We start from the raw sequence: 54,702 nt of genomic DNA, 5'->3' as shown, positions 1-54,702 counted from the left end.
CGGTGATCACACCATCGGCGCTTACTTTGTCCATGGCTTCAGACACCATCCGGCCCACTTCCTGGTCTCCCCCTGAGCTGACAGTGGCGACCTGATGGATGGCATTACCTCCAACAGCTTGACTGAGCTGGGCAAGCTCTTCTACCAATTGGGCCACGGCCTTTTCCATGCCACGACGCAGTTCGATTGGACTCGCGCCAGCGGCCACATTGCGTAAGCCTTCATGCACCATCGCTTGGGCAAGCACGGTGGCGGTTGTGGTGCCATCCCCTGCCTTGTCTTTTGTCTTGGATGCGACCTGTTGAATCAGCTTGGCACCAAGGTTTTCAAATGGATCGTCAAGTTCGATCTCTTTGGCGATGGTGACGCCGTCATTAACGATGTCTGGGGCGCCAAATTTTTTCTCAAGCACCACGTTGCGGCCACGGGGGCCGATGGTGACGCGCACGGCATCGGCTAGTGAATTAACACCGCGCTCAAGCGCACTGCGGGAGTCATCCGAAAAACTGAGGAGTTTGGCCATGGTCTGGTGGTACCCGTCCGTCAATGTCCCATAGGACGTTCACTGCGGGCGAGGGGGCATAAGTGGGGAAAGCCGAATCCTTGCTGTTATGGGTGTGCTTGCAGGGGATTGGCTGGGTATGGTCCAGCTATGAATGACACAGGGGCGCTGTTTTTCGTGATCATGGCCGGCCTGGCCGGAATCATGGCTTTGGTGTATGTGCCCTTGCGTCTCTTCCTGACAGCCACTGCCAGGAGCAGACGTTTAAGACTCCTTCAGCGCATCCGGCGCTTGCGAGATGAACTGGGACAGCCGCTGGAATCCTGAACGTCTGATCCAGCAGTAGCTTTTCAGCCCATCAGCATGCCGCCATCAACTTGTAGCACTTGTCCAGTGATGTAAGCCGCTGCAGGGTCGGCTGCCAAGAAGCGCACAGCTCCAGCGACTTGCTCTGGGGTGCCAAAGGATCCCAAGGGGATAGCAGCAAGAATCGGTTCTGAATCCAACTCTTTTGTCATGTCTGTTGTGATGAAACCTGGGGCTACTGCATTGACAGTGATTCCTCGGCTGGCAAATTCTTTGGCTGTACTTTTCGTGAGGCCCACCACTCCAGCTTTGGCTGCTGCGTAATTGGCTTGGCCTGCATTGCCCATCAGGCCCACCACGGAGGTGATATTGATAATTCTGCCGCTTTTTTGCTTAAGCATCGTGCGAGCAACAGCCCGCGTGCATAGAAACACTCCTGTGAGGTTGAGATTGACCACGGCTTGCCAGTCTTCTGTTTTCATTCGCATCAACAGGCCATCGCGAGTTATGCCTGCATTGTTGATCAAAATATCCAGGCTGCTGCTGCGTTCAAGCACGGTTTTGATCAGTTGGTCTACGGCGTCTTCTTCTGCCACATTGGCTTTGATGGCATAGGCAGAGCCACCGTTGCTGGTGATCGTTTGAACAACTTCTTCTGCTGCATCAGCTGAGCTTGAGTAGTTCACGACCACTTCTGCGCCTGCCTCTGCGAGGGCAAGGGCTACAGCACGACCGATCCCGCGACTGGCTCCTGTGACCAGGGCGGTTTGGCCAGTTAGGGGAGGAGGAGAGGTCATGGCGTGATTCGTTCTCGCAGGATCGTACGGACCCATTGCAGTTCTTCTCAACTAGCCATCCTTTCGATGGTGTCCAATGCTTCGCCGAGTAATTCACGTAAGCGGATGAGTTGAGCTTTGCTGCCTAGGACAACAAGTAATTGACCTGGGGCCAGTTCGACTTCGCTACTGGGGTTGGCCATCAGGGATGAGCCGTCTCGGATGGCCAGCACCATTGCGCCACTGCGTCGGCCCAGTTGAAGTTTTGCCAGGCTGCGCTGGCTCAGTTTGTTGAACTTGAGTGGGTCTTGGCTGAGTTGGAATTCTTCGATTTCATAATCCGATCCAGCCAATAGATCCATGAAGTCCACAGCTAGGGGGCGCAACGCTGTGGCAGCCATGGTGCGGCCTGCGGCCACATAGGGGCTCACCACCACGCTGGCACCTGCCAGTTTCAGCTTGACGGCAGCTTCTTCACTATCGGCCCGTGAGATCAGTCGGCAGTGGGGTCGCATGCTTTTGGCACTTAAGACCACATAGAGGTTTGCTGCATTGCTGGGTAAAGCAGCTACCAGGCTGCGGCAATGGTCTAAGCCAGCTTCAAGCAACGTTTCATCCAAGGTGGCATCAGCTTGTAAAACGTTTAGGCCTTGTTCTTCTGCTGCTTGTTTGTTGGCTGGATCTATTTCCACGACAAGCACTGGGACCTGCTCGAGTTGCAGTTTTGAGGCGATTTCTTGGCCGATGCGGCCGTAACCGCAGACGATGACGTGATCACGCATACGCCGCAAGACCCTGCGAAACCTCAGCTCCCGCAGCTGGCGGAAGTAGCCGGATTCTGTCAGCCGTAGTGCCCGTTGAATCGTGAGCTGAACCACGACCACCCCCCCGGCAATGATCAGCACAGTGACCAGTCGCCCAGCTTGCGAGAGCGGCTCCACCTCCCCATAACCGATGGTGCTGATGGTGATGAGCACCATCCAGAGACAATCTCCCCAGTCCCATCCTTCGGTGAGGCGATAGCCCAAGGCTCCTACCAAGATCACCACGGCCAGGGCCAGGATTGGCCCTAGCCAGGGTTTGGCGAGCACTCGCAACGGCAGGCTTGCAAGCGGACCTCGTCTGAATGGGTACCACCAACTTTTCATTGGAAGCCCAGTGCGTTGAGAACCTCCTGCTGGTTGATTGAGTTGATGTCTGCATGACTGGCACCCAGGCAACGGATTTCATCTCGTTTCGGTAAGGCGTCGGCTGGAGTGCCTAGGGCAACTAAGGGAACGCCTGTATAAACGGCAAGCAGTTGGGTGATTGGACAGCTGCTGAGTACGACATCAGCGCAGGCCACTTCGGCAGCGCGATGGATTAGGGGTGCTTTTAAAGGCAGCGTGATGCTTCTGAGATTGGGTAATTTGCCTTTGATTGCCTTTGGAAGGGTTAACCATTGCTGAGTTGGCCAGTCTCCATCGTTGCCATTTGGAGCCAGCAGTAGGAGGGGGCCCTCTCCAGTGGGGTGTTGATCGCGAACCTTCTGAAGGCTGTCGTCTGGCAGGAACAGCCGGAAGCTGTCGGCGTCAAGAGTGAGGCCAATCGCTTGGAGGTAGCAGTCCAATTGTTGTGCAGGCCAACCTTTGCTGGGCTCAACGAGGGCTGTGCATGCAAAGCCTTGTTCCGCAATCCTGATGGGGATGTGGCTCATTGAGAGCATCAAATTCACTTGTTGCCCTTGGGCGAAGTTGAAGCAAACTTGAAAATCTCCTTCTCTTACAGATCCGAGCAGATTGGTCCAGTCGGCGAGGGATGGGCTGGAATCAAAGGCGATTGGGATTACCTTTTCTATCGCTGGCAACAGACTCCACAAAGCTTGATGGGTGGGATCGCAGGCCAGCTGCAGTTTGCCTTGCAGCTGGTTGGCTGCGGCTGCTAGGGCTGGAAGCCTCTGAAGCTGTTGGATTAAAGGACCCGGACTGAGGGCGAGAACACGCATCGATCCAGAGGCAGAGGCGTTGCGAGCTGATTGTATGGAGGAGGTTTCAGCCTGCTTGCGGCAGGAGGCGCATATGCATCTGTTGATTGTCGCTGCAGGAAGCGGAAGCCGTATGGGAGCGGATCGCAACAAATTGCTTTTGCCTCTGGCAGGACGCCCTGTTCTTGCTTGGACGATTGATGCGGTGATGGAAGCCGATTCGATCACTTGGGTTGGCATTGTTGGCCAACCTGTGGACCGAGCAATGATCATGGAGTTGTTGGCTGAGGCAGCCAAACCCGTTGTTTGGATTGAGGGGGGCAGCACAAGGCAGGAATCTGTAGAGCGTGGATTACAGGCGTTGCCTTCAGTTGCGCAGCATGTTCTTATTCATGATGGGGCTAGATGTTTAGCTGAAGCGGCTTTGATCAATCGCTGCGCTGAGGCGGTGGTGGCTGGCTCAGCTGTGATTGCGGCAACTCCGGTTACCGACACGATCAAGCGCGTTGATGGTCAAGGGATCATTACGGGCACACCAGATCGTGCGGAACTTTGGGCAGCTCAGACTCCTCAGGGCTTTGCTGTGGAGCAGCTCAAGCAAGGTCATTCTGAGGCTCAGGCCAAGGGTTGGACAGTGACTGACGATGCCTCTCTTTATGAACGCCTGGGATGGCCGGTGCAGGTGTTGGAGGCCAGCCCTGCCAATATCAAAGTCACAACTCCGTTTGACCTTACGGTGGCCGAAGCAGTGCTTGCGCTTAGGGCAAAAGGCAGATAGGTCTCTAGAAAGTGAGCTATAAATTAGAAGTAGTGAAGCATGAGAAATTGCTCAAGGAACTCACCCCTATTTCTCTTCTTATAAGTGGAATATTATTTCCAGCAGGCGCTTTAAGTAATGATGTCTTGATGAGTTGCTCTACTTCAAGCAATGTCGCTCATCACTATTCCTCTCCTTACTCCTCGAGAAAGCCTGAACGGAGACTTATAATTAATGTGAAGCAGAGGCAGGTGACAGATGTTTCTAGTAATCGTCTGCTGCGAGTTCCGGCGCCTTACAAGGTGGTCAAAATTACTCCATCTTTAATCGAATTCAAGGATTCTAATGATTCAGAAGTCGCCTATCGGATAGATAGATATAATTTGAGTTATATTGAATCAAGGAAAGATTATGAGCATAAATGCAAGGATATTTGTCTCGATAGGAGTTATCAAGGCAGCCAAATGTCCAAGGATATACTGGATCTGTATTTAGATATAAAGGTTCAAAGTCCCCGTGCATATTGCAAGTCCTGTTCAGTAAGGGGCCAGTTGCTAACTGGGAGATGCAAAATCCTTCGAGAGGGGCAGAGCTTAATTGCTGCCCCTCAGATTTGAGTTCCATAGAAGTAGTCTATATTTTGAAGTAGTCGCTCGAGCCAGAGTTGCCTGCAGGCCTGGATCGGTGTTGAATTTGGCTAGTTTCTTTCATGGTAAACACAAAAAGCCCCCAGGCTTTTGCATAGCTTGATTGTCTTGTCCTCATTGGGTTTAGTTCAAATCTTTTTGTGCGACTTCAATGTCCTGTTTTGTGAATTAGTAGCTTTGGGAATGTAATCTTTATGTGTTGCTCCTGTCAGGTAATTTAGTGACCAGATCTAATCTTAAGTGGTTTTTGCTTAGCGGTTTAATGGATGAGGTGCCTCATTTATCTATTCCTGCCTAATTCGTAGTCGCTGGGCCCCTTGTGTGATTAAATGGTTCTAAGCGATGGCCAGGTTTCTTTTAGGAAAAAGCTTACCAAAAGTTTCAGCTTTACGTATTTGAAAACTTGCGCACTGATTGTATTGCAAATGCCACTATAAATAAATATGTTGGATGGTGTCAATCTTTCACTTGGGCGAATAAGCTAAATTCATTGAGCGAAAAGATGACGCTTGTTTTTGATGAACTTATAGGTGAAATGAGCAGCCTTCCAGTTGGAGGTTGTAATTGCCTTTTCTGTAGGTCAGAGAGATTGCCTGTTGCTGAGCTTCCTGACTCAGCCACAGGGAAGCTTTCTGCTGATGCTCTTCTTGCTGAGATCCCTGGCAGCTCAGGTTCTCACATCTATGATCACACTCGTGATGCTGTATTGAATGATGGAGATGAAATCCTTAATTACTATATTGATAAATCATTTGGATGGGATTATTTGCAAGAAGCAAATGACTCGCTGGATACTTGGTATCACAGTAGTGGTCATTCGATAGCAGAAGTGGCTTTTATTGAGGATATATTTAACAAGCTTGATCCTTTGATCGATTTAGACTTTCAGCGGCAATATACATACTATGGCGCTGAGATTGATATCTATTCAGTTAATTATGTTGGTGATTGGGGATATAATTCGACAGTAGGACAAGCTAAGCCTAAGGGCGGAAGGTACGGAGGTGGTTTCGCATGGTTTGATGTCTTATGGAAGGACACTGACAGCTCGCCTGCATTAAATGACTTTGACAGAAATACAATTGTTCATGAGATAGGTCATGCGCTTGGCTTGTCACATCCTCATCAAGATCCCTTCAATGGCAGCTGGAATACTGATGACACAGTGATGTCATATAACATGAGTCCTGATGGCTGGGATTACTGGTTCTCCAGTACTGATATTGCTGCTCTTCAAGCTATTTGGGGAGTTGAGAATGATGTTCTTGTGTAGTTTAATAAGCTCAGCAATGCGCAACTAGCAATCTATCTATCTATGATGAGGGTGTTGGTTATTCCCAGCCACTCCTATGTTTAATGTAATACCAAGGCCTCCTTTGCTTGGCAGCCTTTATGCTGTCTATCTTTGTTTAGTGTCTAAGGGTTCGGATCAGAGTTTTCCTCTGAAGAACTCTTGAATAGTGTTGATTCCATTTTGTCTTAGCAGGTCAGCGAAAGTGTTTTAATGGCGGCCATGCGAAAGGTCTCTAGATCTATAATAATTTTATTTATTGCCTGGCTGTAATAAGGACTGGGTTGGGAATTATTGTTGGTTTTTGTTTGGCTAATGGGTGGAAATAATTCCGTCAGTTTTAAATAATCTCGATAAATTGCTGATGGATGATGCTTCTATGAGAGCCAGCCATGTTATGTAAGAGAGGTGCTGAGCGTATGATATTTTTTAAAGATAATCCACTTTTTGTCAGGGCAATTGCTTATTCATTCTCTTTTTAGATATTCTGAACATTTAGCGTACTTTGATCTGTTGTTGCTGACAAGTCCCCTGCTTTATTGATCATTGAAATACTTAGGATCAGCGCAGAAGCATTAGTCGACCATGGTTGCCATCTAGCTGGGTTTGTCGTCCAAGTGGTAAGGCAGCATTGCCGCAGCAATGACCAACTGGGAGTTTGCCGACGACAGGAATTCCAAGGTCAACACTGCGTTCTTTGAGGACTTCCTCAAGCTGGAAGGTTTGATGCCCAGGCATCTGTTCAGGTGCTTCACATCCCTCAAAGCTGCCGAATCCGAGGCCGGCCAGTCTTTGTAGTAGGCCTGCGAGGCGCCAGTGGGTCAGCATGCGGTCGATGCGATAGGGCGCTTCATCAACATCTTCCAGAATCAAGATTGCACCGTTGAGATCGGGTACGTGGCTACTGCCTAGCAAATGGGAGGCCACAGTGAGATTGGCTACCACCAATGGCCCGCTAGCTACTCCACCCATCCAGGGCTGCCCTTCAAGGTCTGGGATGTGTTTGCCGAAGAGAAGATCATGCAGTCGGGCTTGGCTCCAGGCGGGTTCCTTGGCAAGTGTGGTGAGTAAGGGGCCATGCACGCAGCCGTCGAACCCGGCCGCCAAGCGTGCCCAGAGCAGGGTGGTGACATCTGAAAACCCCATTAGCCAGCCTCGTTGCCAGGTTTGCTTGTGTTCCAGTAAACGTGCAGCTCCCCAGCCGCCGCGAGCACAAGCAAGCAGAGCAGCAGGGGACTCAGGATTTAGCTCGCGCTGGCGGCTGGCATCATCACCCGCCAGGTACCCCCAGCGGCGTTCACTCACTTGCTGAGGCCGGCAGACTAATCCCCATTCTTGAAGGACTTTGAGGCCTTCGAGCAGTGATTGTTCATCCTCCAGCGCTGAACTCGCAGCCACTGTGATCACCTCGTCGCCACGTTGAAGCGCTGGTGTGAGCAGGTCAGATCGGAGCTGCACCATGCTTCAGCTGATGCGCCCCAGGATCAATCCGAGCAGCAACATCGCGCCTAGCAGAACTTGATGCTGAAAGTGCTTCCCGTAGGTCGTCATTGGTTGACTGGAACCTCGCAGGGTCCACGTTTCTTTTTGCATGCCGATGCTGGCGATGAGCCAGAAGGGCCAAAAGGCCCAGCCCACTCCTGCGCTCATTGCTGCACTAGCCAGAAAGGTGCAGGCCAGTGCATAACTAAACGCGACGGTTTTAAGTGAATGGCTCCCCAAGCTCAAAGCACTGCTTTTTAAGGCCAGCTTGGCGTCGTCACGAAGATCCGCCATGGCGTAAACCGTGTCAAAGCCGAACGTCCACATCAGAGTGGCCAACCAGCAGCCCAGCAGTGGCCAGCCTCCGTTGAGATTGGCCTGGCTTGCTGCCCAGGGGATCAGTACGGCAAACCCCCAGCAGAGGGCAAGCACCGCTTGTGGATAGGCAAACCAGCGCTTGGCCGAGGGGTAGAGCAGGATCGGTGGCAAGGCCAGGATGGCTAGAGCAAGGCATAGGCCCCGGCTTTGCGTTGGCAGGGAGACCACGATCAAAAGACTGAGCAGCAACAACACAATCAATAAGCCCACAGCAGTGGAAATTCGAAGGCTGCCCGTTGCTAGTGGCCGTTTCCTGGTGCGCTCCACCTGGCGATCAATGCGTCTATCCCAGAGATCGTTGGCAATGCAACCGGCGCCGCTCACCATCAGTCCTCCAACGACGATCAGACTTACAAGCTCTGCTAAAGGAGGTGCATCCGGAGTGAGCCAAAGGCTCCAACCTGCTGGTACGAGAAGGATGAGCCGACCACTGGGTTTGTGCCATCGCAACAGCTCTAGCCATTGTCTTAAGCCATTAGAGACGGATCTGCTGGTCACGGGTTTCTGGGTTTGAAGAACCCTAGGGAGGGACCTCCAGGCATCGTTGGCTGATGGCAAAGTGGTCTCGTTCCAGGCTCCTGTACTTCATGCCAGGTGTCGAGCCATTGCCTTTCGGTGTGGTTGATGTCGAGCAGGAGGAGGCCAGGTACGCCAGTGCTGGTCAGCTCCGTTCTGAGCGAGAGCTCCGCAACGTTGCCGCGATTGATATTGGAACCAATTCCACCCATCTCTTGGTGGCGTCGGTTGATCCTTCCCTGCACACCTTCAGCGTTGATCTTGCAGAGAAATCAACCACAAGACTGGGTGAGCGAGACCCTGACTCTGGAGAGCTCACGGGGCCTGCTATGGAGCGGGTATTTGAAACACTCAAACGTTTTAAGGAGCTAGCCGCCAGCCATCAGGTGGAGCAGGTGGTTGCGTCGGCGACTAGCGCAGTACGTGAAGCCTCAAATGGGCGGGATTTTTTGCAACGGATTCAGGATCAACTCGGCCTTGAGGTGGATCTGTTGAGCGGTGCTGAGGAAGCACGACTGATCTATTTGGGTGTTTTGTCTGGCATGCCTTTTGGGGAGTGTCCCCATCTTTTGCTCGATATCGGTGGCGGTTCCACAGAACTAATCCTCGCGGATGGTCGCGATGCTCGGGCTCTGACAAGCACGCGGGTTGGTGCGGTTCGGCTACAGAGGGATTTTGTCAAGCATGAACCAATCCCCCCTCAACGGCGTTCCTTTTTGCAGACATTTATTCAGGGTTCTTTAGAGCCAGCTGTTGATAAGGTCTGCCGTCGCATCAAGCCTGGGGAGAGCCCTGTGATGGTTGCCACCAGTGGAACCTCCATGGCCATCGGTGCTTTGTTGGTTAGTGAAGACGATCGCCCTCCGTTGAGATTGCATGGCTATCGAATCACACGGCACCGGCTTGATGGCCTGGTTGAGAAGCTGATAGCGATGACGCCTGAGCAGCGTCGCATCCAGACGCCGATTAATGATCGCCGTGCCGAAATCATCGTTCCGGGTGCGCTGATTCTTCAAACCGCCATGCAGATGCTCGCTGCTGATGAGCTGGTGCTGAGTGAAAGGGCTCTGAGGGAGGGTTTGATCGTTGACTGGATGCTGCGACATGGCCTACTGGAGGATCGCTTTAGTTTTCAGAGCAGTATTCGTCAGCGCACCGTGATTCATCAGGTGCAGCGTTTTGCAGTGAATCACCGCCGTGCAGAGCGTGTAGCCAGCCATGCACTCAGCCTTTACGACCACACACATGGTGTTCTTCATCACGATGATGGAGGTGGTCGGGATCTGCTTTGGGCATCGGCAATGTTGCATGCCTGTGGTCAGCACATCAATCTCAGTGCTTATCACAAGCATTCCTGGTATCTCATTCGTCATGGCGAGTTGCTCGGCTATTCGGAAGCGGAGCATTTGATGGTTGCGGCTATTGCGCGCTATCACCGCCGCAGTCTTCCCAAGAAGCGTCATCTGGAATGGCAGGCTTTAGCCACCCGGGAGCATCGTCGCCTCGTTGCCGAGATGGCTTTGTTGCTGCGATTAGCGGCAGCCATTGATCGCCGTCCTGAGCCAGTGGTGGCTGCAATAAGAGTGGAGTCCGCTGATGATGATCAGGTTGTCTTTGAACTAGTGCCGGAAGGATTGAATCAGAACCTCAGCCTTGAACAATGGAGCTTGAAGAGCTGTGCTTCGGTTGTGAAAGAAGCAAGCGGTGTAACCATGAAAGTTGTCGTTAAGGAGTGAACTTAGTTCAGTATTAGGTTGTTGTTGGTTAATTGATGCCAGCGGATCTTTCTAATTGCACCAAGAGCAGTAGGCGGTTTTCGATTATGAGTTATATGAATCAGATCAGGATGCCCTGCAAAGATTTCTAGGGCTTCCTCTAGTGGATAGCTGAGAGGCTCGCTAAGGGTGCCTTCAAAAACAATCTCAGCTTCACTGTTGGGGGTTGGAGTTGGTGCCTGGCTGTGTTTTTGGCTGTTCAGTTGAAGCTGGTTGATTATTATTTGTTTTTTTTAGCCCTGCTGGAGATGTTGATGGCAAATTTTGCTTAGGTGTTGCAACTGCAGGCTGAGAGATTAGCTCGGTGTCCCTAGGCTCATCTTTTACATCCTTTGAACGAGTCGAAGACCTAAAGATTATGCCGTCGGCAGTGTTGTTGATTGAAATGATTGTGTTGTTGATGCTTGTTTGGATGCGGGTAAAGGTGTTGGGGTTGCTGTAATAGGTGATGGCTAGTCCTGCTGCAGTCAATCCAATTAATCCTCCCAAAAAGGCCAATGCAGGTATCACTTTTAGGTTTGGACTAGACGCTTTGCTCTTTGATTGGCGTAGGGCTTCGGATCTTGAGGGAATGATGACCTGAATTTGCTGCACAAGGGCAGTCGCATCGAGGTTGAGTCGCTCGGCGACCCGGCGCACCATGGCTCTAATAAAAACCGGCTCAGGTAGTAGGTCTTTGTTTCCATTCTCCAGGGCTATTAGTTGCTCTTTGCCTATTCGAAGACTTCCCGCAATTTCTGCTATTGAGAACCCCCGTTTTTCGCGGGCTTCTCTAAGCAACGCGCCAACTTGAATCAATGGTGTGGAGAGTTGCTCTGAGTGGGATTGGTCACTCAAGAAGTCCTGAGGGTGCTCCGGCATTAAGGAAGAGGAGTGTTGACCTGCATGCATTTGACCTTAGTTGGAAGCACTGAGCTTGTCAGGCATCATTTGTTCCCATGTATATGGGATCACTTGGTTTTGATGATGAGCAGATCAAGCAAATGCTTGGCATAAAAACTTATGGGCGATGCGGGATTCGAACCCACGACCCCTTCCGTGTGAAGGAAGTGCGCTACCACTGTGCTAATCGCCCGCACTACTGGATTTTAAAACACTCTCTTTAGCCCTTTTGGCGAAAGAGATGTTTGTGGCTTGGAGAATACAGCTTCGAACGTTGGCGTCCTGCAGCTAGGGCCGGACTAACGACATAAAGGGTGGTGCGAATCAGCTCGTGTTCACGGGAGGTCGAAGCCATTTGCTTCAAAGGCACCACGCTTAACCATTGATCGGGCCAGCTCACCCTGTAGCCGATAGCTACTGGAGTTTCAGCTGAATAGTGCTGCAGCAGTGTGGCTTGTACTTCCTCCACATGGCGTGCACTGAGGTAGAGGCATAGAGAGGCTCCAAGTGATGCCAGATGTTGGAGGTTTTCGCGCTCGGGAACACCGGTGCGTCCTCCTGCTCTGCTGAGAACTATGGTTTGGACAAGGCCAGGGATGGTGAGTTCAGCTTTTAGGGCTGCGGCTGTCGCTTGGTAAGCACTCAGACCCGGCACAACCTCTACTTCAATGCCTGCGTCAGCAAGGCCACAGATCTGTTCCGACAGGGCCCCATAAAGGCAGGGGTCTCCGTCGTGAAGACGGACCACCCGCTTGCCTGCTTGTGCCCTGTTCACCAGAAGCGGAAGAACTTCCTCGAGGGTCATTGAGCTGGTGCGGATTCGTTCACAGGATTCAGGTGCCAATGCTGCAATATCTGGTGAAACCAGTGAATCGGTCCATACAAGGACCTCCGCCTGCTTGAGATGTTCTGCGGCACGCAGGGTTAGCAGATCAGTCGCGCCTGGACCTGCACCAACGATGGAGATTCTGCTCATCAAGCGAATGACCTAGGCCTACCAGGGTCCGGTAGCTTTCGTTTGCGACCATAGAGCCACCAGAGGCCAAAACCTCCAACTGCCATCATCGCCAAACTCATCAGCTGGGCAATACGCAGGCCCCCTTCACAGGAAGGTGGTAAGGCGCCTAGGCAGAGGGGATCAGTTCGAAGTGCTTCGATCCAGACTCTGCCTAGGCTGTAAGTGATCAGGTAGATGCAGCTCAACGCTCCGGCGGGAAGCTTCAGTAGTCCTTTGCTGCTGCGTTGAAAAAGAACAATTAGCAGCGTGAAGACTAGAAGATTCCAAATTGATTCGTAGAGGAATGTCGGATGGAAAAACTCGTTATTGGCATAATTAAGTGGACGATTCACGAATGGGATGAACAATTTCCAAGCAAGGTCGCCCTTGATTGGAACACCGAAGGCTTCGTTATTGAAAAAATTTCCCCAGCGTCCGATTGCCTGGCCAAGGGCAATGGATGGGACAAGCACATCAAGAACATCCCAGAAGGCTTGGCGACGCAAACGGCAGAAGATCAATACTGCAAGGGTGCCAGCAAGCAGGGCCCCATGAATAGCGATTCCTCCACCCCAAATTTCCACGGCACTTGGGATTGGGATGGCGAGTCCAAAGATATTGATCGAGCTCCAAAAATTGTTTCCGCTGTAGTTCCTCCACTCAAATGCGACGTAGTAGATGCGTGCTCCAACAACGGAAGTTAATACGAGAATGGGCAGCAGATCACTGATCAAGCCCTGCTCAAGGCCTCGTTTACGGGCCAGGCTGCTGGACAGATTGAGGCCGATCAGTACGGCGATGGCAATCAGCAATCCATACCATCGCAAGGCAAAGGGCCCGAGCTGAAAGAGCTCGGGCCCTGGAGAGGTAAAGGTCGCGATGAATGCGTCCATTGAGTTGAGATGAATGGGGATCAGATCCCCTCAGCTGCCTGAACTTTTTCGACTTGCTTCTTCTTCAATACAAGTAAGATCTGAGCGAGAGAAACTGCTACAAAGAATGCCAAGAGTCCATAGATTCGAACTGGATTCTGGAGCACAACCTCGGTATCGAGTTGTCCGAAGCCACCACTATTGGGGTCGCTAGTTAAGGGGGCGCCAGCCTCTACTTTGTCATCTACTTTTACCAACAGGCTTGGACCAGCTGGAATGGTTTCACTGATAACTTTTCCGCTGTCAGTTTTGAGCTTGATGTCGCTTTCCCCATTTTTACCAGACTTAATAGATGTAATTGTGCCAGCTTCAGTTGCTGTGAAAGCGTTGTTATTGGTTTTTTCACCAGTAGGCAATATTTGGCCTCGTCCACGGTTGCCTCCAACGTGGATGGAATATTTGCCGAATTGAATACTGCTGTCAGTCGCAGGATCAGGTGAAAGTATTGGGAAAACAATTTCTTTGTTGTTGTCACCAGGAAGCGGGCCAACAAGGAGGATGTTCTCCTTTTCTTCGCTGTATTGAGTGAAGAAGACTCCTTTGGTTTCTTCTTTTATCTCTTCGCTCCAGCGATCCTGTGGGGCCAGCTTGAATCCATCAGGAAGCATGACAACGGCACCCACTTGGAGGGGCACATCACTGCCATCGGAGCTGATCTCTGTTGTGTCTTTCTTGTAGGGGATTTTCACCACTGCTTTGAAGACGCTGTCGGGTAGTACTGATTGAGGTACTTCTGCCTGAGTGGTTTTTTGGGCCAGATGACAGTTCGCACAGACGATCTTGCCAGTAGCTTCTCGGGGGTTGTCGTAGTTCTGTTGAGCCCAGAAGGGATAGGCCCAGCTGGCAGCTGGAGCAACAAGAATCGACAAACTAAGAACCAGTGAGCCGAGAAGGATGGGGATGAGGCGACGCATGATGCGAGGGGATAGGAGAGCTGGAACGACGATGGTGCGTTTGGTTGTCAGATTCAGGTCCACCAGGGCTTCTCGCCCGTGCGGAAGTCTGTCTCGGTCCATTGGCTTACAAAGACGTTGTCGTTCTCGACAGCGATGTTGGCCAATGCGAGAGAGAGGGGTGCCGGCCCCCTTACGACCTTTCCGGTGGAGTTGTATTGGCTGCCGTGACACGGGCAGACGAATTTATTAACCCCGCTGTTCCAAGGCACCACGCAGCCGAGGTGGGTGCAGATCGCGTTGATTCCGTAACTGCCAATGGCATCATCACCTTCAACAATCAGGTAGGTGGGATCACCTTTCAGCCCTTGGACAAGGCTGCGGTCACCATCTGAATGGTTCGCAAGCCAGCCGCTTGCTGTGACCGAATTGCCAAGTTCATCCTTGGCGCTCGTGCCACCTCCGCTCCCGGAGGCACGAGGTGGAATGAAGTACTTCACCACTGGATAGAGGGATCCAAGCGCAACGCCAGTCACTGACCCGAAAGTGAGCAGGTTCATGAACTGCCGACGACCCATCCCGGGCACATCACTCGAGGTCATTTGTGTCATGACGGATGTTCGATCTGCGCAGAATGGAGACCATTATGGACTGTGAAGGGCCCGTCACGCTTTGCAAAGACTGGGCTTTTCAATGCAATCGTCGCATCATTCTGTGCTTTGGCTAATCCTTGACGATGCTCTGTTGCCTCTAGAGCTAGGAGAGGAAATTGCTTGCTTAAGGAATTGTCGGCAAAATTTCTAAGCCATGCACTTGTTGGTGTGCCGCCAGAGTCTGTGCTTGCAGGAGATCTGGGCGTATTTGAGCAGCAATCTTTATGTTCTGGATCAACAGGCTTATCGCAATCATCTCGGCGATGCGCTTTAGGCGGTCATTCGACTGGGCTTGGCAGAGGTCGTCTGGGAATTGCTGGCGCGCACAACAGAAAGATCAAGCTTCTCAATTTGTGGCTGTAGGAGGCTGGTCGCTTTCGCTTGCAGGCATGTCTGGCCTGAATTGATCAGTTAGCGCCACTAGGCCTACTCCAATCAGGAAAAGGGCTGTAATGGCTCCAGCCAGCAGCAGCATGGTGATTGGATCAGTGGATGGGGTCAATACAGCTCCAGCCAAGGCGGCACCAAGCACGACCCATCGCCAGGCACTCAACATGGGTTGCCAGTGCAATAACCCCAGAATTCCTAATATCAACTGGAGCACAGGTAGCTGAAAGGCCAGGCCGGTAGCCAGCATCAGCAGAAGCACAAAATCGAGATACCGCTCAATTGACCACAGTGGCTCGACTACATCGGCGCCATAACTCACCAGAAACTTCAGAGCTGCTGGTGCTAGGGCCCACCAGGCGAAGGCAAGGCCGGCTAGAAACAAGATCGCTGATCCAGCTACTGCTGGCGCGATCAGACGTCGTTCCCGTTGAGTGAGGCCAGGCAATACAAATCCAAGCCCTTGGTAGAGCACATAGGGCAGTGCAAGTGTTAAGCCTGCGTAGCCTGCCACCTTGATTGAGACGAATAGAAACTCTCCTGGGGCCAGCTGAAGAAAGTGAATGGATCCAGCCGGAGCTTCCAACAGCCGTACGAGCGGCTTCACCATGAGCAGGCAGGCACCAGCCGCTAAAACAACAGCAAGCAGACTGCGCAGTACCCGCTGCCGTAATTCCTCCAGGTGATCAACCAGAGGCATTTCCACGTCGTGGGGTAGTTCGGTGTGCTTGATTCCCTGCTCGACGTGAATCGGGGTAGGGGGCGGAAGAACCGAACCTGTGGGCTGATCGGGACTGGTCAGAACAGGCGTCGCTTGGTTTTCATCAGACTAAGAGTTCTGAGGCAGAGAGGTGTTGAAGCCCTCTGTCTGGTTCAGCCCAGCAAAGGTTTCCGTCCCGGTATCGCACGGTCCCTGGGCCTGCTCCTGGGATTCGCTGCAGGTTGCTTGTCGGCACCATCACCACGGGTACGCGTTGATTGCCTCTAGCACGACTGAAGTGAGCGGCCAGGTCTGCAGCTAGTTGCAGGTCGGCCTCCTCAGCATGGCCATTGGAGGCCTTGAGAACGACATGGCTGCCTGGACATTCCTGGGCATGAAACCAAAGATCACCAGGGCGAGCTTGGCGAAGGCTGATCCAATCGTTTTGGCGGTGGTTGCGACCAACCTGAACGATGAGTCCACCAGGAGTGGTCAGTTCGAGGGGGCTTGGGGGTTGTTGATTGCGACGGCCCCGCTTCTGGCGATTGCGGGATTGAGAGATCAGCAACTCGTCCAGCTCCTGCCGCAACTCCTGCAGCCTTATCGACCGTTCTCGCCGTCCTTCCCAGCTGGTTCCAAGCAGATCTTCCAGAAACATTTCACTGCCTTGGATCAGCTGCAGCCTTTGCTGGTGATGTTCAATCCGTGTTTTCAGCACGGGCACTGAGCGGCGGAATTTTTGAGCTTTGCGGTAGAGCTTTTGGGTTTGGTTGATCAGATCCTTGCTCGGCAAAGGCAGGCAAAGCATGGCGTCGGCTTGTTGTTGAAGAGAATTGCTTTGACTGGTTTCGTTGAGTCGACCCTGTTGTTCGCCAAGGGCCTGCTCCTCTCGTTGTCGCCACTGACAAAGTCTTTTCTGGAGGTCTTCGGCTAGTTGATTGAGAGATTGGGTCTCAAGATGCCTTCGGTAATAACTCCCGAGAGTGAGGCTGAGCCCATCGGTGAAGGAGGAGGAGGTTGAGGTGTCACAGTCCCAGACGCGGTAGCTGCTTGGACCGTCAAACCTCATCGTGAAGCGCTCTTTCTCAAGGCAGTCCAGCCATCGACTCCAGCGGTGGTAAAGGTGTTGCCATTGCTCGTCGGTGATCTCAAGTACTGAAAGCTCCAGCAGGGCATGTGCTTTTTTTGCATCGTCGTCAACCAGCTGCAAAGCGAGTGCAGGACTGATGCCTTGGTAACACTGCTGCAGAGCGCTACGTAGCTTGGTTGGCACAAGGCAGAGAATGTCTTTCCAGCGTTTTAGGGATTCCTTTGAGCTTGGTTCTCTGCCTTGCATCGGTGGTGGAGCTACATAGATGTCTGCAGTTCCGATTGGTCTCACTCTTGATTGATGCTTGCGTACCTGGCGTCCAAGGGTGATTACCTGGCGTTGACGATCAAGCAGAAGCAGGTTGCTGTGGCGTCCCATCAGTTCCAGCACAAGAGTGCGCTCGATAGGTTCGCCGGGGCGGTGGGCGAGGCCGCACTCCACCACGCGATCAAATCCTTTCTGTTTCAGTTCAATGAGGGCCATCTGTCGAAGGCCATGTTGAATCTGCTGGGCCAAAGTGCTGCCGCTGCCTAGGCGGGGAGGAGGGGTGATCTTGACCAATCGGGGACAATCAGCACGCCAACTGAGTTCCAGCCACACAAGACCTTTGAGTGTGCGCAGCCCCAGTTGGAGGGTATGAGGTTCTGGTTGTTGGACCTTTTCGAAGCGGCTTGGCAGCACCTCCTTGCGGAGCTCGCTCAATACAGCGCGCAAGCTTGAGAGGTCCATGACCTGGAGGGCAGCAGGGGCCATCGATTCAGTCGGGACCTGGATTGCACGCAGCCTTCCTACTCTGCGATCCGATTCAATGCAATGCAATCAATGGCTTCATCCGCCGCTGAAGGAAAGCTCACGGTGATTACTGGGCCCAGTGGCGTTGGCAAGGGTTCGTTGGTGAAGCAACTCCTAGAGCTCCATCCAGAGATCTGGCTGTCTATTTCGGCGACAACGCGTGAAGCCAGGCAAGGCGAGATTGAGGGTGATCATTACTTCTTCTTGAACCGTGATCGCTTTGCAGAACTGGTTCAAGCTGGCGGTTGTCTTGAATGGGCTGAATTTGCAGGCAATCGCTATGGCACCCCACGCCAACCTGTTGAGCAGCAGCTTTCATTAGGTCGTCCGGTTTTGCTTGAGATTGAACTGGAAGGGGCCCGACAGGTGCGGCGCAGTTTCCCTGAAGCTTTTCAGATTTTTTTGGCACCGCCCAGTTTTGAGGAGCTTGAACGACGCATTCGCGGACGCGCTACTGATCCCGAAGAGGCAATTCAGCGACGTTTAGCTAGGGCGCGGGAGGAATTGATGGCTCAGCAGGAGTTTGATGCAGTGCTGATTAATGACAACCTTCAGGTTGCTGTGATTGAGCTGGAGTCTTTGATGGGTCTGAGCTGTTGATGCGAAGACTTTTTCCTGACCTTAAAGCGTTATTTGACAACATAGGCCAATAAAAAAAGCCCCTTTAGAGGGCTTTTTGAAGGGGTTTAGCCAAGAAGCTAATTTGTTTCTTGGCTGTAGTTGTTGATGCTCTTCAGCTCTTCAAAGACCCATTGGGTGGAAGAGAAGATCTGGGTAGAAGCGGTTGAATTCAACAATGATTCCCGCTGTGAGCCATACCCAGAGAACGGCAGCCATTGGCCAGCTTTCGAAGAATTTTCTCATCTTGATAAAGGGGAAATGGAGTGGTTGTTAAGAGGAGAATATTGCTCAGCGTGGTGAAACTGTGATCTTGTCGTCGCTCTCACGGAGGCTGCCATTTTGGCCTTCAATATGAGCGAGCCACGGCCAGGCGGAAGCTCTCAGCATGCAATTGAAAGCCAGGGTTATATCAAGATGGATCTCATTGTCTAAGGCTGCTTTGTGGCCTTTGGCTTTGATGGCCTGGAGATAAGAACGACCAGCCCAACCAATGATTCCAGCGATGTAGATGAAAATCACCCCTGGGATCATGATTTCGCCTTCATGGCCGCGAATAAAGGACATCGCAAACGGCTCAACTGGCGCTGGGATTAGAGCGTGTGGGAGTCCGTCATCACCGCACAAGGATTTGCTGTAGCGGTCAAAGCGGGCAATGGCCTGTGGAGTGTCTGCAGCACTGGCTCGCTGCTGAAAACGGGCATTCTCAGCGCAAGGGGTTAGGCCAGCTATGTCAGCTTTAGCAACGGGTGCAAAGCCGAGAACCAGCAGAGCCGAGAGCACAACGGCGAAGAGACGACGCATCGGTTTCGATTCCTGTAAGACCTGCTCCGGAACGGCAGGATGTCACAAGTAAAATGTAAATGAGGCTTCCCACAACCATGCCGACGGTGCTTGCCCTCGAAACAAGTTGTGACGAGTCGGCTGCCGCAGTTCTACGTCTAAATAACGGGTGTTTGCAGGTTATCGCTAGCCGAATTGCTTCTCAGGTTGAGAAACATGCCCAGTGGGGAGGCGTGGTACCGGAAGTGGCCTCTCGCTTGCATGTGGAGGCTCTGCCTCATCTTGTAGAGGAGGTTTTGCAGGAGGCGGGACAGTCGATGGCTCGCTTTGATGCTGTAGCGGCAACGGTGACCCCTGGGCTGGCCGGAGCACTGATGGTGGGATCGGTGACAGGCCGATGTTTGGCTGCTCTCCATGCGCTGCCTTTTTTTGGCATTCATCACCTGGAGGGGCATTTGGCTTCAGTGCGTTTGGCGGAACATCCTCCACGCCCTCCTTATCTGGTGCTACTTGTGAGCGGGGGACACACTGAGTTGATTCGGGTCGGGGCAGAGAGTGAGATGGTGCGTCTTGGACGTAGCCATGATGATGCTGCTGGAGAGGCTTTTGACAAAGTTGGGCGTTTGCTCGGTTTGGCCTATCCAGGTGGCCCCGCTATTCAGGCGTTGGCCGCGACTGGAGACTCTGGCAGATTTTCTTTGCCCAAAGGACGGGTCTCGAAGCCTGGTGGTGGATTTCATCCTTACGATTTCTCTTTCAGCGGATTGAAGACCGCCATGCTGCGCCTGGTTCAGGCTCTTTCAGAGGCTGATGAAGACCTGCCCCGCGCAGATCTTGCTGCCTGTTTTGAGCAAGTGGTTGCAGATGTTTTGGTCGAGCGCAGCTTGCTCTGCGCTAATGACCAGGGCCTAAAAACTGTGGTGATGGTTGGAGGAGTCGCTGCTAACCGCCGCCTAAGAGAACTGATGAGCAAACGTGGACAAGAACAGGGAATTGAAGTGCACACGGCACCGCTTCGATACTGCACGGATAATGCCGCCATGATTGGAGCAGCGGCCCTGCAGCGCTTGGTGTCTGGGGTTAATGGCAGCTCTCTTGAGCTGGGAGTGGCAGCCCGATGGCCATTGGACAAAACCGAGGTTTTGTACCATTCACCTCCCCCATTTTGAAGAAGCGAATTAGCTTGACCTTGTCTGCTGTGCAGCGATGGCTTCTGAATCTCCACTTGATTCCAACACCTCTGCGGAACCTGTCAGTAGTGAAGAGCTAAACGCTTGGCGACGAGGGTTCACTCCACAGGCCGAGATCTGGAATGGTCGTATGGCAATGGCGGGATTGATTATTGGGATCAGTGTGTTGTTGTTGTTGCGTCTAGTGATGCCTGCTGATTGCAGAGCCTGGCTGAATTAGGTGTGGTTCAATTCCGGCCACGAATGCTTTGGGCTAGTTCGTTGGGCTTAAAGCTTGCGGCGACTGCTATCTCTGGTTCTACCCGGCCACTATCGACAAGATTCAGCAATGATTGATTGGCTGTGATCATGCCATCAAAGCTGCTGCGTTCCATGATCTCCTCAACATCCTCAAGTGCTCCTCTTTGGATGTAGTCCTTGCAAGCATCGGTATTAATCAGGATGTCGTGGTAGGCAGCTCGCTTGTTGTCGGTTGTTCGGATCAACCCTTGGGCAATCACCCCCAGCAGTGATTCTGAAAGGGAGCGACGCATGCTCTCTTGATCTTCTGGGGCATACATGCCCAGGACTCGCTCAATGGTCTTGACTGCCGAATTGGTATGCAGAGTGCCAAACACCAGGTGCCCCGTTTGGGAGGCCTCAATCGCTGTGGCCAGGGTTTCTTGATCACGGATCTCACCGATCAGGATCACATCTGGGTCTTCTCGTAGGGCTGCTTTCAGGGCGTTGTGGAACTTCAGGGTGTGTTTCCCCAGTTCTCGATGTTTGACAAGGGATTGCTTGCTCTTGTGTACAAACTCCACAGGATCCTCGATGGTGAGGATGTGGCGGGGTTGATTTCTATTGATCCAGTCGATCATGGCTGCCAGGGTGGTGCTTTTCCCTGACCCGGTTGAGCCGGTCACCAAGACAAGTCCTTTCGGCTTGGATGAGAGGCCCTTCAGGACATCAGGGAGTTGCAGTTGCTCAAGGGTGAGAATTGTTTGGGGAATGATGCGAAGCACCATCGCTGGTCCCGTGAGGGAATCCAGCAGGTTGATCCGGACTCTTGCGAAGGGAAAGGCATGGGAGCCGTCGAATTCTTTGCTTCTAAAGAATTCATCGATCTGATTTGCGGAGAGGATCTCTTGCAACCAGCTTTGAAATCTTTCTGGATCGGTTACAGGCCAATCTGTGCTTTGCATTTCGCCGCGGTCTCGGAAATGGGGCACTTCGCCAACGCCTAGGTGTACATCGGAATGTCCTTCTTGATAGGCGATTCGTACGATCTCCTCCAAGTTGGGAGAGACCCCAGGCGTGGCTCCAGCGAATGGGGTTAATCCCTCTGTAGAAGATCTTGATATCGGCTCCGCCGACTGAGAGGCGGACTTTGGTGCTTGAGGGGGGAAGTTGGGCGGAAAGACCGGTTGACTCACGAGGGGATTGTGGCCGCTCTCTTCAGCTTCGTCACGGCGAAGCTCTTGGCAAGTCCGTGCGCACTTTTGGTGATCAGCAAGCACTCTTAGGATCCTTTCAGGATTGCTTCTGTTATGGCTGGCTTGCCCCGCGTCACGATCGTGCTGGGCACCCGTCCAGAGGCGATCAAGTTGGCACCGGTGATCCAGGCGTTTCAGGCCTGTGACGCTTTGACGACTCGAGTTGTGCTTACTGGCCAGCACCGCGAGATGGTTGCTCAGGTCATGGATCTATTTGGTCTTTCAGCCAATCATGATCTCGATCTGATGGCCCCTCTGCAGACCCTCACTCACGTGACCTGTGCAGCATTGCAAGGCCTCAAGGATGAATTCAAGGCCTACCCTCCCCAGCTGGTGCTTGTCCAGGGAGATACCACGACAGCATTTGCAGCTGCCCTTGCTGCTTTTTATGAGCAGATTCCGGTTGGTCATGTTGAGGCTGGTTTGCGCACAGACAACCTGTTAGATCCGTTTCCTGAAGAGGCCAACCGGCGCCTGATTTCTCAGATCTCCCAGCTTCACTTCGCTCCAACGCCTCGCTCTCAGGCCAATCTGACCAGTTCAGGGGTTGTTGGTCAGATCTTTGTTACGGGCAACACAGTGATTGATGCTCTTTTGTTGATGGCAGAGCAGGCGCCGCCTATCGAATTTGATGGTCTCGACTGGGCGCATCAGCGCGTCATTTTGGCCACCGTGCATCGACGGGAGAATTGGGGAGATCGGCTTCAAGACATTGCCGAGGGCATGAGAAGGGTTCTTGACCTCCATCCCGACACGGCTTTACTTCTGCCTTTGCATCGCAATCCAACCGTTCGAGAACCAATGCAGGCCCTTTTGGGGACCCATCCGAGGGTGGTACTCACCGAGCCTCTGGATTACGATCGTTTGGTTGCTGCGATGAGGGCCTGCACGCTTCTGCTCACTGATTCTGGTGGGCTCCAAGAAGAAGCTCCTGCACTGGGTAAGCCAGTTTTGGTTTTGAGACGGACCACCGAACGACCAGAGGCTGTTGAAGCGGGTACGGCCAGGCTGGTTGGTACCGATCCGGAGATGATCGTGACTGAGACAGCTTCCTTGCTTGATGATTCAAGCGCTTACGAGGCGATGGCACATGCTGTCAATCCCTTCGGCGACGGTCAGGCCAGCCGTCGCATTCTTGAGGCAAGTTGTGCATTCCTGGGCGTCTGAGGCTGCCTTTAGTTCTTGTGGTCACTACCGCTGGTGGTTGAAGCGCAGCCTTGGGCAATGCGAACGCACGTTGCTTTTCATTGGCTTGAATCCCTCCACCGCTACAGCGTCAGAGGATGATCCAACCTTGCGGCGGTTGCTGGGGTTTTGCCGCTCCTGGGGTTATGGACACCTTCTTGTTGTGAATCTATTTGCGCGGATCAGTCAATCCCCAGCGCTGCTTAGGCACTGTGCTGATCCGATTGGTGATGCAAATGATGATCAGCTTTTGACTCGGGCACGCCAGTGGTCTGAGAGCCCTAATTGGGACCTTTGGTTTGGTTGGGGGTGCGGTGGAACTTTGCGTCGACGTGATCTTGCCGTCCAGGCTTTGTTGGAGCGTCATCGCCAGAACCGCATCAGCAATATTCCTGATGCTCGCGGCCCTCTCTCGCTTGGTTTGACGCGTGAGGGACACCCCTGCCATCCCCTTTACATGCCTGGCAAAGAGGTCCTTCGACCATTCAATTGGGCAAGTGGGGCAACTATCGGCCATCCTGAGTTGATGGACCTTGGCATTACGGTTCACTGATGACACGCACCCCACGCCGCTATGCGGTGTACCTCCATCTCTCCGGGGGGCAGACCGAAGAGGTTCATTTCCCTACTCTTGAGACGTTTCAGCAGTGGTATCAGGGAATCGTCAACGCCTCAGGCAGTGGGGGGTTCGTGAACGTACCGCTTAGCGAGCTCGATGGCGAGTATCTGGTGGTGCGTCCAGAGACTGTGATCGGTGTGAGAGTGGAACCTCAGTTCGCAGCCCTCGATGACACCTGAGCGGTTAGGCCTGCTTTGGGGGATCACCGTCTTTGCAGGTGCCGGAGCTCGGATTTTGTCTGCTCTCTCTGGCCTTCCTGGTGTGGTGCTGTTGTTGCTATCTGGCCTGCTGATTGGTCGATCGGGCCTTGGTTTGGTTGAACCGCTAGATCTTGGTCAAGGACTTGAGACGATCGTTGGTCTGCTGGTGAGCCTTGTGCTCTTTGACGGTGGTCTCAATCTGCGCCTCCCTGGCGACACCATCAAGTCAACGGTGCTGCGCATCTTGCTGATCCGACTAGTGATTTCACTGGCCGCGGGCCTGTTGGCGGCGCATTGGCTGGCTGGTTTGGGTTGGTCAGTGGCAGCGGTTTACAGCGCCATCGTGCTGGCTACTGGTCCGACTGTTGTGACCCCGTTGGTGCAGCAGATCCGTTTAGCTTCTCCTCTAGGGGATGTCCTTGAAGCAGAGGGATTGGTGCTTGAGCCAGTGGGTGCTGTGCTGGCCTTGCTTTTGCTGGAGTTATTGCTGGGCGATTTGCATGGTTGGCGGGAGGTTGCCTTCGGGCTGCTGGCCCGCCTGGGTGGAGGCGTGTTGATGGGGGCTGCTGCTGGTTGGCTTCTGTCAGAGGGATTGCGGCGTTTAAAACCGGACCCTTCGGTAGGGCTGAGGTTGCAGCTCACCTTGGGTGTGTTGTTCCTCTTGTACGCAGTTTGTGAATGGTTGTTGCCGGAGTCGGGATTGCCGGCTTCTGTAGCAGCGGGGGTGGTGGTCGGTCGCAGGCCTGTTACCCAGTCCGATCAGCTCGATGAGTTGATCCGGGAGCTGGCCCGTCTTGCTATCACAATGTTATTTCCACTTTTGGCTGCTGATGTCTCTTGGGGTGAGCTAAGTCCGCTTGGCTGGGGGGGGGTCAGTTGTGTGCTCGTACTGATGTTGGTTGTGCGTCCTGTCGCTGTCAGCCTGGCGACGATTGGCTTGCCTCTTGATTTCAGGCAGCGATTGTTTCTTGGTTGGCTTGCACCACGTGGGATTGTTACGGCCGCCGTGGCCTCTTTGTTTGCGATTCGCCTTGAGCAGGCTGGGGTTTTAGGAGCCGGTCGGTTGCAAGGTTTGGTCTTTCTCACCATCCTGATGACGGTTGGCATTCAAGGCCTCACTGCCCAGCCGCTGGCCAAGGCCCTGGGTTTAATCGCTCCTGAAGATTCAAACGAAGACGACTGCTCAGAGACAACGACGCAGCCTGTTCAAGTCTTGCCCGATCCTGGCCAGTAATCCCCATGTTGTGATTAGGTCTGGCCCTTGTAGGCGGCCTAGAAGCGCAGCTCTGAGGCTTTTCATGATCACACCTTTTTTGACGTTGGCAGCCTGAGCAGCATTCGTTAGCAGTTGTTGTGCTTGCTTGACATCAAAACCGTCCCAGGAAGTGCAATCCAGCTGATCGAGAAGATTGCTAAGGCCTGCCTTGGCTCCTTCCACGGCAAGTTGTTCCAGGCCATCAGCTTGCAGCGTTGGTTCTTCGAAAAAAGGGCGAGCTTGATCGACACCATCCTTGAGCAGTGTCAGCGATGGTCCAAGCAGCTCGGCTAGATCCAAACACCAGTTTTCTTCTGGCAGAGCCCAGCCAGCCTCAGACCACAAGGGTTTGAGTTCATGCAACAGTTGATCTTTAGGCAAGTCATGTAGCACTTGAGAGTTGAGCCAGTTGAGTTTGTCCCAGTCAAACTTTGCTCCTGCTTTATTGACTCGGTCAAAACTGAAGACGGTTGCAGCTTGCTGAAGAGTGAACCGTTCGTCAGTCCCTTCGGGGACTGACCAACCCAGCAGGGTCATGTAGTTGGCCATAGCTTCGGCTGTGTATCCCATGGCTTGGAAGTCACTGATCGAGGTCACTCCATCCCGCTTGGAGAGTTTGCGTCCTTCGGAATTGAGAATGAGCGGGGTATGGGCGAATTGAGGTATTGGTAATCCAAGGGCCTCATAGATCAGTAGTTGTTTGGCCGTGTTTGCGATGTGATCTTCGCCGCGGATCACATGCGAGATACTCATGGCGGCGTCATCAACCACCACAACAAGGTTATAGAGCGGGTCGCCAATTTCCTTGGCTGGAGCCCGACGTGAGATCACCATGTCGCCGCCCAAATCTGATCCCTTCCAGTGCATTGGACCGCGCACCAGGTCCTTCCAACTGATGGCCGCATCATCATCGATACGGAAGCGCACCACGGCAGTTCTGCCTTCAGATTGGAAGGCGGCTTCTTGCTCGGGACTGAGATCTCGGTGACGGTTGTCGTAGCGAGGGGCCTTGCCCTGCGCCTTTTGTGTTTCTCGCATGGCCTCCAGTTCAGTCTCGCTGGCGTAGCAGCGGTAGGCCAGGTCACGATCGAGCAGCTTTTGGATTGCTGCGCGATGGTCATCCACATGCTGGCTTTGAATGATGGGCTGTTCATCCCAGTTGAGGCCAAGCCACTTCAGACCTTCGAGGATGTTGGTGGTGAATTCAGGCTTGGATCGTTCTTTGTCGGTGTCCTCGATGCGCAAGAGGAATTGTCCTCCCTGATGGCGTGCAAAGAGCCAGTTGAAAACTGCCGTTCTTGCCGTGCCGATGTGAAGTGTGCCTGTTGGACTCGGGGCTAGCCGAACGCGCACCTTCACAATGACTCTCAGGATTAGGAATAAGAACGGGACCGACGGGGTTCGAACCCGCAACTTCCGCCGTGACAGGGCGGTGCTCTAACCAATTGAACTACGGTCCCAGATGAGTTCAGGTCCAGTCGGGAGCTCGCCGCATGGAAGCTGACCTGTGTCGCTTATGCGACCAAGAAAGTATCAACCTCTGCCCTGCCTGCCGTCAACTCGCTGGCGGTGGTCTTGTGATCCTTTTGAGGATGGATCGATTCGAATGAAATTGAAGACTTCGGATCTGCTTTTTGGGACCCTTGTTCTCGATGTCGAAATAAAGACACCCCTAGTGGTGTTTTAGGTAGGGAACTCAGATAGAGAGCAAGTCGAAAAGTTGGAATCACTGTCCCTCTGATTAGGGACGGAATCCTGCGGGTTCGATTAGGCGTACTTGGTTCCCGCGGGCTGTGAATTCGCGTCCCTGATCGCTTTGCACGACCACACGACCACCAGATTTGACTCGAATGACGCGTGCACGAACCCAACCAAGAGCGGCTGACTCGAGCACTTTGACGACATCACCAGGTTGAAGATCTAACTCCATTCTCGGAACGAGGAAACTGCAGGATGGGCCATCGGACGCGCCGTGGAGGACTTGAACCCCCGACATCAGGTTTTGGAGACCTGCGTTCTACCAACTGAACTAACGGCGCAAGGCGATGGACCCGTCGACCATCACAGAGGTGATGGCATTTGGATTGAACGAGGCCGAAACCTCAGCGGTCGAAGCGCTGCTTCACGCGGGTGGCCTTACCCACCCGTTCCCGCAGATAGAAAAGCTTCGCTCTTCGCACTTTACCTCGCCGCTCCACCTTGATGGAGGCCACCTGAGGGCTATGCAGCATGAAAACACGCTCGACACCGATGCCTTGGAAGATCCTGCGCACGGTGATGGTTTCATGAATTCCGCCGTGGCGCTTTGCAATAACAACACCCTCATAGGGTTGGATCCGTTCCTTATTGCCTTCACTGATGCGTACTCCTACTCGTACGGTGTCTCCCACGTAGATGTCATTTAAATCACTTTTCTGCTGTGAGGCCTCGAACTCTTTGATCAGGGCGTCAGGGCTGAGCCTGACGTTTGGGGCACTTTTGCTTGTTACATCAGTCACCATGGCTGAGCTGTTCTCAATTGCTGTTGCCGTTTCAGTGTTGTCTTCGCTCATGGAGGTGTCTTTCGAATCCGCCGTCATCCCAGCTCCGGGTTAACTAGCCAAACGACAACTCTACCTGCTGATCATTCTTGCCTTGAGTAGTTTTGCCATTGCTTGGCGGTGAAAGCTCCTTAGTCGATGCTTGGCCATTGCGAGGGGTTAGCTCACAAGCTTTCTGGGAATTTCACTTAGTCAGGAAGCCTTCGGCAGCATTCTTGCGCCTGTGATCAGTATCCATAGCAGTTAAAGGGCATGGCGTAGAACCTCCTTTAGCTCAGCGTGGGAGCAGGACATTCACCTTCATGCACGGTGGTCATTCTTAGCCAATGACTTTGTTTATCGGACATTTCTTGTCAGTGACGCAACAAGGGATATTTACCTCATGCAGTCATCTTGAGATCAGCAAAGAAATCACCACTCATGGACCCAGCAAGCCAGCGATGCGGCTAGCAGGGTTGCTTGAAGCGGTTCATTCGCGCCGTTCCTAGGACAAAGATTGATAGCGTGACGAATGGAAAGATGGAAGTCGGGCAGAGCCGATAACCGTTCATTTGATTTTTTCATATCAGTTTTTCTTCAGCCCTATGAACCTCTTCGCTGATCTGCTGGCCTCAACTTCAGACGCGCGCGCAACGGCTACAGGGCCTCGAATACAACAGCGTCGAGGAGTGGAAATCAAGTCTTCAAGGGAGTTGGCGATCATGCGCAAGGCAAGCCACATCGTGGCCACGGTTCTGCGCGAGATCATGGAGATGGCCGAGCCTGGCCAGACGACTGCTGATCTTGACGTTTATGCCGAGCGCAGGATTCGTGAGATGGGCGCAACCCCTAGTTTCAAGGGCTATCACGGCTTCCCTGCCTCGATCTGCGCGAGCATCAACAATGAAGTTGTGCATGGCATTCCAGGCCCTAAGCGAGTGATCAAGTCCGGGGATCTTCTCAAAGTCGACACCGGGGCTTACTACGAGGGATATCACGGTGACAGTTGCATCACCATTTGCGTTGGGGAGGTGCCTGAATCTGGGCAGAAACTTAGTCGTGTGGCCCAAGAATCCTTGATGGCAGGGCTCTCTAAGATTCGAGCCGGCAACACTCTTCTTGATATCGCAGGAGCTGTTGAGGATCATGTCAAGGCTCATGGCTACAGCGTGGTGGAGGATTACACCGGCCACGGTGTGGGTCGCAACTTGCATGAAGAGCCTTCCGTTTTCAACTTCCGCACTGATGACCTGCCCAATATCACTTTGCGTTCAGGGATGACTTTGGCCGTCGAGCCGATACTCAATGCTGGCAGTAAGGCTTGCCGCACACTTAAAGATCGCTGGACTGTTGTGACTCAAGACGGCAGTCTTTCGGCTCAGTGGGAGCACACCATCGTGGTCACCTCAGATGGCTGCGACATCCTCACTGATCGGGGCGACTAATGCTGGAGTCGACTTGTTATTGATTGTCTGTGGATCCACTACCTAACAATCGGGAGTAAATCATTCGCCCTAGTTCGGTCAGGGGCATCAGTAGATACGTGAGAGGGTTGGGGGTGACGATGATCAGATTGAGGCCAAGGTCGGCTTGTTGAACAATTTGGCTGGCTACTAGATCAGCAGACATTAATCCGATTGGATTGAGCTCTGAGCGGAAGGGGCCAAGTACAAGCTTGCGGATTTTGAAGACTTTGCGTTGATTCGAGGTGAGGTTGTTCCAGCGCAGGCTGACCAGCTGACCGATCAACCGCTTGCTGATTTCATAGGTGGGGCTGAGGGCTGGTTGGATTTCAGCTTCTGATGTGTTCACCCATAGCTCGCGGGGGCGTATGGATGGTTCTGCGTTGAGGGCGAGGCTTTCAAAGAGTTCCATTAAGCGCCAGCTGCTCAGAGCATTCACCTCTAATGCCGCTTTGATGTCTTTCTGTGTCTGACGTCCCTGCGGGTTAATGCCGTGATTGAGCACGAGCACGTCAAGGCTCACAAGGGTGCTTTTGAGGGATGCTTCTTGGCTGCATTTCCATTGCACCCATTCCTGGGGTGCATCGTCTGATGGCTCTGCGGAGGGAATCGGTCCATGGGTCAATCCGATCACAACAGCTCCCCGAGAGCGCAACTTTTGGGTTAGGGCCCTGCCAAGACTTCCACTGGCTCCAGTGATGCCGATGCGGCAGTTTGACCAATGGTTGTTGAGAGTTGTGATCTGTCCCATTTCTTCAGCTTGGGGCATCCTTTGGTGTGAGCTTCAAGTTGACGTTGCCAATTCCCTCCGAAGCGGCCCAATTGGCCTTGTTTGCACCCTATTGCGGTGGCCTTTCCAGGCAGGCTGATTTGCAGCGAGCCCTGCGGCTCTTCGCTCAGAGCTCATTGAAAGGAGAGCGACCTCTTCAAGGTGGTCGTGTTCATCGCTTCACTCTTCGTTGGCAGGGAGCTAGGTCGCCACTGGAGCTGTGTTCTTGTCAGTTGTGTTTCCCAGACATCCAAGCTTTGACCTACACCTTTGATGTGTCTACGCATCAACTTGTGGATTGGTTGATGGACTGGCCTGAGTTTGGGGGGCAGGGAGACCTGCCCAATCGATTCTGGAAGTGGCTGCTGTTGGGTTCTGAAGAGTCTGTGGGTGACGCCTAAATTGCTCAGCTATAGGAACACGGAGTCCACTGATGGGCAAGACCTTGCTGATTGGCTCTTGTGAGCCATTCAGTGGTAAATCGGCATTGGTTCTTGGTCTCGCTCGCCAGTTGATAGCGGCGAATCAGCCCATTCGCTTTGGGAAGCCTTTGGCCACGAGTGTGGAATGGGATCCCGCAGTTTCCCCTCTGCCCGAACCTTTAATTGATGATGATGTTCGTTTTGTTGGTGCAACCCTGGGTTTGTCTGAGCATCAGCTGATTCCCTCTTTGCATCTCCTGGCAAAGGCAACGGCTGATCACCGTTTGGCCATGTCTCAAATCGATGCTGGCAAAGGATTTGAGGACCTATGCAAACAGCTCGATCTTCATGCTCAGGGCCTCACCATTCTTGAAGCAGCCGGTAGTTTGCATGAAGGCCTGCTTTACGGTCTTAGTCTTGGTCAGCTGGCCCATGGCTTGGATGCCCGCGTCGTGCTGGTGCATCTCTGGCAGGACAGCCGCAGCGTCGATGCTTTGTTAGCGGCGAAGGAGCAGCTTGGAGATCATCTGGTGGGCATCGTTTTGAATGCGGTAAAACCAGATGAAATTGATGATCTAGAAACGAATGTGGTGCCTGCCCTGGAGGCCCTTGGACTGGCGGTGTTCGGAGTGATGCCCCATTCGCCACTCTTGCGCAGCGTGACTGTGGGTGAGTTGGTTAGGCGCCTAGGAGCCCGGGTGATCTGTTGCTCTGAGCGACTTGAGCTTCTGGTTGAGACTCTCAGTATTGGAGCCATGAATGTGAATTCCGCCATGGACTTTTTCCGTTGTCGTCGCAACATGGCTGTGGTGACTGGTGCTGACCGTACTGATATTCAGTTGGCGGCCCTTGAGGCTTCGACTCAGTGCTTGATCCTCACTGGTGCAGGGCAACCTTTGCCGCAGTTGATTAGTAGGGCAGAAGAACTTGAGGTTCCTTTACTCAAGGTGGATCACGACACACTGTCTACCGTGGAAGTGATTGAGCAGGCCTTTGGTCATGTGCGACTGCATGAGGCCGTTAAAGCAACCTATTCCTTCCGATTGGTGGATGAACACTGTGACTTGGACCGTTTGTTTGATGTTCTGGGTTTGCCTATGCAGGGTCGATGACCACTGCTAGCTTCGATCCATCGTCATGGGGATGTCCTTGAGTCAGTCTCTGGATCTCCCTGACCTTGATCGGGTCGATACCCTTGCCCAAGAGCTGGCCCTCTTGCAGGACAAGGGCAAGCGCCGCATTGCCATGCTTGGCAGCCGCCATGTGCCTGTGGTCGCGATTCATCTTGTTGAATTGATGGCACGCTCCCTTGCTCAAGAGGGTCATTCTCTGATCACCTCCGGTGCACAGGGGGTGAATGCCGCGGTGATCCGTGGGGTATTGGAGGCGGATGCCTCTTGCCTCACTGTGTTGCTTCCCCAGAGCCTTGATCGTCAGGCCCCTGAGATTCGCGATCAGCTTGATTCTGTGCTTCATCTCATCGAAAAACCTGAGCATGATGAGCTGTCGCTACCGATGGCTAGCAGTCTTTGCAATCAGGAGATCATCAGCCGTTGTGATCAATTGATCTGCTTTGCTTTCCATGACAGTGAGACGTTATTGACCAGTTGTCGCAGTGCTGAGGATATGGGCAAGGTCGTGAGTCTTTTATTCTTTGATTGAGTTCAGCGACGCGGCAGTGGCAGAACCTGTAGTTGTGTGCCTTCACGGCCCATCACCACGACATGATCACCGGCGTTTATTGGAGTCTCCAGGTCGATCGAACTGGCGGCCCAGCTTTGCCCATGCCAACGCACACGCCCATCTCCTCCAGCATTGATTGGCGTCAGCACTTGGGCGATATCCTCGCGTTGGCGAAGCCCACCTGGACTGGGGTTGCGGCGGGCTGACCAACGAGTCAGCCAGAGAGTCCCTAAAACCGTGATCAGCAGGAAGAAGATCATCTGCAAAATCAGTGGCATGGGAGTGATTGCAGTCAAAATCGATACCACTAAGGCCCCAAGCGCTGCGAACATCAGGCCATCGAAGCTCGGTTGAGCCAGCTCAATGGCTAGGAGTAGGCCAGCAACGGCTAGCCAGATCAGAGGAATCCAGGTGGGAGAAGGCAAGGGATAGGGCGCAGGGCTTTCTCTATCTACTTTGGAGAAGAGAAAGCTGTTTGGAAGGGCTTTGCCGTGGTTCGTTTACGGACCTAGGTTTTGCCTACACAGGAAGAACATCGTGGAAGCTTTTCTTGGTTTGCCAGCTCTCTTGCTAGTTGCCTTGTTGGGAAGTGGCAGTGTCAAAATTACGAGTGGTGGACGCTCGCGCTTGGTGGAGCGGCTCGGCAAGTTCGATCGTGAACTGCAGCCTGGCCTTTCTTTTGTTCTCCCCATGGTTGAAAAGGTGGTCAGTTACGAGTCGTTGAAGGAGAGAGTTTTGGATATTCCTCCTCAGCAATGCATCACTCGTGACAACGTGTCGATCGAGGTGGATGCGGTGGTGTATTGGCAGCTACTTGAACACTCTCGTGCTTATTACTCGGTGGATAATCTGCAGGCGGCGATGGTGAATCTCGTTCTCACTCAGATCCGAGCCGAGATGGGCAAGCTTGATCTTGACCAGACATTTACCACCCGTACAGAAGTGAACGAATGTCTTCTTAGGGAGTTGGATGAGGCCACAGATCCCTGGGGGGTCAAAGTCACGCGAGTGGAAATGCGCGACATTGTTCCATCGCGAGGGGTGCAGCAAGCGATGGAACAGCAGATGACAGCAGAGCGGGAAAAACGTGCTGCCATTCTTCGTTCTGAGGGCGAGAAAGAGGCTCAGCTCAATGAGGCTCGTGGTCATGCTGAAGCCTTGGTATTAGATGCTCGTGCCCAGCAGGAAGCCCTGTTACTAGAAGCTGACGCACAGGCAAAGCAGCAGTCAACTCTTGCTCGCGCCAAGGCTGAAGCCGCCCTGGAAATTGCTCGGGCTTTGGAGGCCAGCCCCAGAGCGGAGGAGGCTTTGAGGCTTTTGTTGGCTAAAGAATGGATGGCTATGGGCGAGCAGATGGCTGCTGCACCAGCAGGAAGTGTCTTGATGGTTGATCCTCAAAGCCCAGCTGCTTTGCTTTCGGCACTCAAGGCTTTTCAGAAATCAGATGGCTGAGTTTGGTACGGCTTTTAGCTAGCTGGTTTAGCTCTCAAGCAATCGGCTAGGTCAGGGTTATTGGTCATACGGTTCAAAGGGTTTGTTTTGTGAGTGTGCGTGCTGGTTGTCTTGAGTTTTAAGCAGAGCAGCTATCCCTTGCTGCAAGATCTAACTCATGAGAAGCAACAAAAAAAACCTTGCTGATGACGCCGGGTCTTGGTGATGGGAATTTTTCTCGTTATTGGATCGTGAGGGGCCATTCAACCCTCCCTTTTCGAGAGTTGCCACCATCTCCATATGTAGTAGTTGTTAGCCGTATTGGTAGCAAAAGAAGCGCCATGAGCAGTGTTTTTGCGCATGACAGATCCCTAAATAGTCACTACTCTCTTTTCGTGGCCGGGTGATGGGGATCAATCGGTTCCAGGAGAATGGAAACCTCAGGCTGATCACTGGGGGATTCACTAGTGCTTCAATTGAGTTGGCTGAAGGATGCAAAGCTGTTTTGTTGGGCTTAGTTCGCAGGCTTTCTTGTCTCTGGCAGATATTTTAAAAATCGCTCTCAGCAGTCATGCGCTTCGCCTGGATGTTGGCCAAGCAACCGAGAACGACCAAGTGAACCATGAGAAGGGAGTTTCGCTAAGTAGTAAGTAGGGCCTGGAAAATGCTGAGCTCCTCAAAACAAAGGTTCTCTAGGCTTTGTCAATACCGTTAATGGGTTGATGGTAGAGAGCTCTCTGTTTAGAAGCGGACCGTGTATCAGGCAGTGGTGAAGGGATTGATCCACTTTTGGCAACGCCTGGGGCGATCGGAACTCCGCACCGCCAACGCCTCCTTCGCTTGATTTGAGATGGACGACCCAAATAGAGACCTGGAAAAATTCCAGCAGGAGATTGATGAAGCGCAGGCCAAGGTCCGGAGGGTCAGCGAAGGAGGCTCATCTTTGATCAAGAAGCCCGCGAATTTGGATGTGGTTCTCGTGGTTGCCTGCGGACTTGGAGTGATTGCAGCTGGTGTTCACTTCGTTGGCCAGATGACCGATCAGCATCGTTTTGCGTTGATGACTGGGATGGATGGCGCTGGAATTGGCTTGGTTGCAGGCTTCGCTATCGGGGCAAACCGCAAAGAATCCTGAGCCTTTAGCCCATCTCAGCAAGATCAGGCCCAACTTGGCCTGATCTTGCTGAGATGTTGGGTAGGTTGATCTCAGAACCGTTTCTAGATATGGCGACCTATTCCTTTGATGTTGTCTCGGACTTTGATCGTCAGGAGTTGGTGAATGCGTTGGATCAGGTTCGTCGGGATGTTGGACAGCGCTACGACCTTAAGGATTCAAATACTGAGATCGAGTTAACAGAGAGCGAAGTGTTGATCACTACTGCCAGCGATATGACGTTGAAGGCGGTGGAGGACGTGCTGCGAGCTAAGGCCACCAAACGAAACCTCTCGCTCAAGATCTTCGATTTTCAGACGCCGGAGGCGGTTGGTGGCAGCCGAGTGAAGCAGGTGGTGAAGCTGCGCAAGGGTTTAAGCCAGGAGCTCGCCAAGAAGTTGAGCAAGTCCGTGCGCGATGAGCTCAAGAAGGTGACCGTGGCGATTCAAGGAGAGAGTATGAGGATCACCGGCAAAAACAAGGATGATCTGCAAGCAGCGATTCAGTTAGTCAAAAGCAAGGAAGATGATTTAGATGTGCCGCTTCAGTTTGAAAATTTTCGATAATGAAATGCTCTTGCGAATGTTGCTATGTGTATAGTAGTGGCAGTAAAATTCTTTATTTAAGCATTAGACATGACTCATTTAAAGGGGCCGAAGATATTTAACCAAGGTATAAGGCTTGCGCTTGCTCTGAGCATGGCTTGTCTTATGGCTGAGAAGTCTATGGCCAACCAGTTTGGCAGTCAGAAATTTGGGATTAAGGAGTCTACAATTGAATCCATTCATGATGCTTTTAAAGAGAGAAAGATTGATTGTGAGCAATTAATTCAGAGCTATTTGCATCGAATTAAGAAGTATAATTTCAGCCTCAAAAGAGGAGCTCCGCTTAATGCATTTGTTGCGCTTAATCCGAATGCAGTCAGGCAGGCAAAGGCTCTGGATAGGCATTTTAAACAAAGAAATAAATTGATGGGCCCTTTGCATTGCATCCCGATTGCTGTTAAAGATAATATTGATACCGTTGACACTCCTTCCACTTCTGGGTCGTTGGCTTTGCTTGGCTCTCAGCCAATCAGTAATGCTTTTTTGGTTAATAAATTACGAGCCGCTGGCGGCATCATTATTGGTAAAGCCGCTATGGATGAATTTGCTTCCGGCGGGGAAGGGATTAGTGGCCGCAGCGGAAGGATTGGCAATGCTTATGACCCTAATCAAAATTCCGGTGGCTCCAGTGGAGGCTCTGCAGTTGCAGTGAGTGCGAACTTTGCGGTGTTGGGGATCGGCACGGACAACAGTGGGTCGGTCAGAGTGCCTGCAGTCTTCAATGGCGTTTATGCCATTCGCCCAAGCACGGGTCTGATCAGTCATTCAGGAATTCTCCCGAGAGGCAACTTGGATGGAGTCGCTGGCGTGATGGCAAGGTCGATTCCTGATCTTGCTCTTGGCCTTGCTGCGATAGCAAGCACATCTGATCCTGATGATCATTTTACGAAACACGTGCCGCGCACAGATTCTTATGCAAATAATTTAAAAACTGCTTCCCTTGATGGAAGGCGAATTGGCGTGATTCGCAGAGTTGCAGGCAATGAGGTCTTTGACGCAACCGACAAGACTTCAATGGCTATATTCAATCAGGTCAAAGCCAGGCTTGAGAGAAAGGGTGCATCACTTGTTGAAATCAATCTGCCCTTATTCGACACGAACAGAGGCAATAATATGGCGGGCGAGGCGGAAGATATTGATCAATACCTAGGTTCTTTTGCGTCGACCAGAAGGAGCCTTCAGGACATATGTTTATCTGGTCGCACACGGCTAGGCGAGAAAGCCTGCATAGGGTATATGGAAAGCATTGCCCCAAGGTATAGCGATCGATATGATTCTGCGTTAAAGACTTTTGAGAAGAATAGAAACTATATAGAGGGATTGATGCGAGAAGATGGCATTGATGCTTTGCTAATGCCACTTAGTTCTTGGCAAGCCCCAAGCTATTACTCTGATATGTATCGCTCAGGTACGACGGAATCGCCGGTTGCATCAAACTCCGGATTGCCAGCAATTGCTTTGATTGCTGGTTGGACATCGGCAACTCCAGCAATGCCGATCGGCTTTGAGTTGATTGGTTTTCAATATGGAGAGGGGGATCTAATCGGCCTTGCGCAGGCTTATTCTTCTGGTCTTCCAGGCAGGCCTTTGCCTGAATTGAACGCTGGCAAGAATGACTTTCCTTTCGAGGATATTTGTGTTCAAGGAATCAATTACTTTATTACTCAGGCTGGTTGGCATAGTTATAAGCAGTTCTTAAAGGATGCTAATGGTCAGAATATTGAGCCAGCTGCTTATCAAAGGTTTTTTGAGCAGCAAACGCAAAAATTCGCTCAGGCAAATCAACAGTCTGTCCAAGCTTGTGAATAACTGCTCTGCTTATCCAGCTTTTTCCTGTTCTTGAGAGGTTTCTACTCTGTAAAAACAGGCAGAATTAGGGATTGCTAAAAAACGAGAATTGAATTAACTCTCTTTTCTCAACTTTTAGTTCTAGATGTAGCCCCTTGGCTTAGCTCGCTTGTATTTGCGCAAGAGAGCTGTTCTTACAGCTCTCTATTCTCGTTGTCTGTTCACGCCACTGCTGCAAAACTCTCGCGGAATGCCTTGAGGGTAGTTTCGATGTCTGCTTCGGAATGGGCAAGGGATGTGAAGCCTGCTTCGAAGGCACTTGGGGCTAGGTAGATGCCCCTCTCGAGCATGGCCCGATGCAGCTTGCCGAAGAGTTCGGTATCGGTTGCTTTGGCATCTTCGAAATTGCGTACTGGGCCTTCACAAAGGAAGAAGCCGAACATCGCACCGATGCTGTTGCCCGTAATGGGAATCTCTGCTGCTTTGGCTGCTTCGAGAATGCCGTTAATTAAGCGCTCCGTTGTGCTTTCTAGGCGCTCATAGGTGCCTTCTTGCTTGAGTAGCTCAAGGGTCTTGATGCCAGCAGTCATGGCAAGCGGGTTGCCACTCAGCGTGCCGGCTTGGTACATGGGGCCTGCGGGGGCCACCATCTCCATGATTTCGGCTCTGCCGCCATAAGCACCAACGGGGAGCCCACCTCCGATCACTTTCCCCATGGTGGTTAGATCAGGCGTGACGCCAAAGCGGGCCTGAGCACCTCCGTAGCTGATGCGGAAACCGCTCATGACTTCATCAAACACAAGTAAGGCTCCGTGTTCACGGGTGAGTTCTCGTAAACCTTCCAGGAAACCAGGCTCTGGAGTCATGAATCCGGCATTTCCTACGACTGGCTCAAGGATCACCCCGGAGATTGCGTCAGGATTCTCGGCAAACAGCTCTTTGACTGCCTCGAGATCGTTGTAGGGCGCAGTGAGGGTGTTACTGGTGGTGCTGCGGGGCACCCCTGGTGAGTCGGGTAGACCGAGAGTTGCCACTCCGGATCCAGCTTTCACCAAAAACATGTCGGCGTGGCCGTGATAGCAGCCTTCGAATTTGATGAGCTTGTCGCGGCCAGTGAATGCGCGCATGAGGCGCAGTACAGACATGCAGGCCTCAGTGCCGCTATTCACAAAACGCACCATCTCGACGCTGGGTACGGCGTCGATCACCATTTCAGCTAGTTGATTCTCTAGCTCACATGGGGCACCAAAGCTTGTGCCCTTTTCAAGCGCATCTTGCAGAGCAGCTATGACTTCTGGGTGGGCATGCCCGCAGATTGCGGGCCCCCAGCTGCCGATGTAGTCGATGAAGCGATTGCCATCGACGTCCCAGGCGTAGGCACCCTTTACGCGGTCAAACACGATCGGTTGACCGCCTACGGAGCGGAATGCTCGCACTGGAGAACTAACGCCACCAGGCATTAAGCGCTGGGCGGCGCTGAAAATCGCCTGGGAGCGGCTGGTGTTCAAGGCTGAAGCTGTCACAGGGACCGAAGCCAAGTGGCTGATACGAACCGTTCGCCATCTTGACCCAAAAAGGTCAGAAGCGGATGAACTGTGTCAGGCCATCCGTTTACTTCTTGGTTTGCTGCCTAGGTTGTTGGACAGATGCGCGGGCATGGTGTCCCACGACTGGACTGCTCTAGACAGGGACTTAAGGCGATTTTTGCCGAAGAAGTCGGTGGTCTCCAAGCGGCAAGAGTTGCTCGTTTACGACTGTGACGGGTTAACCATCGATCGTCATTGCCCTCCTTTGGCAGTGTTGCCCGAGACCACTGAGGAGGTGTCTCAGATCTTGGCTTGTTGTCATCGCTATGGCACCCCTTTTGTCGCTAGGGGTAGTGGTACGGGGCTCTCGGGAGGTGCATTAGTGGAGCAAGAGGCGCTGTTGGTGGTGACCAGTCGCATGCGCAGGATCCTTTCGATGGACCTTGATAACCACACCATTACGGTGCAGCCAGGAGTGATCAATAGTTGGGTGACTCGGGCGGTCGCTGGGGAAGGGTTTTATTACGCCCCTGATCCTTCCAGTCAGGTGGTGTGCAGCATCGGCGGCAATGTGGCCGAGAACTCTGGTGGTGTGCACTGTCTCAAATATGGCGTCACCAGTAATCATGTTCTGGGGCTTGAAGTAGTGCTTGCTGATGGCACGGTGACCCCCCTCGGTGGTGGATTGTCGGAGCATGCGGAGCTCGACCTGCGTGGGGCATTTATTGGCAGCGAAGGCACCCTGGGGATCGCCACAGCGATCACTCTGCGGCTCTTGCGGGCGCCGCAACATGTGACTGTGCTGCTAGCAGATTTCCCCACCATGGAGTCTGCAGGCGAGGCGGTCTGCCAGGTCACCGCTGCCGGAATTTTACCTGCGGGTATGGAGATCATGGATAACTTCATGATTAATGCAGTCAATGATCTGTTTGGCTTCGACGAATACCCTCGTGATGCCGCGGCTGTGCTGCTGATCGAGCTCGATGGTCAGGCGGCGGAAGTCACTGTGGCCGCAGACCAGGCCAGTGGACTTTGTAGCAAGGCAGGAGCGAGGACCATTCGTCGTGCAGAAGAGGCTGCTGACCGTGCCTTGCTTTGGAAGGGACGCAAGTCAGCATTTGCTGCGGTTGGGCAGATTTCACCCACCTATTACGTGCAGGACGGTGTCGTGCCACGCAGCACTTTGCCGAGGGTGCTGACGGCAATAGAGAGGCTTAGTCGAGAGTATGAGTTGCCGGTGGCCAATGTTTTTCATGCTGGCGATGGCAATTTGCATCCTTTAATCCTCTACAACGCAGACACGCCTGATGTGGAGTCTCGTGTTCGGGATCTGGGGTCAGCCATTCTGCGTGAGTGTCTTGATGTTGGCGGCAGCATCACTGGTGAACATGGGGTTGGGGCTGATAAGCGCTGTTATCTCGATTGGATGTTTGCAGCGGATGATCTGTCCACAATGAAACTGCTACGAAGAGCCTTCGATCCAGATGGACGGGCCAATCCTGACAAAATTTTCCCCACTCCAAAAAGCTGTGGTGAGTCGGCTCGGCGGCAGGTCATCTTGACTTCAGCAGGTCTTGAGATGCCTTCAGAAGCCCAGGCATTCTGACTCTCAGGAGGTGAATCCTTGACTGCGACTATTGCCTTAAATAGCCATGTCCTTCAATTGCTGAACAGTTCCGACATCTCCTCATCGTCATCAGTTGGAGGCCAGTTGAGATCTACGCTTACCGGGGCATGATCACTAGGCTTTTCATGGCCCCTTAGATGCTTTTGAATCACACAGCTTCTGGCCTGACTGAGAAGCTCATCGCATAGGTAGATGTGATCAATACGCCAACCCTGATCACGGTCCCAGGCACCACTTCGATAGTCCCACCAGCTCCAATGCTTGGCATCTGGTTCGAACACGCGGAACACGTCGTGGAGCCGGTCTCCTAAAACCTTTAGAAGAGCCTCTCTTTCAAGCTCGCTAGCCATAATCCCTCCCGTTAGTCGTTCGGGATGATGAATGTCTCTTGCTTCCAAGGCGATATTGAAATCCCCAACGAGGCAGAGGGGTTCATCCCGTTTCGCTTGTGCGCTCAGATAGCGGTTTAGGCAGCTCAGCCATTCGAGTTTGTAGGGATATTTCTCCGATCTCAGAGCGGAACCGTTGGGAACGTAGACATTGACGATACGAATGTTGTTAACGAGCGCGCTGATGACGCGCTTTTGCTCTCCCAGTTGCAAGGCTTCGGCATCCTCTGGGAGCTCACCAGTGAAGCCCCGGCGCACATCTTCGAGAGGTTGACGGCTAACGATTGCAACGCCGTTATAGGCCTTCTGTCCGTGAAAGTGCACTTGATAGCCCTGAGCTTCAAAGACCTCGTGAGGGAACTGCGGATCATCCACTTTTGTCTCCTGGAGGCAAAGCAGATCGGGTTGGGCATCCTGTAGCCAAGCTTGCACCTGATCGAGGCGGGTGCGAATTGAGTTGACGTTCCAGGTAGCGATCTGCACAGGTCATGGCAATCTGATCATGACAATTAGCATTAGCCTTGCTGAACTTGGGGATGCGTCATTGATCAACCGAGCCCCCTTAGGTCTTCATACCTTGTGCAAGCTTGGCTTGGCTGCACTGCCAATTGCCTTGCTCAGCCTGACAACAGTTGTCGATCGTGCTGATGCACAGCTTTCAGGTGACTATCAGACACCACAGGAGCGTGATCTTTACAACACCGTTCCGGGGAACAACGACAAAGGAACGATTCTCGATGCCACCAATCCGATGGACCTTATGAATCGTTTGCGAAGGTCCACAGCAATGGACGATGCCACAGCTCCTTCTGATGCAATCGATGCAGCCCTCAAGGCCCTGGAATTGGAGAGTTCTGAGGCTTCGGCGAATCAGCCCTGAGGACACTGTTTGAACCTTTTGTGCGGATTGAGTTAAGCCTCCACTGACTCGCCAGGCCATCAATCAAGGGATCCGCTTCGCCTGGTTTGTTACGGCGTTCTCTAGCTTCTTGAAGCAGAGTTTGTGCTTGCTGGTCTTGGCCTTGCTCCTGCCGCATGAGAGCAAGAGCGAGCAAGGGACGTGCGTCTGTTGGTGACTCATTTGATAGAACGCGATAGAGCGCAGCGGCAGCCTTGGTTTGTCCTGTCTGGCGCTGCAAATCTGCCAGGAGAAGCCCTATGGGTATGCGCTTGCCTTTCGTTTTGGACTCAAATCTCTTTTTGAGTTCAGTAACGGCTGCTTTTTCTCTCCCGGCCTCTAGGTCAAGCAAGATCTTCAATTGCAGGACCTCAAGGTTGTGAGGCTGGATGGTCATTAGCTGGTTGATGTCCTTCTGGGCTCCATCGCGATCTCCCTGTTCGCGCTTTAGTTCCGCGAGCATCAACTTCCATAACCAGGTTTTTGGCTGCCTGGCCATTAGCAGTTCAATTTGGGTCATTGCCTCCTCGTTGCGGCCTAGTACCAGCAATCGCTCCAGCAGCTTCTGCTGTTCTTCTGTGTTCAGATCACCATTATTTTGTTGATCTAGCAGATCTTTCACCTGCCGATTGAGGATCTCCCGATTGCCCAGAGCTCTTGACTCAGGTGCGATCAATTGCGCTCCAAACCAGGCCAGTGCTGAGGCGGTTATGAGCCCAGTGATCAGAAGGATCATCCCGCGGGAGGGCAGAATCCTTTCGGGCTTAAGCACTTTAGCGAGCAGAAAATTACCTGGTCAGTCTGGGACGGTTCACGAATGCTGGCTAGATTTCCAATTGGGCCAGTGGATGCCCTTTTTTTCGATGCGCGACCATCCGATTCCTGCGGCCACTGAGCCGTTGCAGTACAGGGCCATCGGTGTCGTAAGAGGCACTTATCGGCCGCAAGATTCTGAGCAGTTCACTCGAGGTTTCCTGGTGGATTCTGACGGGGTTGAGATTGAGGCTGTTGTCCTAGGCCGGGTGCTCACTTTGATGCGTCGTCATCTAGCCATGGATCAACCTCATCTATGGGTCGTCTATCCCCGCTGCCGCGAAGCGGATCATCTGCATCTACAGATTTCTGGAATCTGGGAGCCCAGCACCCTGAAACAAACCTTGCTTGATGAAAGTGATTCAGAGCGTTCGAGTGATTCCAGCTTGGAAATTGAAGATCAGCTTCCTCAAGGGGACGACTACTTTTCTATTCGTGGTGAATTGATCTATACCAGGCCTGAAACCGGTGACCTGGTTTTGAAGGTTCGCCAGAAACCTAGGGCTGATGGCAGTAGACCATTGCCGTTCAAATTGCAATTAAAAGGGGATGTGCCCCTCAGTAACCTGCGTCATTTTGTGAGCTTGGAGGTGCGACGTCGTGGGCAGCAGCTTCACCTTGAAGACTATGAAGTGATGGGGCCGATGCCTACTCGCGGTGGCAAGGGGCGAGGAGGAAGAGGTTCCCTTGTTCGACGGGATGGACGCGGTAGCCAGCCCAATAACTGAATGTCGTTGATCCAACCTTTCTGCTTAAGCCTTGGTGTTAGATCCTTCGCTGCATTGGCTGTCTATCTAGGCGTCGTGATTGCTATTGGTTTGGCTGTCGACAAGCTGTATTGGCGCTCTGTTCATGCTTTGGTTAGTCAGTTTCCCAAGGGACTCCCCCAGGGGCAATGACGGCCCTGTTTGTTGACTGCCCAACTGGTCTGGCTGGTGACATGCTCCTGGCCGCATTTTTGGATCTGGGTGTGCCTCGGGCCGTGATTGAGGCTCCCCTTGCAGGACTTGGCCTTGAGCAGGGTTATGCCCTTACGGTCGCAGAGGACCGCAGCGCTGGCTTGAGGGGCCTGAGGTTATCCGTCGAAGGTCTCGAATTGGAGCCTCCTCATCGGCTTTGGCATGACATCAGAGCGCTGATCATGGAAGCTGATTGGTCAGAACCTCTGCGCGCCAGGGTGTTGACGGTGTTCAAGGCTTTGGCGGAAGCAGAGGCTGCGGTTCATGGTCACCCCATCGAGCAGGTGCATTTTCATGAAGTGGGCATGATCGATGCTTTGGTTGATGTGGTGGGCGTTTGTGCGGCTGTTGAGCACTTGGCTCCCGAACAGATTGTCTGCGCCGTACCTCCGGCGGGGCGAGGCAAGACGGCAACAGCTCATGGCTTCTTGCCGGTTCCGGTCCCGGCCGTTTTGGAACTAGCCCGAAGACATCAAATCTGTCTCGAGGTTGGTGATGACCTCCCGGCTTGTGAACTCACCACACCGACGGGGCTTGCCTTGATGGCTGTGCTGGCAGAGCGCTTTGGTCAGCCTCCCTCGCTAAGAATCAAAGCGATTGGCGTGGGTTTGGGACACCGCACTCTTGATCGCCCAAACATCCTGCGAATCTGTGAGCTCGATGGTTTCGCTAGAGAGCAATCTGAAGAAGAGATGGCTGGTTTGAGATGGCAGCCGGTGGTTGTGCAGGAAGCCTGGATTGATGACGCCACGCCTGAGGACGTTGCCGTTTTTAGTGATCAGTTGCGGGATGCCGGAGCGTTGGATGTTGTTTCTGAGCAAGTGCAGATGAAAAAAGGTCGCCAGGGGGTCAGTGTGAAGGCATTGGTGACTGCTGAACAGGCTCCTGGATTGCGAGTGGTGTGGTTCTCTCAGGGAACGACTCTGGGGTTGCGGGAGCACTCTCATGGGCGGTGGTTGCTGCCTCGTCGTGGGGGATCCTGTCCCACGCCATGGGGCTCAGTGCGTGTCAAGCAGGTACGGCGACCTCCAGGGATCCTCACTGTCAAGCCGGAGCATGACGATCTCCTTCGCCTCAGTGTTGAGACGGGCCATTCTCTGGAGCAGTTACGCCGTGAAGTGTTGTTGGCTTCGGAGGATTTTGTTGCAGATGAGGATTGGACATGGTGATCTCAGGCTTGATTCGCCATGGGCGGGGTTTGAGGTTTTGGCTGGGCAAGGTTGCTCTCCCAGGTGGGTTTCGCCTCTGGATCACGCTCGCAAGTCTTGCCTTTGTGGTGGTGGCATTGGTCAGCCATGGGGCACAGTTGCGTCAGCTTTCCCTGAGTGGCCTGGCCTGCTGGTGGCTGGTGCTTGGCGTGGGGATCAGCTGGTCGAGCCTCGTGGTGAATGCACTCGCTTGGCGAGTGTTGGTGGGTTGGTTGGGCCATCGACCCAGGCAAATATCACTGATTCCCCTTTTCCTGAGTAGCAATCTGCTCAAGTATCTGCCTGGCGGGATCTGGCATTTGGTTGAGCGAATGCGGGTGCTAAGGCCCCATCTGGGGGCCGGGCCTGCATTGGCTTCTGTGTTGCTCGAGCCCTTGCTCATGGCCGTAGCGGCACTTCTTTGGGTTCCCTTCGGAGGTTGGCAGTCAGGCCTGGCGATGGCCTGTTGCTTGCCAGCAATGTTGTTGATACCTCGCTGGAGAGAGCCCCTGCTTAGACGCTTAGAACGTGCCAAAGCCAATCAGCTCGATCGGGTTGATGCGGGTTTGGTTGGTGTTGTTTCAGCAGAATCATTGGGCAGTGGACGAGACGACTACCCCTGGAGTTCGCTGGCGATGGAGATGCTCTTCGTGGCGTTTCGCTTTGCTGGATTCTGGTGTTGTGTGATGGCGTTTTCGCTGAGCACCAGCTTGTCGATGGGGGAATGGTTGGCAGCGTTTGCCTTGGCTTGGACTGTGGGCTTGGTCGTTCCTGCAGCGCCTGGAGGGCTAGGGGTTTTTGAAGCCACTCTTTTGTTGCGAGTGGGCTCTGAGGTACCGGAAGCGCCCTTGTTAGCGGCGGTGCTCTGCTACAGGGTGATCGCAACGATTGCCGATGGGCTTGCCGCTGCTGCGGTTGCTGGGGATCGTGCGTTATTGAAGCGACAGACGGTGCATTAGCGAGGCAGACGGCGAATGCAATGAGGTGATGAGATATCTCAGCTTTCAAAAATTAAATTGTCTATAAACGTCTGAAACCCTTATTGACGATTTCAGGTTAGCGGCAGCATTGATAAATCTTGCGGCTCTAAGTAGAACGTTCTCTGTGTTGTTGAGTCGAGACCAATCGGGGTGCCTTGTTGCTCGATATGGTTTGGTCTTTAGCCTTTCTGCATGGCTGAAAAGGCCGAGTCAAAGTATCGGAATCAATGGCACTTCTTGTTGCGAAGTTGCTTGAGCCTTGCCTTGGAGAGTGTTGGAGAGGTTCTGGTTTCTTGAGGCATTCTAGGGGTGGAATTTCGCTTAATGACTGTCAATCTATAAAATCATCGCTGGAGGTTAAAGCCTGAGGAGAGAGGCCTCTGGGCTAAAAAGTTCTCTTTGAGCTCAAAGAATAGCAACTTGCTAATTCTCTTTTATGCAGTGGCTTTTACACTTTGCTCATCATCGCTTCTGGTGAAAGCTTTCAATTTAGTTGGATTGGTTTGAACTGCAAGAAGTTCTCTGAAATCTTCTTATGCTCGTAAATTTCGCTAAGCACCGGTTCATTGTGAACATAAATGTGTATCGCATGCATCACACTGTTGCTAGCAAAGAAACTGATCATGGATGTTCTTGACCTTTTCCCAAGGTCCATCCTCAAGGGGGAGCTTGCACCCTCAGTGCTCAGCAGCCTGCAGAGTCTTGCGGCTCAGGTGCTCGCGAATCCAGAAAACAGCCCTGATGCATCGGCGAAGCTGGCTGGGCAACTCAACCAACAAAGAGAGCTTGATCTCAATCAACTAGAAGTTCAGAATTTTTGCAATCAAGCTGTTTTGCCTGGTTGTGAACGTTGGATTCGTCATGTGATTGATCGACAACCTCCGCAAGGACGTGGCCCATGGACACCAGGCCGCTATCGGCTGCAGATGGTGGATGTTTGGTTGAACAGCCAACGGGCTGGTGATTACAACCCGACCCATACCCATGGTGGAAGTTTTTCGGGGGTTGCATTCCTGCAAGTGCCATCTCAGATCAGGCCAGAGAGTTTTGATGGTCAGCTTTGTTTTCATGGCCCTGAGGAATGGCACATCCAAAGTTTTCGCACGGGAATGGCGCACTATGTTTTGCCAGTGCCAGGTGAGTTTTATGTTTTCCCGGCATGGCAACCTCATTCTGTGATGCCTTTTCGAGGTGAAGGAGAGCGCTGGTCATTGGCTTTTAATGTTTTGGCTTTGCCTAAGACAAAGGATCAGCCCAATCCACAGGATCAGCCCACCACCTCTCAGTTCAATCGAAACGTGTCCCTTTCATCCCAGAGAGCTGAGGCGAAAGGGTTTTAGCTAATTTTGTGGTTGAAAAATCAATGCTTCACCTTGGTCATGAACAGCTCCAATAGTCTGGAGAGAATGAACTCATCCCCTGCAACTTTGCTAAAAGAAAATATGCTTAGTCGTTGCCTGATATCAGGGCCAATAGCAGCAAGTGTAAGCATCAGAGACTCCATGTATTAATAGTCTCGAAGCGACTTGAGCCACGTTCAATGTATAGGCCTAAGAGAGAGTTTGCTTGATTGTGTGTTTAGCCAAGTGGCGCATTAGTTGTATACCAAATTGGCGAATCCATTTCAACTGTAACCCCGACTAATCGCAGAGCAAGGAAAGCGGCAAGGCCAAGAAATAGGCGTATTAGAAGCACATTATTGTATTTTTCCATAGACTGGTCTTCAATCAAAAGATGTCAATATCTTAGTCTTCGCATGCTGCTAATCTCGTATCAAATAAGTGATTTATCTGTAGCAAGTGTTGTGGAGGAGAGACTTTTTTGTCTGTCGAGTCTCTCTTCGCAATTCTCGCTTGTTATGAGTCTGTGGTTTTGAATGGGGTCTGCCTTTCTGAAACCGACCCAAAACTCTTGTTGAAGATCATTTGAAGTATTGAAAACTAAGTGAGTGGTTCTTTACTTAAAGGCTTTTTTCGTTCCCCTTGATCGAGCCCTGGGACCAATGCCAGCGAAGCGATTAATCCCAGAGCGATGATAATCAGTGCTGGCAAGATGGATTCCGCCATGCGTTCATCTGCGGCGTATTGGTACAGCCGTACAGAAAGGGTGTCGAAATCAAAGGGTCTCAGGACAAATGTGAGAGGTAGTTCTTTAACCGTGTCGACAAAAACCAAAAGTGCTCCTACCGCTAGTGGACCTTTCAGTAAAGGCAGATGAACGCGTCGAAGCACCGCCTGCCATTGACAGCCAAGTCCAGTAGCGGCTTCATCCAGGCTTGGGGAAAGGCGCTCGAAGGCAGCGTCGAGTCCTCCTTTTGCAACTGCCAAGAAGCGATCGCTATAGCCCCACAGCAGCAGCAGAATCCATGCGAGGTTCCATGGAGCACCGTTGAATGGCATCAGCGCAATGGCCATCACAGCTCCTGGAATGGCATAACCAATACCTGCCATAAATGAGAGGTTGCCCATCCAGCGTGTTGATGACCAACGCTTGGCGATTGCAAGGATCAGACCTGCTACCACGGCCAGGCTTGCTGCTGCCAGCCCAAGTCCAAGACTGCGTTCTGTCAGTGGGATTAGATCAGGATCTATCCCTTGTTCGAGTTGATCGAGATTGAGGATGGCCCACAGCAGGGGCACACCCAAAGTGATCGTGGGAGGAATGAGGGCTAGGCACTGAGCGCACAGGGCTCGTACACCGTGCAGCTGCCAGGCTGGAGAATCGCCACCAGCGACACCCTCTGTCCAGCGGCGGCTTCGTCGTCTCAGTCTGCGTTCATACCCCACCAGTGACATCACGATGATCAGCGCGATCATTGCTAGTCCAATGGCACCGGCAGGATTGCCTTCCATTTGCCAGGTCTCAACGATGCCAGCTGACAGGCTTGGGATGGCGAGTAGTGCTACGGCCCCGAGTTCATTGACGACTTCCATGCCCATCAGGGCAATCCCGGCACCAATCGCTGGCAAAGCCATGGGCAGAGCAATGCGTCGAAAACTGTTCCACGGTCCAACCCCAAGACTGCGGCAGGCTTCCAGTTGGCGGCGTCCGCAGATTGAAAAGCTTTCAGTGCTGAGGAGAAAAACGTAGGGATAGGTTGTCAGCGCCATGATCAAAATCCCCCAGCCCATGCCATGAATTCGTATGGCATTGCGACTGCCAAGATCGATCAGGATGGCCGAGAGTAGGTAGGCGGGTGTGGCGAGGGGCAATAGCTGAGCCACTCGTAGGGCTCGACGTCCTGGGAAGCGGCAGTTTGCTAATAACCAGCCGTTTGCAGTTCCCAGTAGGCCACCCAATAAGGATGTCCCGATCAGCAGAGTCAAGGTCCCTTGAATCTGTTGTGGGCCATCGACTCCCAGGCTGGCCGATCCATTGATGAATCCCTGCAGTGCTTCACGGATCAGACCAATCAGAGGCCAGAGAGCAAGTACAGCAAGCAGAATTGCCATGCTGTTGAGAAGCAGGCGGTCTGGTTGCCAATGGCGTTTGCGCAGGCGGTTCGAGCCGTAGCTTGACGGGACGGCGTCTTGGGTCATCAGGCGATCAATCTCAACCGTTAGAGGCCATCAGGGAGAAGGTTTTGATGTTGAGCAAGCGAAGTTGGGTGGCATTGGCAGAGTTCTGCAGCGGTGAAGACTTTTTTCTGCATGACCTCAACTGCGTTCAACAGCATTGTGAGTCACGACATTCTTTTTGCTCTGCGATGGCTTTGAACGCTGGCCTGCAGCTTCTTGTTGTGCTCGAGTTCCCTTCCCGCTTGTTGATTGAGGGGTAGTTTTCTAGGGGCGTCGCTCGCGTACCGGAATCGGCACAAGTGAGGGTTCCATCAGTCCGCCGCCGCTGTTGTCGTCATCGGAATCGGCCAATAACCAAAAGGCCAGCATCACTAGGGCCAGGGCGGTGATGGCGGTCAGCAGTTCAAGCATTGCCCTCTCCGTTGAAGAAACACTGTAGCCAGGTAGATCTCAATCAGAAGTATTAGAAGCTTGATTTTGTTCATACTGAAGTATCAATTCAGCACAGCAAACACAACCAGCGAGTGTGCAGTCGTTTTTATTGCCTCAGAATTGAGTGCGCTGTTGATCAAGCTGTTGTTCAGCTTCTCCTCCTGGCGCGGGTTGAGCAACTGCCATTGCTGCAGCTGTTGAGTAGCAAGCAGTGGGCGAAGTTGTCGATCTGTTTGCCTGTTGGTTGGATTCAGCTGAACCCTTTGCCGGCGTCCTTTGCTACGCAGGCCTGAAGTTGGCGCCGCAGGGTGTCGTGATCGAGTTGGCGTCCAATCAACACCAGTTGGTTCTTGCGCTCAGCGGGCCAGTCGCTGTCATCAATGGAGAAGCGCTTGCCGGCTAAATGAAAGATGTGGCGGCGTTCGCTCTCGTTGAACCAGAGAATCCCTTTGGCACGAAAGACTTCTGCAGGAAGTTGATTGTCTAAGAAATTTTGGAACTTCCGCAGCGCAAAAGGGTCATCGCTGCTGAAGGATAGGGATGTGAAGCCTTCGATTGCTAGGTGATCAGGGTGGTCATCGTGGTGATGACTGTGATGACTGTGATCGTCGTGGTGATGACTGTGATCGTGGCTCTCTGCAACGTCTGCTGGTTTTACGCGATCGGTTTCAAACAGGCCCACGCTTAGTAGCAGCGGTAAGGGCACATCTCCTTTGATTGATCGAAGGATGCGGGGATTTTGTTTGAGGTCTGCCAACTTGGATTCAACCTCTTTTAATCGCTCTTCAGGGACGAGATCTGTTTTGTTGAGCAGCAGGATGTCGCCATAGATCACCTGGGCTCTGCCGACTTCGCTTTCCAGGAGTTGGTCGTTAAAGTTTTCCGCGTCGATCAAGGTAATGATCGAATCCAAGCGGGTTTGATCTCGCAGTTCACTGCCAAGAAAGGTCATGGCAACGGGTAGCGGATCTGCCAGGCCTGTGGTTTCCACAACGAGGTAATCGATTGGGTCTGGACGTTCGAGAATCCGATCAACCGCTTCGAGCAGCTCCCCATTGATCGAGCAGCAGATGCAGCCATTGCTGAGTTCAACCATGTCCTCGCTGGTGCTGACGATCAACTCGTTGTCGATTCCAATCTCACCGAATTCATTCACCAATACGGCGGTTTTTAGGCTCTTCTGATTGCTGAGGATGTGGTTGAGCAGGGTGGTTTTGCCGGCGCCTAGGAAGCCAGTGAGGATTGTTACCGGTACGCACCGGTCTTGCTCGAGCGCTTCGCCATGATCAGGTTGAGTGGTTGTTTCGGATGCGATTACGTCGTTCATGGGCTTGCCGTCAGGGGAGCGGGAGGGTGCTGGAACCACAGCCGCTCGTTGATTCCATGCTGGCAGCAGTTTCGGCTGAGTGAGTTTTGATTAGCCCGGTTCCAACAAATTGATTGCTTCGGCGAGCTTCAAATCACGATCGCTCAGTCCGTTGACGTCATGGGTCGTCAACTCGATCGTCACAGTGGCATAGACGTTGCTCCATTCCGGGTGATGGTTCATGGCTTCAGCTAGCAGTGCCACACGGGTCATAAAACCGAAGGCTTCCACAAAGTTGCGAAAGCGCCATTGCCGTCTCAGCCGTTGATCCGCCAGGGTCCACCCTGGCAGCTTTTCAGCTACGGAAGAGAGCTGTTCAGCAGTAAGCAGGGTTGCCGTCATGAGGTTGTGTTGTGAGCATTGCAGTCATTCTTGTCTGTGATGGTTGCTGTGTTGTGTTGCTCTACTGATGCAATGGCTGAAGGGTGATTTGATGTTGTCCCCTAGGAGTGATTGCGGCAGTTGAATCCAATGCTGTTGTCCGAGCTGGTCGGAGACTGATCAACAATTTTTCTTTGAACTGGCAATGATTGAGCGCTGTGGTGCGTTGTCGAGAGGTTGTCTGTTTAGAGCATCGATCAACGATGCACATTGGGCAGTGCATTTGTTCGGATTATGTTTGATCTGTTGGCATCGATTGCCCCTGATCTGGTGACTCCGCTAGATCGTGGAGACGATCAACGAGCAGATCCACTTCGGTCTCAGCACCACCATCTTCAGCCCAGGCATCAGGGTTGTGGCGTTGTTGCACCAACTGGTTGAGTTTGAAACCATTGCGGCGTGCAAAAAAGTTGGCTGTGCTGCTTGGTGCTGCTTCTTTGTGGCCAGCAGTTGGCTTGTCTATTTTGGATTTCGAGAGATCAGGAATGGCGAGATTGAGGGCCGCTCGTAGTAGATGCTCGATGGCTTGTTTTTGATCCATGCCGTGCATCGCGGCATAACGATCAAGTCGCTTTAACAATTCATCAGGCAGATCATTCATGGCTGTTCATTTCGCCAATCGCGTGGATCGCCACCCGCCTGTGGCTTCCATGCCGGCGATGTTCCCAGAGATAAATCGCCTGCCAGATGCCTAGTAGCAGCCTGCCTTGATCAATGCTGAGGCTAAGAGTGCTGCAGGTGAGAGCTGTGCGGATATGCGCGGGCATATCGTCTGGCCCTTCATCGTCATGTAGATAGGAACACCGCTCGCCTAGGCCGTTGATAGGCCGGAAGCCTTCTTCTGGCACGAGAGCCTTGAGATAAGCCGAGAGATCTGTGAGCACTCGTGGGTCTGCGTTTTCGTTGATGGTGAGGCTGCAACTGGTGTGCAATGCCGTGAGGTGGATAACGCCACGCTTAATTCTCGAGGAGGCAATCCAATGATTGAGTTGGGCAGTGAGGTCTGTGAAGCCCTCTCCTGTCGTGACAATCTCCAGCTGGTGTAACGCTTGCTGAAGAGACATCGCTGTTGGGGGGAGTGACTGGCTGCCTAAGTTTGGTCTACACAGTTGAGCTAGCAGCAATGGGGCGTGCTGTTTCGCTGAAAGGCTCTGCTGGCGATCATTGCTTTGCTTGCTGCGCTTGCGAGTGGCTGTGCCTCTCTCTATGCACAGCGGGTCTGAAGCAGCTGAAAAATATCTGCCCGATGGCTTTTTCGAAACCTTTTGCTGGCAAAGACAACACTCGCCAATGGATGACCTATGCCTTGATGGCCAGCAATGGTGAGGAATTCCCTTGTGGTTGGATGAGGTTGACTGATGACTGATGCCGCAAGGAATGCACCTGGAACAGGAGATCACCGTCAATGTTGAACCTGAGCTCACCCTCTTGTTTGACGGGGCTTGTCCTTTTTGTTGCCGTGAAGTGAGCTTTTTACGCGCTCATGATCTTCACGGCCGCTTGAATTTTGTTGATATTGATTCCCCTGACTATGAGCCTGAGGCCTTTGCAGGCATCAGTTATCGGCAGGCGATGGGGCGCATGCATGCGTTGCGTCGCAATGGTGAAGTCGTGCGAGATATCGCGGTCTTTCGCGAGGCTTATCAATTGGTGGATTGGGGATGGCTCTATGCACCCACGGCCTGGCCTGGTGTTGCTCGTGTTGTGGATGGGGTCTACAAGATCTGGGCTCGATTGCGCCTGCGGCTCACTGGCCGCGAATCCCTCGATCAGCTATGTCGTTGCCGCATGAAGCAGCTTTAGTTTTTTACCTCTCTTCTGTCTCTCTTTTAAGGGGTAAGGGGGTGTCAAGCTCGACGAACTTTTGGCCTTAGGGCACTCGTCTGTTTAAGGTTGATGCAGTCATGGATCCAGCCCTTGCCTGCGCTGGCTTGGCAACGACTTGGTGAATATCTGCACGAGACCCAGCTTTTGGGTTCGATTCAAAGCACCCTTTATTGGGATCAGAACACCAGGATGCCTGATGCTGGAGCTGCTTGGCGTGGTGAGCAGCTCAGTCTTTTGGCCAAGCAACTGCATGCTCGTCAAAGCAGTCAGCAATTTGAGGGGCTGTTGGTGGAGGTTCGAGCTGAATTTGAGCAAGCTCGTTTGGCGGGGGAGTTGGAGCCAAGCCAGGTTGTTGAGCGAGCTCGCAACCTGGAGCTGCTTGAGCAAGACCTCAGGCGACAGCAGCGCCTAGATCCTAATTTGGTGGGAGCGCTCGCGACTGCGAAGTCTGCGGGATATGCCCGATGGCAACAGGCCAGAGTCAATGCGGATTTCTCCTGCTTCGCGCCCGCTTTGCAGCATCTGATCAGTTTGCGCCAGGAACAGGCGCAGCAGCTGGCAGAACAACGCAGCTGCTGGGAAAGCTTGGCCCAACCTTTTGAGCCAGATCTGACCTTGGCGCGTTTAAAGGAGCTGTTTGCTCCATTACGTCAACGATTGCCTGATTTAGTTGAGAAGGCACGCGCTTGGACTCGTTCTCGTGCGGTGTCATTGGGATGGGATTTGCATGACACCACTCAGCAGGATCTTTGTGAGCGCTTGCTGCAGCGATGGGGTCGGGATCTGAGCATCACTTGCGTGGCGCGATCACCGCATCCGTTTTCAACCACCCTTGGACCTCAGGATTTTCGACTCACGACAAGAGTGGTGCCTGGGCAGCCCTTGTCTTGTTTTTTGGCCACCGCCCATGAATGGGGACACTCCCTCTATGAACAGGGTCTTCCTGCTCAAAGTCATCAATGGTTTGCCTGGCCGTTGGGCCAGGCCACGTCGATGGCGGTGCATGAGAGTCAGTCTCTGTTTTGGGAGAACAGAATTGCTCGCAGTAGGGCTTTTTGCGAATGCTGGTGGCCTCATTTTGCCTGTGTAGGCGCGCCACTCAGCTCTGCTGATGAGCTTTGGCTGGCGATGAATCCATTGATACCAGGGTTGAATCGCGTGGAAGCCGATGAACTCAGTTATGGCTTGCATATTTTAATTCGAACAGATCTTGAAATTTCGCTACTAGAAGAAGGCTTAATGGTGGAGGATTTGCCTGATCAATGGAACCAGCGCTATAGCAATTTGCTTGGTGCGATTCCCAAAAATGATGGCGAGGGCTGTCTGCAAGATGTGCATTGGAGTGAAGGTTTATTTGGCTATTTCCCTTCTTATCTGATGGGGCATCTGATTAGTGCGCAGCTATCAGAAGCGATGCAGCAGGCGATTGGACCACTTGAAGAACATGTTTCTCATGGTAATGAGCATCAGCTGTTGGCTTGGTTAAGAGAACATGTTCACCCGATTGGCCGGATGATGAATGCTGAGCAATTGGTAGAGCATGTAACCGGAAAACCTTTGTCGAGCAAGCCTTTCCTTGATTACTTAGAAGACAAGCTTGAGCATCTGCAAGAACTTTAATAGATAATCCTGGCCTAGATTTGGCGCTATGTTGAAAACATCTGCTGCCGTTACTAGATCAAATCAATTGCATTGAAGGGAAGGGCATTGGGTGAATGGCATCTTTCTTTGCTCTTAGATGTTCTTACTAATTATTTGCTTTCTTCTGGGATTTCTCCAGGGCCCGTTATGCTTGATACAGCAGAACGTCGCAAATGAAAGGTATTAACGGCATATTGGCTGCCATTGGCGTCATGCTTTTGGTGTTTATTGTTATCACCATGGGGATAATTCCTGGAGGTAATGTTATCACTAGGCAAGTT

Annotated in this window: 58 protein-coding genes and 3 tRNA genes (2 of these 61 running past the window's edge); 29 read left to right on the top strand and 32 right to left on the bottom strand. The window is 52.7% G+C overall.

All coding sequences use genetic code 11. The features are described from left to right. Nucleotides 1-523 carry the 5' portion of a chaperonin GroEL gene (gene groL / locus SIB80_RS10875; protein ID WP_063419753.1) on the bottom strand. 1,178 nt of this gene lie to the left of the window's left edge, so only the first 523 of its 1,701 coding nucleotides appear in the window; its start codon is at nt 521-523; the stop codon falls past the left edge of the window. 129 nt (nt 524-652) lie between these two features. On the opposite strand from groL, the gene SIB80_RS10870 reads away from it, so the two are divergent. Beyond that, a complete protein-coding gene (locus tag SIB80_RS10870) occupies nt 653-829 on the top strand; it encodes a hypothetical protein (protein ID WP_011825322.1) in 177 nt (58 codons plus the stop codon). Between the two features lie 23 nt (nt 830-852). Here SIB80_RS10870 and fabG read toward each other — a convergent pair whose 3' ends face one another. The 3 genes from fabG to SIB80_RS10855 are packed head-to-tail and all read right to left on the bottom strand — an operon-like array spanning nt 853 to nt 3,568. Next, entirely contained in the window at nt 853-1,605 is a 753-nt protein-coding gene (fabG, locus tag SIB80_RS10865; protein ID WP_063419754.1) for a 3-oxoacyl-[acyl-carrier-protein] reductase, read from the bottom strand. A 47-nt stretch (nt 1,606-1,652) separates the two neighbouring features. Next, on the bottom strand, nt 1,653-2,732 hold the full coding sequence (locus tag SIB80_RS10860; protein ID WP_063396208.1) for a potassium channel family protein: 1,080 nt from the start codon (nt 2,730-2,732) through the stop codon (nt 1,653-1,655). Then, on the bottom strand, nt 2,729-3,568 hold the full coding sequence (locus SIB80_RS10855) for a glycosyltransferase family 9 protein (RefSeq protein WP_063419755.1): 840 nt from the start codon (nt 3,566-3,568) through the stop codon (nt 2,729-2,731). Before SIB80_RS10855 ends, SIB80_RS10860 begins: the two co-directional genes overlap by 4 nt. 73 nt (nt 3,569-3,641) lie before the next feature. Between SIB80_RS10855 and ispD the strand changes: the two genes are divergently transcribed. Further along, nucleotides 3,642-4,325, top strand: coding sequence for a 2-C-methyl-D-erythritol 4-phosphate cytidylyltransferase (gene ispD / locus SIB80_RS10850; RefSeq protein WP_063419984.1), 684 nt, complete (start codon nt 3,642-3,644; stop codon nt 4,323-4,325). A 1,029-nt stretch (nt 4,326-5,354) separates the two neighbouring features. Next, nucleotides 5,355-6,224 (top strand): hypothetical protein, encoded by an 870-nt coding sequence (locus SIB80_RS10845; RefSeq protein ID WP_169190021.1) that lies wholly within the window; start codon nt 5,355-5,357, stop codon nt 6,222-6,224. A 579-nt stretch (nt 6,225-6,803) separates the two neighbouring features. Here SIB80_RS10845 and SIB80_RS10840 read toward each other — a convergent pair. Beyond that, a complete protein-coding gene (locus SIB80_RS10840; protein WP_063419758.1) occupies nt 6,804-7,703 on the bottom strand; it encodes a S66 peptidase family protein in 900 nt (299 codons plus the stop codon). A gap of 3 nt (nt 7,704-7,706) precedes the next feature. Further along, nucleotides 7,707-8,600 carry a 4-hydroxybenzoate polyprenyltransferase gene (locus SIB80_RS10835; RefSeq protein ID WP_063419986.1) on the bottom strand — a complete coding sequence of 298 codons (894 nt, stop codon included), beginning with the start codon at nt 8,598-8,600 and terminating at the stop codon, nt 7,707-7,709. A gap of 53 nt (nt 8,601-8,653) precedes the next feature. Between SIB80_RS10835 and SIB80_RS10830 the strand changes: the two genes are divergently transcribed. After that, nucleotides 8,654-10,354, top strand: coding sequence for a Ppx/GppA phosphatase family protein (locus tag SIB80_RS10830; RefSeq protein ID WP_169190022.1), 1,701 nt, complete (start codon nt 8,654-8,656; stop codon nt 10,352-10,354). 192 nt (nt 10,355-10,546) lie between these two features. Here SIB80_RS10830 and SIB80_RS10825 read toward each other — a convergent pair whose 3' ends face one another. The 8 genes from SIB80_RS10825 to SIB80_RS10790 form a co-directional block, all read right to left on the bottom strand. Beyond that, complete coding sequence (locus SIB80_RS10825) at nt 10,547-11,254, bottom strand: helix-turn-helix domain-containing protein (RefSeq protein WP_063419760.1); 708 nt, start codon at nt 11,252-11,254, stop codon at nt 10,547-10,549. A gap of 142 nt (nt 11,255-11,396) precedes the next feature. After that, nucleotides 11,397-11,468: transfer RNA gene (locus SIB80_RS10820), tRNA-Val, on the bottom strand. A 27-nt stretch (nt 11,469-11,495) separates the two neighbouring features. After that, a complete protein-coding gene (gene cobM, locus SIB80_RS10815) occupies nt 11,496-12,251 on the bottom strand; it encodes a precorrin-4 C(11)-methyltransferase (protein ID WP_063419761.1) in 756 nt (251 codons plus the stop codon). Next, entirely contained in the window at nt 12,251-13,165 is a 915-nt protein-coding gene (gene lgt / locus SIB80_RS10810; protein ID WP_063419762.1) for a prolipoprotein diacylglyceryl transferase, read from the bottom strand. The genes cobM and lgt overlap by 1 nt, the downstream gene beginning before the upstream one ends. A 20-nt stretch (nt 13,166-13,185) precedes the next feature. Continuing rightward, the gene (gene petA, locus SIB80_RS10805; RefSeq protein ID WP_063419988.1) at nt 13,186-14,118 is read right to left on the bottom strand and encodes a cytochrome f; all 933 of its coding nucleotides are present in this window, start codon (nt 14,116-14,118) and stop codon (nt 13,186-13,188) included. A 53-nt stretch (nt 14,119-14,171) separates the two neighbouring features. Beyond that, nucleotides 14,172-14,708, bottom strand: a complete 537-nt coding sequence (gene petC / locus SIB80_RS10800; RefSeq protein WP_011825335.1) for a cytochrome b6-f complex iron-sulfur subunit — start codon at nt 14,706-14,708, stop codon at nt 14,172-14,174. Nucleotides 14,709-15,096: 388 nt separating this feature from the next. After that, nucleotides 15,097-15,837, bottom strand: a complete 741-nt coding sequence (gene tatC / locus SIB80_RS10795; protein ID WP_071818080.1) for a twin-arginine translocase subunit TatC — start codon at nt 15,835-15,837, stop codon at nt 15,097-15,099. 124 nt (nt 15,838-15,961) lie between these two features. Continuing rightward, a complete protein-coding gene (locus SIB80_RS10790; protein WP_063419992.1) occupies nt 15,962-17,680 on the bottom strand; it encodes an NFACT RNA binding domain-containing protein in 1,719 nt (572 codons plus the stop codon). A 69-nt stretch (nt 17,681-17,749) separates the two neighbouring features. Here SIB80_RS10790 and gmk point away from each other — a divergent pair, with 69 nt between their 5' ends. Then, a complete protein-coding gene (gmk, locus tag SIB80_RS10785) occupies nt 17,750-18,319 on the top strand; it encodes a guanylate kinase (RefSeq protein ID WP_063419990.1) in 570 nt (189 codons plus the stop codon). 141 nt (nt 18,320-18,460) lie between these two features. On the opposite strand, the gene psaJ is transcribed toward gmk, so the two are convergent. Further along, nucleotides 18,461-18,583: a photosystem I reaction center subunit IX gene (psaJ, locus tag SIB80_RS10780; protein ID WP_011130685.1), complete on the bottom strand. Its 123-nt coding sequence runs from the start codon at nt 18,581-18,583 to the stop codon at nt 18,461-18,463. A 45-nt stretch (nt 18,584-18,628) separates the two neighbouring features. Next, nucleotides 18,629-19,141: a photosystem I PsaF protein (subunit III) gene (locus SIB80_RS10775; protein WP_011130684.1), complete on the bottom strand. Its 513-nt coding sequence runs from the start codon at nt 19,139-19,141 to the stop codon at nt 18,629-18,631. 77 nt (nt 19,142-19,218) lie between these two features. Between SIB80_RS10775 and tsaD the strand changes: the two genes are divergently transcribed. Together tsaD and SIB80_RS10765 are read left to right on the top strand one after the other, a co-directional pair. Further along, nucleotides 19,219-20,289: a tRNA (adenosine(37)-N6)-threonylcarbamoyltransferase complex transferase subunit TsaD gene (gene tsaD / locus SIB80_RS10770; RefSeq protein WP_063419994.1), complete on the top strand. Its 1,071-nt coding sequence runs from the start codon at nt 19,219-19,221 to the stop codon at nt 20,287-20,289. Nucleotides 20,290-20,326: 37 nt separating this feature from the next. Then, nucleotides 20,327-20,530: a high light inducible protein gene (locus tag SIB80_RS10765; RefSeq protein ID WP_011130682.1), complete on the top strand. Its 204-nt coding sequence runs from the start codon at nt 20,327-20,329 to the stop codon at nt 20,528-20,530. Nucleotides 20,531-20,537: 7 nt separating this feature from the next. On the opposite strand, the gene SIB80_RS10760 is transcribed toward SIB80_RS10765, so the two are convergent. Further along, nucleotides 20,538-21,725, bottom strand: a complete 1,188-nt coding sequence (locus tag SIB80_RS10760) for a type IV pilus twitching motility protein PilT (protein ID WP_328585654.1) — start codon at nt 21,723-21,725, stop codon at nt 20,538-20,540. 114 nt (nt 21,726-21,839) lie between these two features. Here SIB80_RS10760 and wecB point away from each other — a divergent pair, with 114 nt between their 5' ends. From wecB to SIB80_RS10740, 4 genes are read left to right on the top strand one after another with little or no spacing between them, the layout of a single operon-like run. Further along, nucleotides 21,840-22,952 (top strand): non-hydrolyzing UDP-N-acetylglucosamine 2-epimerase, encoded by a 1,113-nt coding sequence (gene wecB / locus SIB80_RS10755; protein WP_063419765.1) that lies wholly within the window; start codon nt 21,840-21,842, stop codon nt 22,950-22,952. Next, complete coding sequence (locus SIB80_RS10750) at nt 22,876-23,523, top strand: DUF1643 domain-containing protein (RefSeq protein WP_063419766.1); 648 nt, start codon at nt 22,876-22,878, stop codon at nt 23,521-23,523. The genes wecB and SIB80_RS10750 overlap by 77 nt, the downstream gene beginning before the upstream one ends. Then, nucleotides 23,523-23,768: a hypothetical protein gene (locus SIB80_RS10745; protein WP_063419767.1), complete on the top strand. Its 246-nt coding sequence runs from the start codon at nt 23,523-23,525 to the stop codon at nt 23,766-23,768. The genes SIB80_RS10750 and SIB80_RS10745 overlap by 1 nt, the downstream gene beginning before the upstream one ends. After that, nucleotides 23,758-25,023, top strand: a complete 1,266-nt coding sequence (locus tag SIB80_RS10740; protein WP_063398309.1) for a cation:proton antiporter — start codon at nt 23,758-23,760, stop codon at nt 25,021-25,023. Before SIB80_RS10745 ends, SIB80_RS10740 begins: the two co-directional genes overlap by 11 nt. Here SIB80_RS10740 and gltX read toward each other — a convergent pair. From gltX to rplS, 5 genes are all read right to left on the bottom strand, one after another. After that, on the bottom strand, nt 24,973-26,403 hold the full coding sequence (gltX, locus tag SIB80_RS10735; protein ID WP_063419768.1) for a glutamate--tRNA ligase: 1,431 nt from the start codon (nt 26,401-26,403) through the stop codon (nt 24,973-24,975). The genes SIB80_RS10740 and gltX overlap by 51 nt on opposite strands. 27 nt (nt 26,404-26,430) lie before the next feature. Further along, nucleotides 26,431-26,504, bottom strand: a tRNA-Asp gene (locus SIB80_RS10730). A 281-nt stretch (nt 26,505-26,785) separates the two neighbouring features. Beyond that, complete coding sequence (locus SIB80_RS10725; protein ID WP_006043540.1) at nt 26,786-26,974, bottom strand: hyperconserved protein Hcp; 189 nt, start codon at nt 26,972-26,974, stop codon at nt 26,786-26,788. Nucleotides 26,975-27,010: 36 nt separating this feature from the next. Continuing rightward, nucleotides 27,011-27,083: transfer RNA gene (locus tag SIB80_RS10720), tRNA-Trp, on the bottom strand. A 63-nt stretch (nt 27,084-27,146) separates the two neighbouring features. Continuing rightward, the gene (rplS, locus tag SIB80_RS10715) at nt 27,147-27,545 is read right to left on the bottom strand and encodes a 50S ribosomal protein L19 (RefSeq protein WP_370521001.1); all 399 of its coding nucleotides are present in this window, start codon (nt 27,543-27,545) and stop codon (nt 27,147-27,149) included. Between the two features lie 623 nt (nt 27,546-28,168). Between rplS and map the strand changes: the two genes are divergently transcribed. Next, a complete protein-coding gene (map, locus tag SIB80_RS10710; protein WP_063419769.1) occupies nt 28,169-29,008 on the top strand; it encodes a type I methionyl aminopeptidase in 840 nt (279 codons plus the stop codon). A 16-nt stretch (nt 29,009-29,024) separates the two neighbouring features. Here map and SIB80_RS10705 read toward each other — a convergent pair whose 3' ends face one another. Continuing rightward, nucleotides 29,025-29,795: an SDR family oxidoreductase gene (locus tag SIB80_RS10705; protein ID WP_011130673.1), complete on the bottom strand. Its 771-nt coding sequence runs from the start codon at nt 29,793-29,795 to the stop codon at nt 29,025-29,027. Nucleotides 29,796-29,803: 8 nt separating this feature from the next. On the opposite strand from SIB80_RS10705, the gene ebsA reads away from it, so the two are divergent. From ebsA to SIB80_RS10690, 3 genes are read left to right on the top strand one after another with little or no spacing between them, the layout of a single operon-like run. Further along, nucleotides 29,804-30,196: a type IV pilus biogenesis protein EbsA gene (gene ebsA / locus SIB80_RS10700; RefSeq protein ID WP_063419770.1), complete on the top strand. Its 393-nt coding sequence runs from the start codon at nt 29,804-29,806 to the stop codon at nt 30,194-30,196. A 32-nt stretch (nt 30,197-30,228) separates the two neighbouring features. Next, nucleotides 30,229-31,329 carry a phosphotransacetylase family protein gene (locus SIB80_RS10695; RefSeq protein ID WP_063403694.1) on the top strand — a complete coding sequence of 367 codons (1,101 nt, stop codon included), beginning with the start codon at nt 30,229-30,231 and terminating at the stop codon, nt 31,327-31,329. Between the two features lie 31 nt (nt 31,330-31,360). Continuing rightward, on the top strand, nt 31,361-31,879 hold the full coding sequence (locus tag SIB80_RS10690; protein WP_036931191.1) for a DNA recombination-mediator protein A: 519 nt from the start codon (nt 31,361-31,363) through the stop codon (nt 31,877-31,879). A gap of 2 nt (nt 31,880-31,881) precedes the next feature. On the opposite strand, the gene SIB80_RS10685 is transcribed toward SIB80_RS10690, so the two are convergent. Continuing rightward, entirely contained in the window at nt 31,882-32,325 is a 444-nt protein-coding gene (locus tag SIB80_RS10685; RefSeq protein WP_063419771.1) for an NfeD family protein, read from the bottom strand. A gap of 112 nt (nt 32,326-32,437) precedes the next feature. Here SIB80_RS10685 and SIB80_RS10680 point away from each other — a divergent pair, with 112 nt between their 5' ends. From SIB80_RS10680 to SIB80_RS10665, 4 genes are all read left to right on the top strand, one after another. Next, a complete protein-coding gene (locus SIB80_RS10680; protein ID WP_063403696.1) occupies nt 32,438-33,352 on the top strand; it encodes an SPFH domain-containing protein in 915 nt (304 codons plus the stop codon). Between the two features lie 829 nt (nt 33,353-34,181). Then, nucleotides 34,182-34,466, top strand: coding sequence for a hypothetical protein (locus SIB80_RS10675; RefSeq protein WP_063419772.1), 285 nt, complete (start codon nt 34,182-34,184; stop codon nt 34,464-34,466). 89 nt (nt 34,467-34,555) lie between these two features. Then, nucleotides 34,556-35,050: a YajQ family cyclic di-GMP-binding protein gene (locus tag SIB80_RS10670; protein WP_063419996.1), complete on the top strand. Its 495-nt coding sequence runs from the start codon at nt 34,556-34,558 to the stop codon at nt 35,048-35,050. 69 nt (nt 35,051-35,119) lie between these two features. Then, a complete protein-coding gene (locus SIB80_RS10665; protein WP_063419773.1) occupies nt 35,120-36,898 on the top strand; it encodes an amidase in 1,779 nt (592 codons plus the stop codon). A 200-nt stretch (nt 36,899-37,098) separates the two neighbouring features. Here SIB80_RS10665 and hemL read toward each other — a convergent pair whose 3' ends face one another. Continuing rightward, nucleotides 37,099-38,400, bottom strand: coding sequence for a glutamate-1-semialdehyde 2,1-aminomutase (hemL, locus tag SIB80_RS10660; protein WP_236066065.1), 1,302 nt, complete (start codon nt 38,398-38,400; stop codon nt 37,099-37,101). Between the two features lie 133 nt (nt 38,401-38,533). On the opposite strand from hemL, the gene SIB80_RS10655 reads away from it, so the two are divergent. After that, nucleotides 38,534-40,009, top strand: coding sequence for an FAD-linked oxidase C-terminal domain-containing protein (locus tag SIB80_RS10655; protein WP_205909740.1), 1,476 nt, complete (start codon nt 38,534-38,536; stop codon nt 40,007-40,009). A 53-nt stretch (nt 40,010-40,062) separates the two neighbouring features. Here the strand turns inward: SIB80_RS10655 and xth are convergent, their stop codons facing one another. Next, entirely contained in the window at nt 40,063-40,902 is an 840-nt protein-coding gene (gene xth / locus SIB80_RS10650; RefSeq protein WP_063419775.1) for an exodeoxyribonuclease III, read from the bottom strand. Nucleotides 40,903-40,921: 19 nt separating this feature from the next. Between xth and SIB80_RS10645 the strand changes: the two genes are divergently transcribed. Then, nucleotides 40,922-41,299 carry a hypothetical protein gene (locus tag SIB80_RS10645; protein ID WP_236066040.1) on the top strand — a complete coding sequence of 126 codons (378 nt, stop codon included), beginning with the start codon at nt 40,922-40,924 and terminating at the stop codon, nt 41,297-41,299. Here SIB80_RS10645 and SIB80_RS10640 read toward each other — a convergent pair. Next, nucleotides 41,250-42,053, bottom strand: coding sequence for a tetratricopeptide repeat protein (locus SIB80_RS10640; RefSeq protein WP_063419776.1), 804 nt, complete (start codon nt 42,051-42,053; stop codon nt 41,250-41,252). The genes SIB80_RS10645 and SIB80_RS10640 overlap by 50 nt on opposite strands. Before the next feature lie 127 nt (nt 42,054-42,180). Between SIB80_RS10640 and SIB80_RS10635 the strand changes: the two genes are divergently transcribed. The 5 genes from SIB80_RS10635 (at nt 42,181) to SIB80_RS10615 (ending at nt 46,596) form a co-directional block, all read left to right on the top strand. Further along, nucleotides 42,181-42,858, top strand: coding sequence for a hypothetical protein (locus tag SIB80_RS10635; protein ID WP_196757105.1), 678 nt, complete (start codon nt 42,181-42,183; stop codon nt 42,856-42,858). Next, the gene (locus tag SIB80_RS10630) at nt 42,859-43,029 is read left to right on the top strand and encodes a hypothetical protein (RefSeq protein ID WP_169190024.1); all 171 of its coding nucleotides are present in this window, start codon (nt 42,859-42,861) and stop codon (nt 43,027-43,029) included. Then, nucleotides 43,026-44,258 carry a LarC family nickel insertion protein gene (locus tag SIB80_RS10625; RefSeq protein WP_063419778.1) on the top strand — a complete coding sequence of 411 codons (1,233 nt, stop codon included), beginning with the start codon at nt 43,026-43,028 and terminating at the stop codon, nt 44,256-44,258. The genes SIB80_RS10630 and SIB80_RS10625 overlap by 4 nt, the downstream gene beginning before the upstream one ends. After that, on the top strand, nt 44,252-45,235 hold the full coding sequence (locus SIB80_RS10620) for a lysylphosphatidylglycerol synthase transmembrane domain-containing protein (protein WP_063419779.1): 984 nt from the start codon (nt 44,252-44,254) through the stop codon (nt 45,233-45,235). Before SIB80_RS10625 ends, SIB80_RS10620 begins: the two co-directional genes overlap by 7 nt. Nucleotides 45,236-45,879: 644 nt before the next feature. Then, on the top strand, nt 45,880-46,596 hold the full coding sequence (locus SIB80_RS10615) for a putative 2OG-Fe(II) oxygenase (protein ID WP_063419780.1): 717 nt from the start codon (nt 45,880-45,882) through the stop codon (nt 46,594-46,596). A gap of 600 nt (nt 46,597-47,196) precedes the next feature. Here SIB80_RS10615 and SIB80_RS10610 read toward each other — a convergent pair. The 5 genes from SIB80_RS10610 to SIB80_RS10590 form a co-directional block, all read right to left on the bottom strand. Further along, on the bottom strand, nt 47,197-48,795 hold the full coding sequence (locus SIB80_RS10610; protein WP_063419781.1) for an ABC transporter permease: 1,599 nt from the start codon (nt 48,793-48,795) through the stop codon (nt 47,197-47,199). 661 nt (nt 48,796-49,456) lie between these two features. Next, the gene (locus SIB80_RS10605) at nt 49,457-50,533 is read right to left on the bottom strand and encodes a CobW family GTP-binding protein (protein ID WP_205909860.1); all 1,077 of its coding nucleotides are present in this window, start codon (nt 50,531-50,533) and stop codon (nt 49,457-49,459) included. A 90-nt stretch (nt 50,534-50,623) separates the two neighbouring features. Beyond that, nucleotides 50,624-50,914 (bottom strand): 4a-hydroxytetrahydrobiopterin dehydratase, encoded by a 291-nt coding sequence (locus SIB80_RS10600; protein ID WP_011825379.1) that lies wholly within the window; start codon nt 50,912-50,914, stop codon nt 50,624-50,626. Nucleotides 50,915-51,185: 271 nt separating this feature from the next. Further along, on the bottom strand, nt 51,186-51,554 hold the full coding sequence (locus tag SIB80_RS10595; RefSeq protein ID WP_063419784.1) for a hypothetical protein: 369 nt from the start codon (nt 51,552-51,554) through the stop codon (nt 51,186-51,188). Next, nucleotides 51,547-52,017 (bottom strand): secondary thiamine-phosphate synthase enzyme YjbQ, encoded by a 471-nt coding sequence (locus tag SIB80_RS10590; RefSeq protein WP_063419785.1) that lies wholly within the window; start codon nt 52,015-52,017, stop codon nt 51,547-51,549. The genes SIB80_RS10595 and SIB80_RS10590 overlap by 8 nt, the downstream gene beginning before the upstream one ends. Nucleotides 52,018-52,318: 301 nt before the next feature. On the opposite strand from SIB80_RS10590, the gene SIB80_RS10585 reads away from it, so the two are divergent. The 3 genes from SIB80_RS10585 to SIB80_RS10575 form a co-directional block, all read left to right on the top strand. Continuing rightward, nucleotides 52,319-52,756: a thiol-disulfide oxidoreductase DCC family protein gene (locus SIB80_RS10585; RefSeq protein WP_063419787.1), complete on the top strand. Its 438-nt coding sequence runs from the start codon at nt 52,319-52,321 to the stop codon at nt 52,754-52,756. A gap of 93 nt (nt 52,757-52,849) precedes the next feature. Further along, on the top strand, nt 52,850-54,400 hold the full coding sequence (locus SIB80_RS10580) for a carboxypeptidase M32 (protein ID WP_063419788.1): 1,551 nt from the start codon (nt 52,850-52,852) through the stop codon (nt 54,398-54,400). A 233-nt stretch (nt 54,401-54,633) separates the two neighbouring features. Continuing rightward, nucleotides 54,634-54,702 carry the 5' portion of a Paralytic/GBP/PSP peptide gene (locus tag SIB80_RS10575; protein ID WP_413351461.1) on the top strand. It continues 345 nt past the right edge of the window, so the window shows 69 of its 414 coding nt (coding positions 1-69); it begins with the start codon at nt 54,634-54,636; its stop codon lies off the right edge, out of view.

Origin of the sequence: Prochlorococcus sp. MIT 1327 (assembly GCF_047304785.1) — a bacterium.
GTDB lineage: Bacteria > Cyanobacteriota > Cyanobacteriia > PCC-6307 > Cyanobiaceae > Prochlorococcus > Prochlorococcus marinus_D.
Note: the sequence above shows the minus strand (reverse complement) of the source record. Positions and strands in the feature narration are given on the sequence as shown.

What these genes read in the sequence shown, in the direction of transcription:
- ispD (WP_063419984.1), top strand. Translation starts at nt 3,642, where the DNA reads ATGCATCTGTTGATTGTCGCTGCAGGAAGCGGAAGCCGTATGGGAGCG.
- lgt (WP_063419762.1), bottom strand. Translation starts at nt 13,165, where the DNA reads ATGGACGCATTCATCGCGACCTTTACCTCTCCAGGGCCCGAGCTCTTT.
- SIB80_RS10580 (WP_063419788.1), top strand. Translation starts at nt 52,850, where the DNA reads ATGCAGTCATGGATCCAGCCCTTGCCTGCGCTGGCTTGGCAACGACTT.
- SIB80_RS10840 (WP_063419758.1), bottom strand. Translation starts at nt 7,703, where the DNA reads ATGGTGCAGCTCCGATCTGACCTGCTCACACCAGCGCTTCAACGTGGC.
- tsaD (WP_063419994.1), top strand. Translation starts at nt 19,219, where the DNA reads ATGCCGACGGTGCTTGCCCTCGAAACAAGTTGTGACGAGTCGGCTGCC.
- SIB80_RS10855 (WP_063419755.1), bottom strand. Translation starts at nt 3,568, where the DNA reads ATGCGTGTTCTCGCCCTCAGTCCGGGTCCTTTAATCCAACAGCTTCAG.
- SIB80_RS10740 (WP_063398309.1), top strand. Translation starts at nt 23,758, where the DNA reads ATGACACCTGAGCGGTTAGGCCTGCTTTGGGGGATCACCGTCTTTGCA.
- SIB80_RS10825 (WP_063419760.1), bottom strand. Translation starts at nt 11,254, where the DNA reads ATGCCGGAGCACCCTCAGGACTTCTTGAGTGACCAATCCCACTCAGAG.
- SIB80_RS10620 (WP_063419779.1), top strand. Translation starts at nt 44,252, where the DNA reads ATGGTGATCTCAGGCTTGATTCGCCATGGGCGGGGTTTGAGGTTTTGG.
- gmk (WP_063419990.1), top strand. Translation starts at nt 17,750, where the DNA reads ATGGCTTCATCCGCCGCTGAAGGAAAGCTCACGGTGATTACTGGGCCC.
- petC (WP_011825335.1), bottom strand. Translation starts at nt 14,708, where the DNA reads ATGACACAAATGACCTCGAGTGATGTGCCCGGGATGGGTCGTCGGCAG.
- SIB80_RS10600 (WP_011825379.1), bottom strand. Translation starts at nt 50,914, where the DNA reads ATGACGGCAACCCTGCTTACTGCTGAACAGCTCTCTTCCGTAGCTGAA.
- fabG (WP_063419754.1), bottom strand. Translation starts at nt 1,605, where the DNA reads ATGACCTCTCCTCCTCCCCTAACTGGCCAAACCGCCCTGGTCACAGGA.
- SIB80_RS10860 (WP_063396208.1), bottom strand. Translation starts at nt 2,732, where the DNA reads ATGAAAAGTTGGTGGTACCCATTCAGACGAGGTCCGCTTGCAAGCCTG.
- SIB80_RS10595 (WP_063419784.1), bottom strand. Translation starts at nt 51,554, where the DNA reads ATGAATGATCTGCCTGATGAATTGTTAAAGCGACTTGATCGTTATGCC.
- psaJ (WP_011130685.1), bottom strand. Translation starts at nt 18,583, where the DNA reads ATGAGAAAATTCTTCGAAAGCTGGCCAATGGCTGCCGTTCTCTGGGTA.
- cobM (WP_063419761.1), bottom strand. Translation starts at nt 12,251, where the DNA reads ATGAGCAGAATCTCCATCGTTGGTGCAGGTCCAGGCGCGACTGATCTG.
- SIB80_RS10725 (WP_006043540.1), bottom strand. Translation starts at nt 26,974, where the DNA reads ATGGAGTTAGATCTTCAACCTGGTGATGTCGTCAAAGTGCTCGAGTCA.
- SIB80_RS10610 (WP_063419781.1), bottom strand. Translation starts at nt 48,795, where the DNA reads ATGACCCAAGACGCCGTCCCGTCAAGCTACGGCTCGAACCGCCTGCGC.
- SIB80_RS10870 (WP_011825322.1), top strand. Translation starts at nt 653, where the DNA reads ATGAATGACACAGGGGCGCTGTTTTTCGTGATCATGGCCGGCCTGGCC.
- SIB80_RS10830 (WP_169190022.1), top strand. Translation starts at nt 8,654, where the DNA reads ATGGCAAAGTGGTCTCGTTCCAGGCTCCTGTACTTCATGCCAGGTGTC.
- SIB80_RS10690 (WP_036931191.1), top strand. Translation starts at nt 31,361, where the DNA reads ATGTCCTTGAGTCAGTCTCTGGATCTCCCTGACCTTGATCGGGTCGAT.
- petA (WP_063419988.1), bottom strand. Translation starts at nt 14,118, where the DNA reads ATGCGTCGCCTCATCCCCATCCTTCTCGGCTCACTGGTTCTTAGTTTG.
- SIB80_RS10765 (WP_011130682.1), top strand. Translation starts at nt 20,327, where the DNA reads ATGGCTTCTGAATCTCCACTTGATTCCAACACCTCTGCGGAACCTGTC.
- SIB80_RS10665 (WP_063419773.1), top strand. Translation starts at nt 35,120, where the DNA reads ATGACTCATTTAAAGGGGCCGAAGATATTTAACCAAGGTATAAGGCTT.
- SIB80_RS10625 (WP_063419778.1), top strand. Translation starts at nt 43,026, where the DNA reads ATGACGGCCCTGTTTGTTGACTGCCCAACTGGTCTGGCTGGTGACATG.
- SIB80_RS10615 (WP_063419780.1), top strand. Translation starts at nt 45,880, where the DNA reads ATGGATGTTCTTGACCTTTTCCCAAGGTCCATCCTCAAGGGGGAGCTT.
- SIB80_RS10675 (WP_063419772.1), top strand. Translation starts at nt 34,182, where the DNA reads ATGGACGACCCAAATAGAGACCTGGAAAAATTCCAGCAGGAGATTGAT.
- SIB80_RS10645 (WP_236066040.1), top strand. Translation starts at nt 40,922, where the DNA reads ATGACAATTAGCATTAGCCTTGCTGAACTTGGGGATGCGTCATTGATC.
- tatC (WP_071818080.1), bottom strand. Translation starts at nt 15,837, where the DNA reads ATGCCTCTGGTTGATCACCTGGAGGAATTACGGCAGCGGGTACTGCGC.
- SIB80_RS10750 (WP_063419766.1), top strand. Translation starts at nt 22,876, where the DNA reads ATGCTGTCAATCCCTTCGGCGACGGTCAGGCCAGCCGTCGCATTCTTG.
- SIB80_RS10775 (WP_011130684.1), bottom strand. Translation starts at nt 19,141, where the DNA reads ATGCGTCGTCTCTTCGCCGTTGTGCTCTCGGCTCTGCTGGTTCTCGGC.
- SIB80_RS10605 (WP_205909860.1), bottom strand. Translation starts at nt 50,533, where the DNA reads ATGAACGACGTAATCGCATCCGAAACAACCACTCAACCTGATCATGGC.
- SIB80_RS10695 (WP_063403694.1), top strand. Translation starts at nt 30,229, where the DNA reads ATGGGCAAGACCTTGCTGATTGGCTCTTGTGAGCCATTCAGTGGTAAA.
- SIB80_RS10630 (WP_169190024.1), top strand. Translation starts at nt 42,859, where the DNA reads ATGTCGTTGATCCAACCTTTCTGCTTAAGCCTTGGTGTTAGATCCTTC.
- wecB (WP_063419765.1), top strand. Translation starts at nt 21,840, where the DNA reads ATGGCTGGCTTGCCCCGCGTCACGATCGTGCTGGGCACCCGTCCAGAG.
- SIB80_RS10640 (WP_063419776.1), bottom strand. Translation starts at nt 42,053, where the DNA reads ATGATCCTTCTGATCACTGGGCTCATAACCGCCTCAGCACTGGCCTGG.
- SIB80_RS10745 (WP_063419767.1), top strand. Translation starts at nt 23,523, where the DNA reads ATGACACGCACCCCACGCCGCTATGCGGTGTACCTCCATCTCTCCGGG.
- SIB80_RS10585 (WP_063419787.1), top strand. Translation starts at nt 52,319, where the DNA reads ATGCCGCAAGGAATGCACCTGGAACAGGAGATCACCGTCAATGTTGAA.
- SIB80_RS10705 (WP_011130673.1), bottom strand. Translation starts at nt 29,795, where the DNA reads ATGCCCCAAGCTGAAGAAATGGGACAGATCACAACTCTCAACAACCAT.
- map (WP_063419769.1), top strand. Translation starts at nt 28,169, where the DNA reads ATGAACCTCTTCGCTGATCTGCTGGCCTCAACTTCAGACGCGCGCGCA.
- SIB80_RS10635 (WP_196757105.1), top strand. Translation starts at nt 42,181, where the DNA reads ATGCGCGACCATCCGATTCCTGCGGCCACTGAGCCGTTGCAGTACAGG.
- SIB80_RS10790 (WP_063419992.1), bottom strand. Translation starts at nt 17,680, where the DNA reads ATGGCCCCTGCTGCCCTCCAGGTCATGGACCTCTCAAGCTTGCGCGCT.
- SIB80_RS10655 (WP_205909740.1), top strand. Translation starts at nt 38,534, where the DNA reads ATGGTGTCCCACGACTGGACTGCTCTAGACAGGGACTTAAGGCGATTT.
- SIB80_RS10670 (WP_063419996.1), top strand. Translation starts at nt 34,556, where the DNA reads ATGGCGACCTATTCCTTTGATGTTGTCTCGGACTTTGATCGTCAGGAG.
- rplS (WP_370521001.1), bottom strand. Translation starts at nt 27,545, where the DNA reads ATGGTGACTGATGTAACAAGCAAAAGTGCCCCAAACGTCAGGCTCAGC.
- SIB80_RS10590 (WP_063419785.1), bottom strand. Translation starts at nt 52,017, where the DNA reads ATGTCTCTTCAGCAAGCGTTACACCAGCTGGAGATTGTCACGACAGGA.